Raw genomic sequence first — 57671 nt, 5'->3', positions numbered from 1 at the left:
TCATGGGTGTCATCATCTGGGGATTCAAGATCACTAGCAGCATTTCTGATGTAATTGCTATTCTTCTTTGGAGCGCCGTCATTCTTATGCTGGTTGCCTACTTCGTATGGAAGAAAAAAGTGGATGCTTTTTTTACCCGTTTGAATGGGAAGATGACAGAGAAATTCATACAAGAGCACGAACGGAAGCTGGCAGCCTATCACTCCGATCTTGCGAAGCATGAAGGGGAATTGGGTGAATACAATGCGATAGAACTTTCTTATGAGCAGGCTTCCAGTATAGTGGAGCAGGCCATGCACTACCATGGCGTGAAATTTTGCAGGACACAGCTAGGGGTTGACGAGTCGGAACTTGTTGCACTGCATTTCATTTCTGCACCCAATCGAAATAACACTTCGAAGAAATTCGGTGATCATGAAGTGTTCGCTTCCTTTCGAATTCAGTATATTTACATGACCGATAATGAGCTGTATGAAATGAATGGGGACTTGGATCTGCTGAGTGATGAAATCAGCAACTACTCGACGTCGAGAATTCTTTATTCGAAGATTAAGAGTTCAGAGGAGAGGCATAATAACTATAATTGTCTGAACTTTTATACGATTACAACGAGTAATAATGATGGAAGTGAAAGTGATGTCATGCATATTCCATCTAGCAACCTTAGACCTCAAGCTAGCTATTTGATTCAATCGATTACTTGGAACACAATCAATAAGAGCAGCTTGCAATATAAGCAACTTCTAGAGGCGCGCCGTTATACCAGTTATTATATCAATAATCCTTTAACCTATGATGAGTTTGAAGAAGCCGTACGGTATATTAAAAATCTAAGCTGCATCGACTACGAGTTTAAAAAAGAAATGACGGAAACCGAAAAAGACGTCGAGAATTTCAAAAAAGTTAAGCTCATTATAGAAAGAGCTGTTAATCGTAAGATTCGAGAGAGCAGCATGTGATAACATATATCTATAAGAATGAAGAATAAAATACCCTTCCTGTTCTCAGGAAGGGTATTTTGTATGTAGAGAAGCGGTTTTCACTCTTTTGTCCCTGTACCATAGAGCTCTCAATCTATTCGCCAGCTTTATTTCAATATAAGTATAGGATAGATGGGAAACGATGATAGATAAGGTGATAGTTATAAAAGCATAAATCAGCAATAGTATAGAGGGGTTGGAAATATACAGGCTAATTTTACCCATTAGCTTTTTCAACGGGAACATGACCATCGTGTGCCACATGTACAAGCTGTAACTGATTCTTCCTAAATAGCGAATGAGACGGAGTCGTAAAATGGTAGAAAGTAGACCATATTCGGCAATTATCGTTATGAACAACAGAAGAGCTAACACTAGACTTGCCGCTGTAGAGAATATTTGCAAATCGTATGATAGATATAAGAGACAAAAGGCAATGATTCCACTTAAATAGAAAATTTTATGAGGTTTGAACCATCGCTTCATTGTTGATTCATATAAAAAAACAATAACGCCTACAAGAAAGAACAGTGCAGATGGACGGAAATAGAAAATAAGAATACAAATAACAGTTGTTAATATCAAAAAAGTATACTTCAAATAGCTATTTATGATTGATTTATGCCATACAAAGAACAGGCTTCCTGCTATTAGATAGAATATGGCCTCATAGCTCAATGACCAAGCGACAATCTGGGCAATTGGGAAATTGAACATGCCTGGAAGCAATAATAAATTCGTGAGAAAATGGACTATGTACGGAGTGATAGCAATTTTATCCATCCATTTATATCCAATAACTGGGCCAATGGAGAATACAAGGATATGAATGGTTAAGAAGACGGGATAAATACGTAAGATTCGATCAACAAAGAACTGCCATATCGAGCTTTTTGTGGTTAAGCTTTTCAAAATTAAGTAACCACTGATAACAAAAAAAAGATTTACGGATATTGGTCCCGCATAATTGATCGCGTACAAGATATTGTCCTCGGAAAAACCCGTAATATACTTTTCTAAAACAGCAGAACCGTATATATGGTAGATAACGACAGAAAGGGCCAAAAAGCCTCTCAAACCTGCCAAGGTATTATTTAGTTGTTTCACTCTGTGTATTACTCCCTTGTATAGGTAAAGATTTAGATTGCGATAATTCATCATAGCAATGAATTTGATAAATTTAAAGTCATAATGATGTTTTGTATTAAGGATTGAGAACATAGCACCACTTGTAAACGACTCGTGAATCCTGTATACTTCAAAAGTGAAAGGATGTTCACTTATGGTTCAGGTTTTGAAAGAGGAATTGCGACAAGCGATTCTCCGAGCTGCAGAGGATGAATTTATGCAGCATGGATATGCTGCCGCTTCCGTACTCCACATTGCCAAGAAGGTTGGCGTTTCGGTTGGCAACTTGTATCGGTATTACGCGGGGAAGGAAGCCTTGTTCGACTCGGTTGTTAATCCGGTATTCCAGGAGTTAGAGAAGGTGATTAGCACTCACGGCAGCCAGCCGCCTAGCGAAGCGCATATTTTCGAACTCATCGTTGGCGCGATGACGGACATTACGGAGAAGTTACGCATACCGCTCTTGATTCTAATCGACAGCAGTAAAGGAACGAAGCATGAAGACGCGGTTCTGAAGCTGCATAAGTTGATGGCGGATAATGTTGCCCATCATTTGGAGCGCTACAACGGCAGACAAGGACAGGAAGCGTTCACCGAGCAGGCAGCCTGGCCGATTTCGGTGTCATTTATGCAAGGATACTTCGAAATTATCCGGCGCCATCCAGAAACAGAAGATTGTAAGCGCATGGTTAGCCAGTATGTTTCATTTTGGTATCAAGGACTGCAGGCCTTTCTTTAACCCGATGTTATCGGGGCTTTTTTTAGCTTTAATAATGAACTTAATTTCATTTTTGGGGGAGAGAAAATGGATAGAAAAACTCATCGATACACAACCAAAGACGGATTTACTGTGGAGTATTCGAGCGTCGGACAGGGAGAACCGGTCCTGATCATGCATGGGGGGCATTCCAGCTGCAATGAGGAGCTTGGATACCGGGAACTTCTAGAGAACGGCTATGCTATTATTACCCCATCTAGGCCGGGTTATGGCAATACGTCTAAGGAGCTGGGAGAAGATGTTATCACTGCATGCGAAGCGTATGTGGAATTACTGGATAATTTGCGCCTCCCCCAGATTCATATCATTGCCATATCGGCCGGCGGTCCTAGCGGCATTCATTTTGCCTCCCGTTATCCGCAACGAGTCAAAAGCCTTACTCTACAATCGGCTGTGTCCCATAGATGGTTGACCCCCGAGGACAAATTGTACAAATCCGCTCAAACTATGTTCCGGCCCTCTAATGAGAAATATCTTTGGGCGCTCATGAGGCTCATGAATAAACTAGTACCAAGCTTGCTGTTCAAAAGCATGATCGCTTCTTTCAGCCAATTGCAACCGGAGCAGGTCTTGCCGCAAATCAGTGGCGAAGATCGAAGGCAGTTCAAGAATATGTTGAACCGCCAGCGATCCGGGCATGGCTTTCTTATCGATTTAGCTTTGACCGGACATGATTTGACTTCCGTCTTGTCTGCCATTCAGTGCCCTACTCTGATTATGCATAGCATTCACGATGCGACTGTATCTGTGGAGCATGCCCGCCACGCTCATCGGCATATTCCAAACGCGGAGCTTTGCGAGCTGGATTCATGGGGACATCTGATTTGGCTTGGGAAAGGAGCGCCTGCCATGTTTCATAAGTTGTTCACATTTCTCGATAGCATTAAGTAGATAGGATTTTTTAAGTTCGCTCCCAATCCTTTACGTTGAGAATAATTATCAATATAATAATAGAAGAAGAACGACCGCAGTTATGCGGCTGGAGGGAATGAAACGCTGCGATGAATTTAAATGAGCATATTACGCTATGGAACCATGCTTCATTCAAAATGATGGATGTACGCTATAAGCTTCTGGAGCAAGGGGAAGTATTGCGAGAATACTATCTTCCGGCCAGTACATTCCTATGTGCCGTTCGCGGGCGTGCGGAGATTTGGCTGGATGAAGCTAAGCATACGGTGAACGGGGTTCAAGTGCTGCACGGCGGTAAGGGCGCACGTCTTGATATTTCCGTTGAAGAGCGGTTTGAATATTATTTGATCATTTACAAAGCTGAGCTGTCTTTGCCAGCCCCGCAGGAATGGGTGAGGTTCATAGCGGCGAACAGGCCATTTCAGATTCAGTATGGTTTCATACCGTTGTATTCGCTCTCTTTGCTGGATAAGGTCGAACGTATGTTTGAAATGTGGATGAAGTCAGAGCCGTTGAATAAATTTCAGGCGAGAACGTTGTTCTACCAATTTGTTCATGAACTGTTCTGGCAGATGCAGCGCCAGGGAATCCAACCTGTCCAGCCTGATCTGGTTTCACAGGTGCTTCGGTTCATGAATGAGCGTTATATGGAACCTATTAGCCTGGATAGGATGGCGGATTTACTTGATTGCAGCACGAGGTATTTAACCAAATTGTTCAAGAACGAAATGAATGAAAGCCCTATGCGTTTTCTCACGCAAGTTCGTATGGGTAAGGCCGCGCAGCTTTTAACGGATACAGAGGCCCAGTTGCAAGAAATTGCCTTGCTGGTGGGCTATCCGGATGCGCATACGTTAAGCCGCAGCTTCAAGAAGTACTATGGGATACCGCCTGCGCTATTTAGATCGAAGCAAAGGCGTAGCGATTCAGTTCTGAAATTGCCCCGTGTCCGTTCCCGATCTGCTATTGTATCGCGGTTGCCTCTTCGTTATAGTGATAATGGATATGAGAATCGTTATCACTTAATTAAAAAGGGAGATTTACGTATGTATAAGGAAAGAAGACCTGCCGCTATGGCAGCAGTAACGTTGCTATTTTGCATGACACTATTTCTCAGTGCTTGTGCAGGCGGAACGAATACGGGAAATATCAGCGCTGGCACAGAAGGGAAAGCCGTGTCAGGACAGAATTCAACGAAAGCAAATTCAACGCAGTCTTCACCCACTGCAGCGACTAAAAATTATACGGACAGTCAAGGGACCGTGGTTATACCGGCGAATCCCCAACGGATTGTAGATCTGACGGGTAGTTTTACGGGTAATTTACTGGCGCTTGGCGTCAAACCGGTAGGTGTTCAAGTTGATTTACTTAAGAATCCTTTCCTAAAGGGTATGATGGACGGGGTTGAAACGGTTGGCGACTCCTTTGCCCCGGAGAAAGTTTTGAGCATGCAGCCTGATCTTATCATTGTTGTTGCTGCTCCAACCATGGAGCAGACCTACAAAGAGCTCGACAAGATTGCTCCGGTTATTCGGTTAGAATATGGCAAATATTCTTACAAAGAGCAGATGCTCGAATACGGAAAGCTTGCAGGAAAGGAGCAAGAGGCAGCCAATTGGTTGAAAGAGTGGGACAAGAAAATCAATGAATACAAACCGCAAATTGTAAAAGTTGTAGGCGACAGGACGGTTTCAATCCTTCAGCCTTATGCCAAAGGGATCTATGCATTTGGTGACTTTTACGCCAGAGGCGGGGAAATTCTCTATGGGGAGTTTGGCTTGAAAGCCCCCAAGATAATTAAGGAAAAAGTCCTTGATAAACATGAAGGCTACGCCGATTTATCCCTTGAGCAACTGCCCGAATTTGCTGGCGATTATATCTTTACGAGCAATTGGGGATGGGACAACGGTGATCCGAATGTTGTTTATGGCAGCAACTTATGGAAGGGCCTCCCTGCCGTGAAAGAGAATCACATTTTCCATATCAATGCCGAAGGTTCATATTACAATGATGCTGTATCAATGGACGCTCATTTGGCGTTTATTGCGAAAAGCTTCCTTGGGAAATGATGAGCTACAAAATAAAGAGCACACCACCTACGTCAGTAGGAGGTATGCTCTTTATTTCCGTTTAATAGGCGCAAATGCATGCATGGCGGCTAGAAAGCCTTATTCTGTGTAAGCTGCTGTGGTGTCGATGCCGATCGAACCGGCTTCCGCATTCCAGGTAACGCCGATGTTCATCAACTGAGCGATATCTCTCAGCTTAAAGTAGTTGCTACCACCGATGTTATAGGCAGTAAATTTGACATCCTTGCCGTCAAGCGTAACATTCGCCTTGGTTTCTGTTACAGGCTTGCTAGTTTGCTGTCCTGAAACAACTAACTCAGTACCCTCAGGTGTATAGGCTTTTTTCGAAATGAGAGCAATTGTAATATGACAATATTTTTGGGTCAAGAAAGGTGACTACCTGAGGGTGCAGGGGAGTGCGTCACCTTCTAGTAAGCTAAACCCAAACGATGTAGCAGCTTGGACATCCCTCTTCAAATAGTCACATCAACTTATGACCTTTGTAACTAGTAAGCATGTTAAGGGTTACCTTATAATAGCAGGTAAGTCAGCAGAGTTATTAGGGGGAAAAGTAGTGTTTAACCTGGTCAAACATTGGTTTTGGTACGATTGGATGGTTTTTCTGATTCGCATAGCCTTCTTTTTTTCAATATTAGTTACTGTGGGATATGTATCTGAGTTTCTAACAATTCCGTTCTGGATTACGCTGTTATGGGGAATCATCGCATTCTCCGCTCCGTGGTTCTGTTTGCAACTGCATTACAAGTATTATCTGATTGCTGAGTTGGTTCTTACCGGGGGATATTGTTTGTATTTGGCATCGTTATTCCCTGATTCATATTTGGTTTTCTTGGCGCCCGCATTCATGATCGCCAGCAACAGTGCGCAAAAGTCATATTGGTGGTCAGGTCCTATTACGATCATTTTGATTCCATATTTGTTAGCCAACCTTACACATCAAGAATCAACGTTAAGTATGATCCTGAATTTCGGACTGATTTACACGGTGGGGTTTGCCTTTCATTTGCTAGTGGTGAACCATCGGCAGAATGGCATTATTAAAGACCAATATGCGGTGTTGGAGCAGTATATCTCGCAAATGGAGCAGATGACGCTCGTCGAGGAACGAAATCGGCTGTCCAAAGATTTGCACGATACGATGGGCCATGCGTTCACCTCCATCATCATGGGGTTGGAGACGCTGCACTCTGAAGTGACTGTCACGGATGGGGAGCAAAAAGTGGAAGCCTTGTTGCAGGTTACACGCAATAGCTTGGAAGAGGTTCGTCAATACTTGCATCAAGTTGACTCTCCAGAAGATAGATCGACCCTTATTCAGTCGCTGCAGAAACTAGTCGATGACTTTCAGAAGTTCTCCAAGGTGAAGGTTCGCATCCGAACGTTCGGGGAGGCGTATGCGGTATCCAAGCAGGCCAAGATGACCTTATACAGGTGCTTGCAGGAGTCTTTAACCAATGCGGTACGTCATGGGCAGGCTAGTGATATCGAGATCAAGCTGCAGTATGAGGAGAAACAGATCAGGTTGGAAGTGCAGGATAATGGGTTAGGTACGGAGAACTTGCAAGCAGGTTTTGGAGTGAATGCTATGAAAGAGCGTGCTGCTAATTTGCAAGGACAGGTTAATTTGTATGCCAAACCTGGAGAAGGGACGTTGGTAACGTGCCATTTGCCAAGAATCGTCGAATTTCAAGCGGGAACTGTTCAATTATTGCTGGTTGATGACCAGCCTTACATCCGAGATAGTCTTCAAATTATTTTGGAGAGAGAACAAGATTTTGAAATTGTAGGCCAGGCACAGGATGGCGATGCTGCCATAACTTTGTGTGAGCAAATGAGACCTCATGTGGTGCTGATGGACTTGAATATGCCTGGTATGAATGGCGCGGAGGCAACCAAACAGATTAAGATGAAGTGGCCGGAAATACGTGTGTTAATCTTGACTACGTTCCAAGAAACAGACAGGGCGGTTGAGGCGCTGCGCAACGGAGCGGATGGCTATTTGCTGAAATCGACCGAACCGCAGGAGTTGTTTGAGACGATACGTCTCGTTCACCGCGGGGTCAAAATGATTACACCTGATATTACAAATGTATTGATTGATAACTATGATTTGCCTCCATATGCCGTGGCGCCGGCTGAGAAGCCCAACGAGTATGGGTTAACTCCGCGGGAAATCGAAATTTTGGAATGCCTTTCGAAGGGGCTGCGCTATAAATCAATCGCGGCCAAGCTGTATTTGTCCGACGGTACAGTGCGGAATTACGCTTCTACGATTTATGCCAAGCTGGGTGTCAGCAACCGTGAAGAAGCACTGCAGAAAGCATACGGATCTCGGCAATAACCGAATAGTGAACATGGAACACCTTCTATACATTCCTTCAGGAAGTAGACGAAAGGTGTTTTTATTTGGCTTTTTGGGGGGATTACCGCGTGGATTTCGTCATATGACATTATGGCACTGGTCGATTATACATCCTAAGCGCTAGCATAAGCGGTATACCGAGTACAGAGGGAGAGATAACATGAACCAAATCATCCGGAAACATATGAGAAACTTCTGTTTTTTACTGCTTACTTTTGCGACAGGGCTGTTTTACTTGTGCTTTTATTTAGTAGGCATAACCTTGGGTATCGCAATGGCATTCACCTTGGTGGGGCTTCCTATTCTCTCTTATGTGTTAAGCACGACTAGCAGGTTTGTACAATACGAGCGGATTCAGACCAAAATCTACACCGATATTTCCACCTGCGATATGCCAAGTCGATCAAGAACACAAGGGAGTTTATGGGAACAGGTTAAAATGGAGTTCTTGGATGCTCGGAATTGGAAAGCGATTTTCTGGCTGATGCTGAAATTCGTTATTGGGCTTGTCTGTCTCATTTGTATTGTGCTTTTCTACGTAGCACCCTTTATCTTCTTGTTGGCCCCTGTTATGTATTTGTGGATTGATCTTACCTTTGTCGGAATGGAAATTAGAACATTTGGTGCCTCACTCCTCGTCATGCTTGCAGGTGTCTTATATCTATGGATCGGTCCTTACTTAGGCAGCATTCTGGTAAAGTGGGTTGGCGGCTACACGCGCCGCATAGTTGGATCCTTTGTTCGAAACCAAAAAAGAGAGTAGGAAAAGAGTATGTCAACGTCATCACTTATGAAGATATCTTTACAATCCCTGTGGATTGTCTGGGAACATATATTTGATATCCTGACCCGATTTCGCAGTAAGTCCGTGCAAAAATACGGTATATGTAAATTGTTGGTCAGGCAGCATCAAGGAAAGAGCATGATCTGTCAAGATGGGCATAGGATAGTTGTCGGGGATTGGGTAGGCGAGCTTCATCTGGATAACCGGCAGGTGCTGCGGCTTTCACGTGCGTTCGGTGCAGATCGAGCTGGATTGAGGATAGCACGCATGTTTCGGGATGCCATGAAGCAAATTAACTTAGAACTGGATAGTCATCCAGAGCTATTGAAGGTTCAAGCTCTAACAGGAATAACCCTGCTTCACCGCGGGATCATTCATGGCATAGGGTTTGAACAACATCCTATAGAATCCAAGTGGCAACAACGATTTTATACGAGATATCTGCGCCTTCTGCTTCGTGTCCTCCACCCGGAGGGCAACCAACAGATGCAAAACAGCAGCGAGAAGCTGTTTCCGATGAGGCTCTTGATCAGCAAGCAAGCTCTGAAGGAGCGTTTCATATCACGTGAAAATGGTCATCAGGAACGGCAGAATCGAAGGAAGGAAGAGGCGATTTCATGATACGAATGCTAATGATTGTTTCCCTGGATGCCATGATTCTTTATACGATGGTTCCCTTTATTCTTACCCGCATATGCGGTTGGGGCGTCCTCTCCAAAGGAAAAGCAGGGAAGGGCGTTGCCTTTACTTTCGATGACGGGCCAGATCCTTCCTATACGCCTGATTTGCTGGATTTGCTACAGGAGCATGACGTGAAAGCTACTTTCTTCGTACTCGGCAAAAAGGCGGAAGAACACCCTGAATTGATTCGGCGGATGCATCAGGAGGGGCACCAAATCGGTATTCATAACTACATTCATCGATCCAATTGGATCTTGTCCCCCTGGGCGAATAGACGCGAGCAAGCAGACCGCACAGCGGATATCGTGGAACGAATCACAGGAGAGAGACCCATTGTCTATCGACCGCCATGGGGGCTCCTTAATATAGGTGATCTTATCTTGATGAGAAAAAATTACCGAATTGTCCTCTGGTCCGTCATGGTTGGAGATTGGAAACCAGCGGTCAGCGTAGAACAATTAAAGATGAACTTATTGAGAAGGATTAAGCCTGGCTCCATTATCGTACTTCACGATAGCGGCGATACACTTGGGGCGAATGAAGATGCGCCGCGGCAGATGATCGCAGGGTTGAAGGAAGTTCTAATCGAGGTCCGCAGGAAGGGTATGGAATGCCTGCGAACGGATGAGCTATTGAACAGGGAAGCTAGGAGTGTTGGCAAAGTTGGACACGACACTAAGCTTCCCGGTCAAGCTCATTTGTAGGAGTTCGTAGTAGAAAGATCAAAATCAACATCCTTAATAAACTCAATAACCTCTCCATTGGGACTATGCACAAGGGCATTCTTTACTTCAAGCGGTGGCACGCCGAGAGAAAGCCGACTTGGTTCAATAAAAGCTTTTGCTCCATGAGCAAGAGCTTTTTGGTATATGTCATCGACATTATCCACATAGAAGGCGAGATGCAGCAGCGCTCCATGAGCGATTTCATCTTCGGATGACGCTTTCTTGCCTTGCGCGGGGATGACCGCTTCATTGTCAAAAACCTCGATGCATGTTCTTCGGTCAGGGGAAACCAGCATGGAAGCTTCTTTGATATGAAAAGCAGGCAGACTCCAAGAATGGCCTATTTTGAATCCTAAAACTTCAGTATAGAAAGCAATAGTTGCGTTATAATCTTTGGCTTGAATGGCTACATGGGCAAGGCCTTTGATACTCATCTATCATCACTCCTTAACTAAGATGTATTCATTATAAACAGTCGAAAATGTAAAATATATGTGAAAAATAAGCATTTTAATATGATATAGTCATTAAATATAAGGCATTTTAGATAAGATATCTTATTTTGTGGATTATCATAGGAGGCGTTAGGTTTGGATCATCATCTAGATGACATTGATAGAAAGATTATGCAGCTGCTTCAGCACAACGCGCGAATGACGGTTTCGCAAATTAGCAAAGAAATAGCGATGTCTCAGCCCTCTGTGAAGGAACGGATGATCAAACTGGAGGAGAAGAGCGTTATTTCCGGGTATAGTGCGGTCTTTCAATTAAGGGAATTGAACCGGGGGACAACTACGTTTATTCTCATAAAAACGGAACACTGCCAGGAGCTTGTGGATTTCTGTGAAGGAGCTAAGGAAGTAACGGATTTATATCGCATAAGTGGAGAATATAATTATCTCATTAAAGTGCAGACCGCTTCCATAGAGGAACTCGCCGAGTTCCAGGATTCTCTGAGCAAACTAGGACCCTCCAAGTCTCATATCAGTATGAAAAACATATTGGAGAACAGGATTTTGCTGTAGAAGTCAGAGGTTGGCAACTCGCAACGATTAAGATATGATTCTGTAAGAAGGGATGTGGCGGAATGAACTTAACAGAAGCGCTAATCCCAATTTTCACCTACCTGCTGCCAATCCTTTTCTTCTTATATATGGGGTTGGATGTGCTGCTGCGCAATACGAAGAGCTCTGAGCATCGATTGGTAAGCGTCATGATCGGCCTTTATTTCCTCCTGTTTCTGGAAGAATTCATTCGGTATCAGCTTCCTATCGCATATAGTGGTGTGCTTGCAGCGAAGTGGTTTGGGAGTGTAGGCATCCTTATACCGGGTATCGGTGTTCATGTTTTATCTAAGTTTGCCAGACTCGATAGACGGATGCCGAAATATATTTATCCGTATGTTTTCTATATACCGGTTATTGTCGTATTAATTAACTTGTTCAGTAAGGAACGAATTATTTCTACAGCACTTTTCAATCAAGTAGGTGTTTGGAAAATGCCTATCTTGGATAAGCCGTATTTTATTACTATAACCGTCAGTCTGGTCGTCAGTGCTTTGTTCCTGCTTATGATCGCCAGGGGCAAATCGAATGCAAGTACAGTGGAGCGCAAAGCTATCTATAATGTGCTAAGCAGGGGCGCAAGTCTTGTTCTTATCTGGACGGCTCTAACCGGTTACTTGGATTTTGGTGACGCCCTTCCACCTTATCCCTATATTTATGCAGGCCTGATCTGGTGCTTTGCGCTGAGACTTGCTATGATCAAATTCGATTTTCTTAACTTTATCGATAAGAAGTATGAGAAACTATTCAATTTGAACCCCGCGGCTATTCTGCTGCTTGATCAGCATGGGCGGATGAAGGAAGTCAATCCTAGCGCGAAGCAGTTATTTCAACTTATGAAGTTGAAGCATGTTACTTTTTACGATTTAGTCGGAGAAGCAGCGAAAGATCATATACAAAGCAGGAAAGCTATTAGTGATTTCGAGACGACCATCTGCACGGAGGAGAAGCGAATCGATGTGCTTATAGATGGAGATTATGTGTGGGTGGATAACGAGCCCCATGTTATTTTAATTATTCGCGACATTACAGCACAGAAGGAAAACCAGCAAGTGATTACGTTCATGGCCTACCATGATCCTCTCACTCTTTTGCCAAACCGCAGATTCTTCTACGAAAAATTGGAGGAAGCGATTCAAGATGCAAGAGTGCGTCAGCAGCAACTGGCTCTGATCATTGTCGATCTGGATCTTTTTAAAGAGACGAACGATACATATGGTCATAAGGTCGGCGATGAGATCTTGCAGCACGCGGCCCGATTAATCAATGAATCTGCTGCCCAGCAAGGGGTTGCGGCTAGATTTGGCGGGGACGAGTTTGTCTTCTTTCTAAACGAAATTTCCTCGGTTGAGTTTGTAAGAGATAAGCTGAACCAACTGCAGCAAACGTTTATTCAGGATGTCTTCATGCACGAGGGAGCAGCGATTCCGATCGGCCTGAGTCTAGGGGTTAGCTTTTTTCCAAGTGATGGCGATGACGTGGATACGTTGCTGAATAGTGCGGACAAGGCGATGTATGAGGTGAAACGGAAGGGTAGGACCACAGGGAGAACCTAATGATAGCTGTTTAAAATGCTGCGAAGCCCTGAGAAGGGGCTTTTTTTGAATTTATTGGTGTCCAACCGCAGATTTCTTTGCTTTGGAAGGTCTGCGGTTCCAAAGGGCATCTAATGAACTGTAGGATGCTTATAGAGCGGAAAATGGCTACTTTGGAGATTTAATGAACTGGATTAACGCTATCGAGCAAATTTTTAGGCGGAAAGGTGATCATTTGGTTGTAATAGAGCTTCTGGGATTCGTTAGAATTTCAGAATGAGCGATTTTGGCCGAATAAAGGGTATTGAGTTCGCTAGAGGGCTTGGGCTTGCCTCAAGGTGTATGGACTGGATGACCTAGCCGCAGGCTGGGTTTTTCTTATGGAGGGAACATGGAGTTGCTCCAGCTGCCTCGTGCGAAGGTAAGGGAACTACAATACGCTATTCTAGCAAAAAGTGTCTATATCGCTGGGTTGAGGGAACTACAGAGTGCTATTCTGCTGTTTGAAGGGAAATTCAGCGCTTTTCGTGAAAATAAGACCCTGTAGTTCCGCTGTGCCCCTCGCATCCTTGCTATTTGCCCGAATAGCGTACCAGAGTTCCCCTCAACAGGATTTGTCGTGTTTGATTGGCTCATCTTTCAGGGTGGGGAAGCCGGTTTTCTCACTACTAGGACTGCGGGTTTGGGAGTTGGCTTTTGCTCATAATCAGGAGGCCAAAGAAGACGTCGCGCAAAAGAACGGGTATAATAAAATATAATGACTTACACATAGGAGTTACTGATATGTATCAAAACTTAGAAGAATGCCTGATTGATTTGGAGAAACATGGCCATTTGGTTCGTATTGGGGAAGAGGTAGACCCTTATCTCGAGATGGCTGCCATCCATATGAAAGTGTATGAAGCGGGCGGACCTGCCCTATTATTTGAAAAGGTGAAAGGGTCGAAATTCAGGGCTGTTTCTAACTTGTTCGGGACTTTGGAGCGAAGTAAGTTTATTTTCCGCAAAAACTGGGAGGATGTCCAGAACGTTATTGCCCTTAGGCAAGATCCGATCAAGGCGCTAAAAAACCCTTTTACTCATGTTCGTAACGGGTTAACGGCTGTCAAAGCGCTGCCTTTGAAGAAATCTTCGAGTTTACCTGTAAGTGCGCAGGAAATTAACATTTCGGATTTGCCGCTCATCCAGCATTGGCTGAAGGACGGAGGCGCATTTGTCACGCTGCCCCAGGTCTATAGTGAAGATCCGGACAACGCGGGAATTATGAACGCTAATCTGGGCATGTATCGGATACAGTTGAATGGGAATGACTATGAGTTGAATAAGGAAATTGGCGTTCACTACCAAATTCATCGCGGGATTGGGGTTCATCAAGACAAAGCGACGAAGAAAGGCGAGCCTTTGAAAGTTAGTATTTTCATTGGAGGGCCTCCTGCTCACACGCTATCTGCGGTAATGCCGCTGCCGGAGGGATTAAGCGAAGTCACATTTGCAGGTATGCTGGCGGGGCGACGCTTTCGCTATAGCTATATAGACGGGTATTGTATTAGCAACGATGCTGATTTCGTAATCACAGGCGACATTTATCCGGGTGAGACCAAGCCAGAAGGGCCTTTCGGCGACCATTTGGGTTACTATAGCTTGACACATGAGTTTCCGTTAATGCGGGTGCACAAGGTTTATGCAAGGGAAAACGCCATTTGGCCATTTACAGTGGTCGGACGTCCACCTCAAGAAGACACATCATTCGGTGCGTTGATTCACGAGTTAACTGGAGATGCCATCAAGCAGGAGATTCCTGGTGTCAAAGAAGTGCATGCTGTAGATGCGGCTGGCGTGCATCCGCTGCTTTTTGCGATTGGCAGTGAGAGATATACGCCCTACCAACAAGTCAAGCAACCAGCGGAATTGTTGACCATCGCGAATCGTATTCTAGGAACCGGACAGCTTAGTTTGGCCAAGTATTTATTTATTACGGCTGAGGACAAGCAACCTTTGGATAGCCATAAGGAGTCTCAGTTTTTAGCTTATATATTAGAGAGAATCGATCTGCACAGGGATATTCATTTTCAAACCCATACAACCATCGATACGCTGGATTATTCGGGCACTGGCTTGAACCAGGGGAGCAAAGTGGTTTTTGCTGCGAGCGGTGAGAAGATCAGAGACTTGTGTGCAGAAGTTCCGGAACCGTTGAAAGGATTGCCGACGTTCACGAACCCACGTTTCATTATGCCAGGGATCGTAGCGCTGCAAGGCCCGCAATTTGCTACGTATGAGGATGCGCAAAAGGAATGGCAGGAACTGAGCGCAAACCTGCAGCTGCAAGGTTCAATGCCATCCTGTCCGATGATTATCCTGTGTGACGATAGTGATTTCCTAAGTGAAACCATTAATAATTTCCTGTGGGTGACTTTCACACGAAGCAATCCTTCCCATGATATTCACGGGGTAAACAGTTATTACGACAATAAACATTGGGGCTGTGACAATCTGATCATCGATGCCCGTATTAAACCGCATCATGCGCCGCCGCTGATTGCTGATCCTACAGTTGAAGCCAACATTCAACGTTTGTTTGTACAAGGGGGAAGCTTGGCAGGAGTAAAGATCAAATAAAACGAGAAGAGGCTGCCTCAACAGGTTAAAACCTGGCGAGCGGCCTCTTGTTTCTTTTAAGGGAGCTGAACATAGAGCGAGGTGCTCTCATTCAGCACGCTCTTCGCATAAATTTTACCCTTACGCTGCTCGACAATGGACTTGGCGATAGCGAGTCCCAGACCGTAGTCGCGATGCTCGCGGGAGCGGGATTGATTCGCGCTGTAGAAGCGATCAAAAATTTTATCAAGAAGAATCCAGCCTCGCGCGGAGAGGGAACTACAGGGCGCTATTCTAGCCAAAAGTGTCAATATAGCGAGGTTGAGGGAACTACAGTTCGCTATTTTGCTATTGTGAGGGAAATTCAGCACTTTTCGTGGAAATAAGACCCTGTAGTTCCGCTAGGACCCTTGCAACCCCGCTTTTTGCCCAAATAGCGTCCCAGAGTTCCCTTAATAGGAATTGTTGCTGGCAAGAAGCTCATCTCTCAGGGTAGTGAAGCTGATTTCATAAAGTGGGTATTCGATTCACACGGCAAAGTTTCTGTCATTTAGCCATCATTGGCATGCAGTATACTAAATCCAGCAGAATAGCGAATATTCGAACAGCGCGGGGAGAGGGAGTTTTTTACTTGAAGGTTGTTATTATCGATGACGAGAAAGCCATGCATCTCATTCTGAGACGAATGCTTGCCAAGGTGAATGAGGTTGAAATCGTGGGTACCTTTCAGGAGACTTCAACCGCATTTTCATATGTAAACAATCATGAAGTCGATTTGATATGTATAGATATTAGCATGCCGCGCGAGAGTGGACTTGATTTTGCCAAACGATTAAGAGCCAACGGTCACCTGATGCGGCTTATATTTGTTACATCGTACACCGAGTTCGCTTCATCCGCCTTTGATGTTAATGCCTATGATTATATATTAAAACCTATCAGGTCGGAGAGGCTGGTCAGGACGGTGCAAAGAGCAATCGCCAATGGCGACGCGTATCCTAAGTTGATTTAGGAGTCGTCCAACATTTATAGTGAGGGCAGGAGGTGTTCACTTTGAAAATTATGATTTCTGCTTCAGAAGCAATGGAAAAAGGTGTTTGGAAGGAAATTCTCCGCCTGTTCGGCAGAGATAAGGATGAGGAATTCTGGCCTAAGGAAGAATTCATTCTAACAGAGGAGCAAGCTCTCGCATTGAAGCTTATCCAAAAATAATTATTGCCGCCATTAAGCGATAAAAGCCAAGGCCCCCTCAATTCCATCACGGAACTGAGGGGGTCTTTATGTCTGAAATAGATTGGAATCGGAGTCATATCATTCAAGGAGTTGGGCTATGTCAAAAGAATTTCCTAGGTATTTGGTAGCAAAAATAGGTGCTAAATAGTTAATCTTTGTGAAAAATTTATCAAATTTAATCAAACGTTGATATTATATGTAGATTTTACGTTGTATAATTTAACCATTATTGAGAGAAGAGGTCGAAACATGTCGTCACTTTTGCAAAAGCAAAACTTAACAACGGAGCAGCTTCAGTTGCTAGCATCCGAAATGAGCAAAAAACAAAAATCGGGTGGTATTGCTTGGTTGCTTTGGTTCTTTACAGGTGGTATCGGGGGTCACCGTTTCTATCTGGGCAAAGTTGGAACAGGGGTTGCGATGTTGCTGACACTGGGTGGTTTGGGGATTTGGACATTAATTGATCTATTCCTGATATCCGGCATGATCAGAGATACGAACGAACGAATCGAGAATGACATTGTTTCCGAAATTCGACTACTCAGTCATGCAAGAGCTAATTCAGAAGTAGCTGCAGGATAGGTTGAACGAATAATCAATGGATAACCTAAACCTATTACGCACCTTAACTCTGGAAGAGCTTGGCGTTTTGGAAACGGAATTACTCAAGAAGAGGAAATCCAAGGAAATCGTTTGGGGTCTATGGGCAGGATTGCATTTTTTTGGAGCACACAGGTTCTATACAGAGAACTATTTGTACGCAAGCATCATGTTTGCGACTACGATTGTTCCAACCCTAGGCATCATACTGTTAGCCGTATACACAGATATTGAAGCGTTTAGCTACTTTCTGTTATGGCTTTCAATATGTCTATTAAGCGGATCTCTACTGTGGAGTTGGATCGATGCCTTTTTTCTCAACAAGCGCATCGAAACCATGAACCATGAACAGGAACGGAATGTGATTTACCGGATCAAAGGGATGAGTGGGAATGAATAGAGTTGAGGCAGTACAAAACCGTCACTGGTTTTAGATTGCCTCTCTTTTTGTTGGTGTGCGAAGCGGAAATTAGATCATATATTTTCTTACATGTTATTTGAAAACTCTGATAAGATAGAGGTGCAGAACGATCGTTTACTATCTGCACGGGGGCTGTCATCTATGAGCTACAATTTATATTTATCTGTATTATTAATGGCGGCAACCTGCTGCTCCTTGGTTATTACTTACCTTTCTTGGAAGAGAAGAGAGCTTCCGATCGCGATCAGCTATGGTCTCGGCTTGCTGACGGGCGCGTTTTATACATTCGGTTATGCTTTTGAAATTGTCAGTACGACATTAGATCAGATCCGGTTCTGGCTAAGGATTGAATATATCGGTATACCTTTCGGTACCATCCTTTGGTTTATTCTCGTTCTGCAATATACAGGTCGACAAAAATATATCAACAAATGGGTTATTGGCCTTCTCATGATAGTCCCAATGATTACCTTCATCTCCCATAACACGAATAAGTGGCATCATTTATTTTATAAAAGCATGACCTTAGATTATTCAGAAGGGTTCCCGCTGGCTGTCTTGGAGAAGGGGCCACTATACATGCTTCATGTCGTGTACTCTTACTCTTTTTTCGTAGTAGGTATGGTATTTCTGATCCAAATGTTTCTCAAAGCTACCCCTCGTATGAAAAAGCAAATCGCCTTTATGATCATCGGATCATGGGGACCATACGGCTTTACGCTCGTCTATTTAAGCGGCATTATCTACATGCCAATCGATATATCGCCATTCGGATTTATTTTCTCCGGGGTATTCTTTCTATGGGGGATTTATCAATTTAATATGCTGAGATTAGCCCCGTTGGCGCTCCAAAAAGTGTTCGCCTCCATGCAGGACGCAGTTATGGTGTTTGATCTGGATAACACACTAACGAGCTTCAACCAATCTGCTGTTGGTGTCATTCGAGGTCTCAGCCATCAATGGATTGGACAGCCTGCCGTTCAGTTATTCAACTCCTACCCTGTGCTGCTTGAGAAGATCGTACAAGGCCCCTCTATGGCTAGTAAAATTCAACTTACGGATTCAACGGACGAGCAGTTTTATAATGTTCATATGTCTTTCATTACAGATATTCAACACAAACCGGCAGGTAAAATGATTTTAATCAGCAATGTAACGGAAGTGGTACGATCCGAAGAGAGGCTGCGTGATAACGCTAGGCAGTTAAGTGAGCTTAATACTTTTAAAGATAAAATGTTTAATGTAGTAGCCCATGATATTCGCGATCCGCTAGCCGTACTTATCAATCTGATGGAGTTAATGGAAGATGACATGCAGGATTGTAACGGGGATCATGAGGAGATCGTTCGTGAAATGGGTCAGCAAATTCAGAATACTTTCATTTTGGTAGAAAGTTTGCTGGATTGGTTTCGTAGTCAAAGGGGGGGAATAATTTTTAATCCAGTGGAAAGGGACCTTGCTTTAGCGGTCCAGACTAGTTTGCGATTATTGCACGTTCGCAGTGAGAGTAAGCAGATACAGATTATTTCTGAAATTCCGAAAGATACGTATGTGTATGCCGATAAAGAAATGCTGGATTTAATTATTCGCAACCTGCTCTCTAATGCCATCAAATTTACAGTACTTGGTGGTACGATTCGTTTGCGAACCGAGCATGCAGAGGATAAAATTATTGTTTCTGTCAGTGACACAGGAGAGGGAATCCCGACTGACCAAGCCAGTACGCTGCTTCAGGAGTTCTATCCTATCTCTTCAATGGGTACGGCGGGGGAGCGAGGCGTTGGTCTAGGACTTACGTTATGCAGAGAATTCGTCCGCTTAAATGGGGGGGAAATCTGGTTTGACAGTGCGCCTGCGCAAGGAAGCACCTTCTATTTCTCCATCCCGACCCCTCCTGAGGTCCCAACCCAACTACCAGCCAGAGGAGGACAGCGATGAAGGTTATTCTTATTGATGATGAGAAGGCGATGCATTTAATTATGAAAAGAATGCTAGCCAGATATCCGGACATTGAAATTGTCGGGAGTTTCTTGGAGACGGCTGGAGCCTTTTCCTTCTTGATGAACCAAGAGGTGGATCTCGTTTTCGTAGATATCAGTATGCCAAGAGAAAATGGTCTCGAGTTCGCTGAACGCTTACGGGCAAGCGGCAGAGAAACGAATATTGTCTTTATCACTTCTCACAAAGAATACGCCCTATTTGCCTTCGATGTCTTTGCTTTTGATTATATTGTGAAGCCCGTTGAGCAGGAGAGGCTTTTCAAGACGGTTCAAAGAGCTTTGGATGACAAATATTCAAAACGTTCACTCCACGAAAAGCGGGAGCCTACTTTGAATGAAGTGCAGTTCAACTGCTTTGGTGGTATCGACATTCAAAGTACATTGGGTGTGAGGGCCAAATGGAAATCAAGTAAAAGCGCGGAGCTTTTTGGCTATCTAGTTGTGCACAAAGGACGATTAGTATCTAGAGCGAGGCTAATTGAAGATATGTTTGGCGAAATGCCGCAAAAAAATGCCGAAACTTACCTGAATACCACCGCCTATCAGCTCCGCAAGGTATTAGAAGCATTTGGACTGAAGGAGAGTTTGTATTCGGATAGCAATCATTACGCACTTAGTTTAAACCATGTGAAAGTGGATCTCTCGACCTTCGAAGAAGGTTGCAGACAAATTGCTGTCGTAGATGAGACGAATCTTGAACAAGCACTTGAGCTTGAGCAGCTCTATGTGGGTGATCTGTTCGGTGACCGTGCTTTCGGATGGGCCTGGAATGAGATCGAACGACTATCGTTAATGTACACTTCCTTGACCCAGCGTCTAAGTGTCGCTTTGTTGCACAAGGGAGAGGCGCAGGCGGCCATCCGCTTGTTGTCCAAGCTTATGACGAACAACGAACTAGACGAGGAATCGTTCCTTCTGCTGATGAGGGCCTTGGCTTTGCAAGAAAACAAAGAGGCGCTGATCAAGCAGTATGCGCAGTATGCTGAGACACTTGAGCGAGAAATCGGTATTAAGCCGTCTCACGAAGCTGCCGATTTGTATACACAGTTGCTTTCGGGGTTGTAATATATGAGTTTGAGGAAGAGGAGTCCATCTTAGATGGGCTCTTTTTGTTGTCGAAGTTTGTCATTTTGCCGTCATTGGGGTTTGGTATAGTGATTGTATTATAAATAGAGGGAGAGAAAATAACGATGAAACGATTTTCATTACGGAGTTTATTTGTACTTTCGGCTTTCATTTTGGTTGTACTAAGTGGCTGTGTGAGTACCATAAATGCAATAATATTTAACTTTCCGAGTGATAAACTTAGTAACTCCGAGCAGTTATTTGTCAGATTTTCTGATGGAAGCATAGCTCAAGCACCTTACACGGCAGGAGCGTCTGCAGTAACAGTAAATAATACGGGGGGCAAAACATTTGTAGGTGGATATGTAAGTGATGGCATAGTGAGCTGGGTTCCGGATTACTCCTATCCTCAAAATACATGGGGAACTGTAATCGTGAGCGGGATTGATGCACGAAAACCTGTAAATGGGGCAAATCATGTCAAGTTAGCTAAACCACCAGAAACCTCTGGTGAATACGTAAATGTAACCTTTGCGGTTTATGATGTGGATGGCCAGCCTAGCGGTGATCGCACGGAAATATTTGCTCATTCAGCAGATTCAAGTTTAACTTTCTTCAATACAGATCCCGATGATAAGAATAATGGAGGCTTTTATACACGGAGGGACACCGTAGACCAAGGATATTCCTGGTATACAGTCGACGGAGTAGTGACTTTCATGATTAAATCCAATATTAGTGATATTCACTCCAAACCTATTTCTTTGTATTCTGGTTCTAAGTTAATTTCCAATGATCCCTTTTATACAGGGACTAATCTTGTGACTGCTATTGATATAGGCACCAGCGGCAATGCTTCTTCTTTAAGAGTAGGAGACACGCTAGCTATGAGTGCAGGAATACTACCTGTAGAGGCAACTAACAAGGTTGTCACTTGGTCGGTAGAAAATGGCACTGGTGCGGCTACCATTAATGCAAATGGTGTATTGACAGGAACTTCTGCGGGTACTGTGACCGTAAAGGCAGCTGCAAACGACAGAACAGCAACTTCTGGATCTAAGATAATGACGATTCAACCGCCTCCAGTAGCCTTTGCTGGTGGATCAGGTACGCTCGAAGATCCTTTTCAAATTGCAAATGCTGAGCAGCTTGATGAGGTTAGAAATCATTTGGATACCTATCTTTATTATAAATTAATAGCTAACATTACATCATTCCCAAATGTTGATGGCGGTTGGATGCCAATTGGTGATAATGAAGTAGGATTTCAAGGAAACATGGATGGCAATGGATTTGCCATTAGGAATTTAGTAATTAGTCGTTCTGGAAATAGCTACATAGGGCTTTTCGGAGTGACGCTTTCAAATAGTGAACTAAACAATATCATTTTAGAAAATATAGAAGTACATGGTGGATTTAATGTAGGTGGCTTGGTTGGCTACAATGGTGGAACCATTAGTAAAAGCTCCGTCACAGGGAGTGTAAAGGGCAGCTCTACAGTAGGTGGCTTGGTTGGTGAAAACCAGGGGATCGTAAGTACCAGTTTTTCAAGCGCAAATGCAAGTGGTGATTATACGGCGGGTGGCCTAGTAGGAAGCAACAGTAGTGATGGAGTCATCAATAATTCCTATGCCACAGGAACTGCGTATGGATATTATGGGATTGGTGGCTTAACTGGATTTAATAATGGAACTATTAGCAATTCTTATGCCATTGGTAGTGTGCAAGGACATCCTAATAGTAGTCCTAACAATCTAGGTGGCTTGACGCCTTACTCTGGCACTGAAATCTTGGATAGCTTCTATAACATCGAGACAACAGGTCGATCGGATACCGGGAAAGGAACCGGAGCAACAACGGAAGCAATGAAGTCACAACAAACCTATGTGCAATGGGACTTTGCAAGCATATGGGGGATACATGCGTCGCGAAATAACGGATATCCTTATTTGCGAAATGTACAGCTGTTTGTGGAATACAATGGAAACGGTAGTACGGGTGGAACTACACCGACTGATAACAGCTCCTATTATAAAGGAAAAACGGTTAATGTTTATAGCCAAGCCTTAGATTTAGTGAAAGAGGGCTATACCTTCGCAGGATGGAACACAAGTGCAGATGGCAGCGGTACTAGCTATGCAGCAGGGGCGCCATTTACAATAACAGGCGATACTATTTTATATGCCAAATGGCGGGAGAACGGTCCAGTGGTTGTGCCTGTAACAGGCATCACGGTTAGCGGTGTTACTTACACTGTGTATGTAAACAATACACTGCAATTGAATGCAGTTATAACGCCAAATAATGCAACAAACGCTGGTATTACTTGGACGCTTCGTCAGGGAACCGGGAACGCTAGCATTACTAGCACAGGCTTGCTGACGGGGATGTCGGCGGGTACTGTCACAGTGACGGCAACATCTGTTGAGGATGCAGCTATACAGGCTAGTGCGGTTGTTACAGTGTTGAATCGGGAGGAGACTTCTACGCCACCAAGTGGCGGCCCTTCCACATCTCCACCTGTTACGGAAATTAAACCAGATCCTAAACCAGAAACTAAACCAGAGACTAAACCAGAAGTTAAGTTCAACGATACCGTCGTTAAACTTACTGAAGTTTTAGCGAATCTCAACAAAAAAATAGAAGAAACGAAGACAACACCAAATGTTAAATTTAGAGACACTGCTTCCCATTGGGCAGATTCAACGGTTTCTATTTTCGTTAAGCTTGGAGTCGTTAATGGGTACGCGGATGGCAGTTTCCGTCCTAATGCAAGTATTACACGCGCCGAATTCGCGACTATTCTTGCCAAAGTATTCAATTTAACGACTTCGGGATCTGGCAATAAACTCAGCGATGCTTCGGGTCATTGGGCAGAATCGTCCATTAATGCTTTAACCGCGAACGGAATCATTTCTGGGTACGAAGACGGTACATTTAAGCCCAATAGAGAAATTACGAGGGCAGAAATTATTTCTATGATCAGTAAAATTCTAACGATCAAAGCAGCAGGCGGCGTGCCAACAACATCTGCATTTACGGACATTAATGGCGTATGGAACAAAGAACAAATCGAAGCGGCAGCTTCCGTGGGTCTTATCAGCGGAATGGGCAATGGGTTGTTCTCGCCGAACAAACAGTCTACAAGAGCTGAAGCTTTAACTATTTTGCTTCACGTATTGCAAGCTAATCCAGAATTAAATACTCTTTTAGGATCAATTAAGTAACGATAATGAAAAAGAAGCTAAGCAGCTTGTATATGCTTAGCTTCTTTTTTTGCGTCCACCGCAACTGCCTTTGAAGCTGAGCACGCCTAGCCGATCTGTCCATTCTAATGAACTGGATGATGCTTATAGACGAAAAAATGGCTGTTTTGGCGATCTATTGAACTCAATAGGCGTTATCGAGTGGCTTTTAGGCGGAAAGGTGATCATTTGCATGGAATAATGATTTGGGGAGGGGGCTTGCCTAAGGTCTTTGTCTTGCGGGAGGGCCCCTTCAGTAGTAACCCTTAAATCAAATCGCTCAAAGTTTTAGCCTGGGCATCCAAACTCTCAGCTGCTTCACCAATGTCGGTAAAAGCGTCCACCGCTTGTTGGATTTGATTTTGGCTAATGATAATTGCCTTTTGGGAGTTTGTTGTGCCAAGACTGACCTGACTAACCTGTTCAGAAATAGCGTTCACCGTAATTTGAATTTCTTTAATAGCTACTTGAACATTCTGAGCAAGCTTCCGGACTTCCGTTGCCACAACGTTAAAACCACGTCCGTGCTCACCGGCATGGGCCGCCTCAATTGTCGCATTCAAAGCGAGTAGATTTGTTTGTGAGGCAAAATCCCGGATCGTCTGGACAATGCCGCGAATGACTTTGGTCTGACGTTCAAGGTCCATCAGAGAGTTCAGGTTGTTCTCATTGTCCTTAACTACATGTTCAATGGTGGATGCTACTTGCTGACTGCGTTGGATCCCCGCCTCGGTACGGGCAAGCAGATTCTCTGCCATTTGCTGCAGTTCGTTCCTTACTTGGGTAGCCGCTGCTTCCCGCGATGTTATATCCGTAGCTACTTTCAAGACAGCAACAACCTGCCCCTCATCATTGTAAACAGGCATATAGGTTGCTTCCAGCCATAGAGCTCTGCTGTCTTTCCCCACACGAATAATTTTCTCCTGAAATTTAACCCCATTTCTTAAGTTATGCCACAGATCCCTATACTTCGAACTCTGGGCATATTCAGGCAAGCAAAACTCTCGATGGTGCATCTTGGGAAGCTCGGCTACTTGGTAGCCCATCGCTTGCGCGAAGTTTTCATTCGCCCAAAGCACTTCTCCCTCTATATTAAACTCAATCATAGCCAACGATTGCTCCAGTGCAGCTAGTACGAAATTTTCTTTAAGGACCTGGGTACTTTCGTGGGAATTTAAATTGTCTAGTATCACTTTATCTCACTCCTTTAACCTATTTATTGACAAACCTTCTCAAATAAGTATAGGTGAAATGAGAACAAGTAGATAGTGGGATTTCTACAAATTTCGACAGTAATTGTACATTTTATTCGGATGTGAACCATATTTATGCCAAATAGATGAAATGTGCCTTAATGCTGTCGGAGTTTGTCATTTTGCCGTCATTGGACTCTGATAGACTTAGATTTAGCAGAAATAGGAAGAGAGGAAATAACATGGAGTAAAAATAATGGGGCAAAGAATAGGAAAGCAAGAAACGTAAACGATTATAAAAATTGATAGGAGTGAAGAAGTTCTATGTTTAAGAAAAACGAAGGATTCAAGAAAACAATATCAGGAAGAATTGTTGCTTTCCTGTTAGCCTTAACGATAGCTATTGTGCCATTTAGCGCAAGTTTTTCCACTACGGCGCATGCGATACAAGCAGTGACAACACCAATTACTTTGCAAAGTACGGTTGTTAGTAACCAAAATCGGGATGTTACATTAACATTTAATAAACCAGTTGAATTATTGAGTGGTTATTTATCTTTAATTGATATTAAAAGGACAAATGAAGGTGCATTTACTAGTTTGGTAAATTCGAATCAAGCTTATGTGCGCATATCTAATACAGGCGCCCTAGTCCTTTGTTTTTCTAACCCACTTGTAGGTGATAATAACCTAATTCGAATTAAAGCAGGTGCCGTAGCAGAGCAGGATAATAGCAACACATTAGCAATTGATCAAGTCACTAGTCCGATTATTGCTAATGATTTGAGTGCACCAGAAATAGAAAGTAAATCTATTAGCAACGATTTTAAAGTTGTGACTCTAACTTTTAATACGACGGTGCAAACAGCTACATACGTTGAGAACACCCAAACCTATCCAGTTGATCTGCATAAGTTTGTAAATATTCAGCCTATTTACGATGACTCGGAGTTTATTCCATTAAGTGCTAATGACCAAATTTCTATAAGTGGCAATCAAATGGTGATTACATTTGCTTCCGCACGGAGCGGGTATCAAGCCATTCAAGTACAAAGTGGCGCGATAAAAGGTGTGAACGGGAATGTAAATGAGGAACTGTATGCGGACTTAAACCTAAACGCCCTGGCTTATACTTATAATAGATTGTACGATAACTCGGATTTAACTTTATATTTTAATCAAGATTTTGGAACTACGTTAAGTGAAGATGCATTAAAAGCAGCAGTCACTATCTCTAAGGATAATGGAGCTTTTCAAGCGCTTGGTGCCAACGATAAGGTCGCGGTGGGAAGCAATGAGCCTGTATTTAGATCACAAGATAGAGGATTAGGAATACACTTCTTTCCAGCCCTGACACCGGGGACTTATACGATTAAAATAGCAGCCAATGCCTTAAAAACTAGTATTGGTATTCCGTCTGGCGAAATATTGACAGTTGATGATGAGAGAAGTTCCATTGTGGTAAGCGACATTACTGCACCTAATTTTCAAAAAGCAGAAGTCAGCGCGGATGGCAAAATTATTACGTTAACTTATGATAAAAAGCTTTATGATAACAGCATGAATTCATGTGTTTGGTATCGTGCATGCAACTCTTTAGCTAATTTTGTTTTCATAGAGAGAAGCGATAATGGTGAATTTGAGAACCTAGATGGGCAGGATAGCGTTCAATTATCCGATAAGCAACTAATGGTGACCTTGCACACAGCTTTAAATGGAGCAAAAAATAAAATTGCTATTGACCCCAATGTTTTAAAAGATGTTCATGGTAATATTCAGCGCTCAGGCTTAGTCACCCAATTTCTTACTGCATCAGTGGTTTCAGCCCAATATTTGAATTCGACAATCGATAACGGAAATAAGGATTGGACCCTATTTTTTGATAAAAATATTACAAGCAACCTAACATCATTGGAAGATCTTCAATCAGCCGTTAAATTGTCCATTGGTGGAGTTGAAAAATCCATTGACGCCTCTACCACGATTACTTTTATTGACAAGAAAATGGTGATTCATTTCTCCACCCCACTTGTGGATAGAAATACAAAAGTTCATATCTCAGCGAATACACTTAAAGACAGCGCTCAGCATGTTTTGGCGGAGTCTATTCTTACAGAGGCATTAGTACCTAATGATTTTTATCCTCCTACATTTTCAAGTGCCAATTTAATAACAAGTCATACTGCTGCCTTATATTTCAATATTCAAAACTCCAGTAACTACAGCAGCCTAGTAGATAATACGAAAGATGCTGCAGGATCTCATCTCAAAGAGGCAGTCATGTATTCAACTGATAATGGCGCAACGTTCTCGGCTCTTCAAGCTAAGGATTCCGTCGCAATCAATGGCAGGTATGTTCACGTCTATTTTTATAATCTTATTCAAGGGAAGTTGCAAATTAAAATAGCAGCGAATGCGCTCAAGGATACATCGGGAAATATTTTAACGACAACCGTATTATCGGGCAATATTCGTACAGATTTGTATGCTCCGTATTTATTAGGATCGTTTTTTAGCGATGCCCCTAGTGTTCTTACCTTTGAAGACAATGAATCTTGGAGAAGCAAAATTGAGAAGGTTGTTGTAAAGGAGAGAACGTATATCTGGCCATACGATTGGAACGAAAGAACTTTATCGTCGGCTGAATACACGGTAGGGAAAGGTAAAGTTACGATCAATCAAGGTGTATTTGAGGAAGATCTGTATTACAAGGTTGAAATTTATGCAAATGGTTTTAATTCAAGTTCTACAAATGATATTAGAGCTGTTCAAAGCAAGGATTCCTACTATATCACCCCAGTGACTATCGATACAGAGGACGGTATTACGGCGAAAGTTAAAATTGCCAGCAATCGATCTTATGGTCATTTAAATGTGATTTTCCAGCTCATGAATGGTCAAACTCCAGTAAGTATTGTTGCTGCAGAATCGGAGCAATTCGCCAGAGGGACATTTACAGCAAACTTTAATATGGCGGATGCGAAGACAAATTCAGCCTATACGGTTAAGGCCTTTGTTGTAAGTGAATATAGCAATAGCCCATTATCGGTTGGGGTTAACCTTGCTACTCAGATTACAGAAGCAGAGTATGATTATATCCAGAATATAGATTAGCAAATAATTTCCTGTTTGAATTGCCCCTTGCGGGCAGTTCAAACAAAGCAGAAAGTGAGGATGAAACGTGAAACCACTAAAGCTTATTTTAACTTTTACAATCGCTTTATCTGTAGCGTTAACGAGTTTAACCATAGCTCCTATTGGGGCATTCGCAGAACAATCATCAATCGTGCTGTCGGATATCCCAACTATTAGTCCAGGTGGAACCGTAACGATTACGGGGACTTCCACAAACTCCGAGGTTATTATCAAGGTTATTAGACCAACGGGCGGCATCCTATTTTTTGATATTGTAAAAGTTACCAATGGGAAGTTCTCGGATACGTTTGTTTTGGGAAGCAGTGAGTTACCCGGAACGTATCAAGTAGTCACTGGACAAGCCGATACAGTAGCGTCTAAGGATCTTGTTGTTAAAGCACCAGCCGGAGCCGGAGGCGGCAGTATTGGTGGTGGCGGAGGCGGCGGTCAAGCCGCCAACACCGTGACCCCAGCCAACGTCCAAATCCATGCTAGCGCCATCACTTCCAACAAAGTGACAGGCCCAGATGGCAAAGTGACAACGGCTGTCTCCATTGACAATAAATTTCTGAGCGATGCTTTCGTTCAGCTCAAAGAGCAAGGCAAGCCAGAACAAACACCTATTATTGGGATTAAAATAGGCAATATCGATGCTAATGGCACTACCAATGTTTCCCTTCCCGCCTCAGTTTTGATCGAAGGCATGAAGAATTCAAATGCTGTAATTCGCATCTATTCCGATAAGGAGTCGTACTTCTTACCCCTTAATGTGCTGAATTTTGATGAAATTGCACGTTCGCTAGGGACAGACAGCTCCAAAGTAACGTTTCATGTGAATATTAGCGTTGCTGGCAATGATCTTGAGAAGCAAATTCAAGAGAGTGCCGGTAAAAAAGGAGCGTCCAGCCTGGGCCACTCTGTTGATTTCAGCATCGTTGCCGAAGGAAATGGCCAAACCAAAGAGTTGAAGGATTTCGGAACGAATTATGTGAATCGCAGCATCAGCTATACAGGTACTGTAGATCCTAAGACGTCCACAGGTGTCCTCTATGATCCAACCGAACAAGAAATTTCCTTCGTACCAAGTGTGTTCGGGGAAAATGCGGAAGGCAAACAACAAGTAACGATTAAAAGGAATGGTAACAGCATCTATGGTGTTGTTACATCCAGCAAAACGTTCAATGATGTTAAAAGCCATTGGGCCAAATCCGACATTGAACTGCTAGCTTCCAAGTTGGTCGTTAGCGGTGCAACCGATTCGGACTTTGCTCCAGACCATGCGATTACGCGTGCTGAGTTTGCAACACTGCTGGTGCGTGCGTTGGCTTTGACCGCTGATGCCTCTGCGGCTTCGTTCAAGGACGTCCAAGCAACAGATTGGTATGCCGGTTCCATTGGTGCGGCTGTGAAGAGTAAGCTGGTAAGCGGCTATGAAGATGGCACGTTCCAACCGAATGCACAGATTACCCGTGAGCAAATGGCTGTCATGGTAGCCAAAGCGCTAAGCGCTGCTGGCCTAACCGTGGATAGCCAACCGGAGCTGTTAAACAAGTTTACCGACAACTCGCAAATCAGCGATTGGGCGAAAGCCTCGGTTTCGCAGTCTGTGAAAGCCGGGATTATCTCGGGGATGACGGACACGACGTTCGTAGCTTCGGCTAATGCTAGTCGTGCTCAAGCTGCTGTTATGCTCAAAAGATTGCTGCAATATGCGAAGTTTATCAACTAGCATACGGGGCAGCCAACTGAAAAAGAGGCTGTCCCAGTGACAAAATGGATTTTTGGGACAGTTTGGTTGAAATGAATAAGGAGCTAAGCGGCTTGTACACGCTTAGCTCCTTTACTTATAGCGTCCGAGCTGCTGAGCCCCGTTGCCGCCCTTGCACAATCAATCTGCCACCTCTAATGAACTGGATGATGCTTATAGACGAGAAAATGGCTACTTTGGCGATCTTATGAACTGAGTTAGCGTTATCGAGCAGTTTGTAGGCGTCATGGTGACCGTTTGCTTGAGATAACGCGTCGGGGATTCATTAGATTTTTCAGATGCCCCATTTTGATCAAATAAAGGTTGTTGGGTTCGTTAGGACCCTCCTCTACGCTTTAGGCGGATAAAATACATTCGCGGAAAGCACATCCAGCGCATGCTCAATGGCTGCCAGATCCTCCGCGGACGCATGTTGAACCCGCTGCAAGAAGCGGGCTTCCAATCCTTTGAAGGCTGCATCCATCGTAGCTTGCCCGTTGTCTGAAAGACGAATGAACTGCTTGCGCTGATCACCCGGATCCGCCGTCTTTTCGCACAGGTGTTTCTCGGTTAGTTTCTTGAGTTCACGGCTCGTATTCGGCATGGACATATGCATACAGTCGCTGATTTGGCTTAAAGTAACAGGCTGGCTTACCGCCAGATATTCAAGAATGGCATATTGAACAGGTGTAATTTCATCCAGCTTAACGTCTTTGGTGAATTCATGCTTAACTTCATGGACAGCTGCGATAAAGGAAACAAATTTATAGAAAATTGTCTTTTGGTCCAACGAGATCACCTCACCTCCACGATATCAAATTTATTATCAAAAAACAATTATCATTTGACAACTAAAAAGGAACGTGTTAGGATTTTGTTATCAAATGATAAGTAAAGAGGTGCGCATCGTCCCATGAAAACGTTAATTATTTATACACATCCGAATCATCAAAGTTTAAGCTATGCTTTTTTGCAGAAAGTCATTCAGGGAAGCAGTGAGAATCCTCATATAGAAGAAGTAAAAGTGCTGGATTTATATGAGGAGCAGTTTGATCCGATCCTGGTTTTTAACAAAGAGAAACGCAGAAGGGATATGCATGCCGATCCGAGACTCGCCGAATATCGTACTCAACTTCTGTGGGCTGATAAAATAGTGCTGGTCTACCCGATCTGGTGGGGACGTCCCCCGGCTATGCTTTTGGGCTACATCGACCAAATGTTTGCTTCGGGCTTCGCATACCGGGATAAGGGCGGACTCCTGCCGGAAGGGCTCCTCAAGGGGAGATCCGTCGTCTGCATTTCCACCATGAAGGGACCTGCCTTATACCCGCTGTACTGGCTGAATAATGCGCATAAAGTACTGATGAGGAAAGCCTTATTTAATTATGTCGGGATCAAAAAAGTAAAGTTTTTCGAGTTTGGCAACATGGAAAGTCCCAAGGGGAAACAGGCAGCGAAGTTGGATCGGATTTATCGCTATTTTAGAGCGCTGCAAAGCTGATTTCTCCCGTCTGTCCAAGTTGTCATCCGCAAGGACACATGCTATGGTTAAGCTACATGTGACGGAGGTGGATGATGAAAGCGCTATTTATTGGAGGAACAGGGACCATTAGCTCGGCCATTACCAGACAATTAGTAGAACAAGGATGCGAGTTGTATCTCCTGAACCGAGGTACGAGGAATGTGGATTTACCGGCAGGTGCTAAGATTCTTCAAGCGGATATTAATGATGAAGCAAAGGTAGCTAGTTTAATCCTTGATTTGAAGTTTGATGTTGTGGCTGACTTCATCGCTTATGAACCTGCGCAGTTGGAGCGGGATTATCGGTTATTTAAAGATAAAACGAAACAATTTCTATTCATAAGCTCCGCTTCCGCCTATCAAACGCCTTTGTCTGATTATCGGATTACGGAGGGAACGCCATTATCCAACCCGTATTGGGCCTATTCCAGAAATAAAATCGCCTGTGAAGACTATTTAATCAAGCAATATCGCGAACACGGCTTCCCGATTACGATCGTAAGGCCGAGTCATACCTATGATGATCGATCGATTCCACTTGGCGTGCACGGCAGTAACGGAAGCTGGCAGGTCGCGAAGCGGATGCTGGCTAATAAGCCGGTGATCATTCATGGAGACGGAACCTCGCTGTGGACCATGACGCATAATACCGACTTTGCCAAAGGTTTTATTGGACTCATGGGCAATCTTCATGCAATTGGAGAGTCGGTTCATATTACTTCCGATGAGACGTTGACCTGGAATCAAATTTATGAGGCCATCGCGGATGCTCTCGGTGTCGAGCTGAAGGCTGTACATGTGTCATCGGACTTCCTGGCGGCATGCAGCCCACAGGATTATAGAGGTGGATTGCTGGGCGACAAGGCTAATTCCGTCGTTTTTGATAATGCGAAGCTGAAAAGGCTTGTGCCTGACTTCACGGCTACAACGCGCTTCGACCAAGGCATTCAGATGGCGATTGCCAACATCCTCGCTCATCCTGAATTGCAGAAAGAGGACCCTGAATTCAACAGTTGGTGCGATAAAGTAATTCGGGTTATGGACGCAGCCTTGCTGCAGATGAAGGAATAAATGAAAATCGATCGCTTGCTCGCGATGACGGTTCTGCTGCTGAATCGCGGACGCGTTAGCGCGAAGGAACTGGCCGATCGCTTCGAGGTTTCCACGAAGACGATTTATCGCGATATGGAGACTTTAAATCAATCAGGCATTCCGATTGTGGCGCATCAAGGAATCTCCGGCGGGTTTGAGATCATGGAGCCTTACGCAATGGCTAGGCAATTCCTGACCTTGAGCGAAATAGATGCGATGGTCGCTGCGGTGAAAGGGATCCACACAGCCGTGGATGATCGAATGCTAGGTACGCTGCTGGATAAGGTACAAGCGCTGCTCAGCAAAGCGGATCATGCGCAAATGGAGCAGAAGGGACCTGGGATTGTTTTCGATTTCAACCCTTGGGGGCAAGGGCCTGCGGCAAGAGAGAAAGTAAATCAACTCAGGCTCGCCATCGCCAAGACAACAAGGGTCAGCATCACCTATTTAAATATGAATGGCACTGAGAGTGAAAGGGTCCTTGAACCCGCGGCTCTCATTCTCAAAGGCCATCTCTGGTACCTACAGGCCTATTGCACACTGAGAAGTGAATTTCGAGTGTTCCGCTTATCGCGTATTCAGAATTTGCTGATGCTCGATCAGCCGTTCGTGCCTCGGCAAGTACCATCGCTAGACAGCTATACCTGGGATACGGAGTGGTCAAAGCATAAGCAGCTGGATGCAGTGCTTACATTCGAGCATCAAGTGCGGCACCGTGTCGGCGATTCCTTTCATCCGGACCAAATCACGGTACGCGAGGATGGCACTATACAAGTGAAAGGCCAATTCGTGGAGGACGAGTGGTTTTATGGCATGCTTCTCAGTTACGGCGAACAAGTCACGGTTGAAGAGCCTGCTCATGTTGCCGAGGAATTAGTAAGCCGTGCTTATAAAATAATTGGACGCTACGCCAAACTGGACAGATAGCTGTCCAGTTTACCCCTGTATACTGAGTCTAACTACAAGGAGATGAGGCCGATTTATGACAACATACACGATCAATAAACCAGCGATACAACTTACAGGTGTTAGTGTTCGCACGACCAATGCAGAAGAAATGGGACCGAACGGGCGGCTCCCGCAGCTGTGGGAATCCTATTTCGGAAGTCAGATTGCTGCTCAACTATCAACAAATAATAGCAACCTAATTTATGCGCTCTACACGGATTATGAAAGTGATGCCACAGGCGCGTATACAGTTATTATCGGACACGAAACTGCCGAAGGCACGATGCAGGGAGAACCTACTTTCACAAGTGCGCTTGTGCCGGAGAGCAAATTTCTCGTATTTACATCGGAAAAAGGACCCGTTTATGAGGTTGTTGGGCAAGCATGGGCCGGTATTTGGGCCTATTTTCAGGAATCAGAGGAAGTAAGGACATTTACGGGTGATTACGAGCTGTATGATTCCCGCAATTTTGACCCAACGAATACGCAAGTGCAGATTTATATTGCTATCAAATAGGTAAAGGGCAGAATTCCCGTAGATGTATCTACTCGAATTCCGCCTTTTTTTTCATAAATTGCGGCATATTTTCATTACCATATATTTGTAAAAAGGAGCTATTCGGCACTAGCGAGTTCGTGTGATCATCATTCAGGTAGTGATCGGCGAAGTAGGCGAGGGTTGCTTTATCCAGAAAGTACCCTGAATCGTACAATTCTTTGAATGCATACGGATGTGTTCTGTAATCGGTCAATGGGCAGATCGATTCATAAAGTTGGTATTAAGTTTTTTATTTGTAGAAGAGGAACTTCAACTTAAATCCCACTGGCTTTTCACCTTGTCAAATATTTTTTGAATGCTCACTTTATTTTTTTGAATAATTTCTACTGTTTTTTCAAACTCTTCATTGCTTTGGCTATCCAGTCGAATGGGATTCCCATTGGAATCCACCATTATATCATAACCACCGCTATTGTCTTGAATACGCAGCCCATATTTATATCCCCCGAACACTTTTGGCCAAATTATTAAAGAGCAAATGTCATCTGGAGCCACAGACCCCAAGTTGCCAGTTAAACTTAAATAATCCGGTTTTTTAACATTAAAATTATAGCCTTCAGAACCTACTATATGATAAGTACCGTATTTATCCTTTGGTACCGTTTCGGTATAAGGCTTGTACTTGAAATTCACAAAAACTAACCATGATAAATTCCAAATAATAAAAATCAAAATAGCAATTCCTATGGCAAACATAATTTTTCTTTTTCTCCACATTGTTTTCATAAGTTGATGATCCGTTCCCCTTTCTTTTTCATATCTTCGTCATGGGTGACCATGATAATTGTTTTCCCTTGGTTGTGCAGCTGCTTAATAATGTCAAGCACGGCCTCTGCATTCTTTTTGTCAAGTGATCCTGTTGGTTCATCTGCTAGTATAATATTACACTTTTTTACCATTAATCTTGCCAGTGCAACTCGCTGTTGTTCGCCTCCAGACAATGTATACACTTTACTATTCAACTTGTCCGATATGCCAACCATTTCCAAAGCCTGTTCAATGGAAACTCCAGATTGACTTTCTTTACGAACAAGTTTTAAATTTTCTTTCACTGTCTTATGCTCGACGAGTGCAAAGTTCTGAAAAAGAAGACCGATTTTATATTTAAAATACTGTAGTTGGTATTTTCTTTTATGGATATTGAGACCATCAACGAGAATTTCTCCGCTGTCAATTGGTTCAATAGCTCCAATCATATTAAGAAGAGTAGTTTTCCCGCATCCACTAGCGCCAGAGAAAATAACGAACTCACCATTATCAATTTTCAGCTCCAAGTTAGAAAATATAACGTTACCCTCAAAAGACTTCGATACTGTATTTATCTCTATCATAAATTTCCTCCCTTTAAAATTATACTTATTTTTGCTCTTTCAAGCTTCCGTATGTAAGTTAAGATAATAAAGGGTTCTATTAGAAAAATAAATATGCTGCCATAAACAAGATAGTTAAATATATTTCCGTTTATAAAAATCCATACAATCATTGCCCCGATCATACCTAGAATCGTAGGAATAAGTGTAACAAGTAAAATTTTTTTATTTTTTTGCCAAATATTATATCCTAATATTTTTTTTAAACATAATTCTATCGCATTAACTTCATATTCCAAACGGAGTATAGCCTTAATGATCACAATTTCTAAAAATAATATTAAAATACTTAAAATCAAATTCAAGTACAACGTTCGTTTCATAATACTCCATTTATATTTATATTTCTCAAGGGCATTTGTTAATTTGTAATAAAGCTTACTATTTTCTGTACTATGATTAGCTGCATAACTGGCTACATCACCGGGAGAGAGTTTGTACAAGATATCATGGGCATAATCCAAACGAAAGGCACTTGCATCTGCCGATTCAACTCTTTTACTTTGATCCACGTTATTGTAAATAATTATCGGACTTTGTATATAAAAGCTTCCGTTTAATGAAAATTCATCTATACAAATTAACTTTGGATCGCCATCATAATAAATAATATCATAGTCATATTGGAATTCACTTTGTTCAATTAGTTCCAAACTTCTTTTTAACTCACCAATTTTTTCCGTATCGTTTTTCATGTGACTCGGTAAAATAAAATATAATTCCTTTTCCAGATTAGCTTTGCTGAGTTCATCAATGTGTTCTTGCAAATATGTTAAGCTATTTAAGTTTGCTAGCATCACATCTTTTTCCAAAACACCTGATGTAACTAGTTGCATTGCATTAAAATTTTTGAAAAACTTGCGATAAAACGTTTCAGTTTCTAAAAATCCTTTATGAAGCGTTTCAATGGACTGTTGTTCATCCTGATCTGGTCTTCGGCCATATGCCATTTCTACATAATAATAATCAGCTCGTTCATTGAAAAAAGAACGTTGTTGATAAAATTGTATGGCCTCGGAAATAACAGCAATGTTGCTGGAAATTATAGTAAAGGCAATAGTAACCGTTATTATTTTTAATCCATAATTCATAACAAGTAATTTTTTCGAACTTTTAATATTTGCCAATGCCTCTTTTATATTGTAGAAGTAAAGATTGCTATATAACATGGCATTGAAAAACAACATGGCTAAGAATATTCCGGCAGAAATCCGAAAGTGAAAAAAAGTGTTTGTATAGTTTTGCAGTGCAAACAATATAACCAAAAAAATAATTGAATACACAATAATATCCAAACTTATATTGCGCAGAATAATGGAACTCGTTCTTTCTCCTAAAGATATACGGATGAAATTCTCCTTTTTTTGTAAAATAACATCATAATAGGATAGGAACAACATTACAATTGAAATAAGAAGCCAGATAAACAAGATATTTAGCTTTCCAGAACTATCATAGCCCTTTTGAGGGAAATTCCCCGCATATATACCATTCAAGCTATCTTTAAAACCAAAAATATCATCTACATCCCCAATGATATAATATTGAGAAATGCTTCCGATATCTTCATTATGTACAATGTCTTCAAATTCATAGAAAAGAATATTCTTTGTACCTGATATTAAACTAGGATAACTTTTCTCGGAAATTTGAAAATTCTTCTTGATATACTCCGCTGTATCCTTGGTCCCATAAATACGACGTTCACTTAATAGCATACTTTTCACATCTGATACGACGGTAAAGACTTTCACTTGATTGTCTTCGGCAGCTCTTGTTATGTCATTGACCATACTTTGCTTTGTATTGTTAGGAGATCCGTTCAGAAATAGCGTAGTGCTATAATTTGCTGTTTCAAAATTATCTAAATACAATTGATAGCTTTCACCGGTAATAATAAAACCAATTAACATCATGATGAAACTAATAACAAACTTTATTTTTTTCAATCATCTTCCTCTCCCTAATTTGAAATTACTTAAAATACAAATGTATACAGAAGCAGCATAAGTTGCTCTGTATACATTTGGACAATATAGATTAGTTGGAATTAATACAGTGCTTAATAACTTTATTGAATATTAATAGATCATTGAATATTGAACAGAAACATTATTATGCGTAACTTCGATTTTAGCCCATTTCCCTGCATTTCCAGCTGCAGAGCTAGAGTTGCTTGCCCCTCTAGTAACTATGGCAGTATGGCCGTTAGCGTCATGAATTGTATGAGTAAAATCTTCATCAATCGCGAATTTGTTAAATCCGTAATACATTTTCCCGGGTGTAGTACCAGGAACTTGTTTTTCAAGTGCCCATGCACTAGTGAAATATGATGCGCCATTTTTAGAATCTGATAATGTTGCAGCAGATGCTGATACAGATGCTAATGCCGTTCCCAATACCAATGCGGATGTAATAAGAGCTGTTGCTTTAATCTTTTTCATTTTCAATTCCACCTTTCAAAATATAGTGTTGTAAAAATATTCCAACTAATCACGTGGTATAACATATCATATATAGAAAAAATATACAAATATTATAATTTATGTAATTTATAACTTTCAAAAATATTAAATAAACTTCATTCAATCTGTAAATCTCTAAATAATGATTATTTACCTTCCAGATAATAGTAAGTAAATACATATACAACAAGTTACAGGAAAAAGTTTCAATATAATAGAAATAAAAGGTATAATTACCTAATATAATGTATCTTTAGACCTATGCATGTAGAAACACTAGGGTGTTGAAGTAATTGGGGTTAGATGTACTGATTGCTGATTTGCTTTAAGCTCTGCCAATACCGCTCGACGCTCCAGTAATCAGGACTGTTTGCATATTAAGTAACCTCAAGTAACCTCCATCACTATTGTTTGTAACCAATAAATTAAATAATTAGTTATATGGTTATTATAGAGGGGGAACGAGGCTTACTCAGCCTCAAGAGTCTTCATGTTGATGATTTTTTCGGTCGTTTCTATAAAAGCTTTCAGCTGCAGCACAGGTCCTTCAATATCCAAGCTATAGTAAATCTCTGTGGCTACTTTGTTGGAGGTAATTAAATGGGCTTGCCGCAAAATTTTGAGATGGTGAGAGATGGCTGATCTGGACATCGGTGAGCGTTCTACGATCTGTGCAACATTCAGTGTTTCATGTTTGGTCAGCAGCATGATGATGTCCTGCCGGACCGGATCGGCCAAAGCGAGAAAAATTTGGCTGCAATCTCTTAATTGTTGGTGAACTTGGTTCTCTAGCTGAGTAGTACTGGCAGATTCCATATCAAATGTCTCCATATTGTTTATGTAACCAAATAATTAGTTGTTTAATTACAATATAGAGCAGCCTCGATCTAAAATCAATCTCTAATAGCCGTCTGTCCGCTGCCCGGATTGTTCCGCAAGGGCTTCACCCTCAGCAGCTGCAGCCGAACTGATAGGCGCCATCTGGCTTTTGGCCTGTGCGAGGCCTTCGGAAACCCGGCGACCATACTCCGCATCAGCGTTCGTGAAATGCTCAATCATTTTTGCCTGAATGACAGGAGCACATATGTTCAGCGCATCGACCAAATTGTGAATCAATTCGTCGCGTTCGTGATCTGCGAATTTCCGATATGTATCGCCTGCTTGCTTGAAGTCATTGGTACGGCTGATTTGTTCGCGAACCAGCTTGGCCTTATAGGCGGGCTGATGCTCTTGACCGGAGGGTGCAGCTTCCTTCAAACCGCCGAGCGAAGAGGGCTCGTAATTGACGTGCGGATTCTGCTCAGGTGCGCGGTCTACGATAAATGCCATCTGCCCATCGCGCTGGTTTGTAGCTACACGCTTCTTAGGCGCATTGATTGGCAGTTGGAGGTAGTTCGTTCCTACACGATGACGCTGGGTATCGGAGTAAGAGAAGGTTCGCCCTTGCAGCAGCTTGTCGTCAGAGAAATCCAGACCATCCACTAACACACCTGTGCCAAAAGCGGCCTGCTCTACCTCAGCGAAGTAGTTCTGGTATTTTTGGCCTGAATAGCTTCAGCTTCTTGCTGTGTCAGGTTCTTAATCGCGTGCTTGATCGGCTCCCAGTGATATTTGACGAGAACGGCGTTGCCTGCCTGATTCAGCCACTTGTAGGTATTGACACCGGAACCTTGCATTTGCCGATAATTGGCGGGAATGCCCCAAGGGGAGAAGAGGAAAGTAATCATATGCGTAGCTTCCGGTGTATTGGAGACAAAATCGAACATTCGCTCCGGGTTCTGCAGGTTCGTGACAGGATCGGGCTTAAATGCATGGACCATGTCAGGGAATTTCAGCGGGTCGCGGATGAAGAAGATTTTCAGATTATTGCCAACTAAGTCCCAATTGCCATCTTCGGTATAGAATTTGGTGGCGAAGCCGCGCGGGTCCCGCAGCGTTTCGGGCGAGTGACCACCGTGAACGACCGTGGAGAAGCGGACAAAGACGGGCGTGCGCTTGCCTGGCTCTTGAAACAGCTTAGCACGCGTATAAGTGGAGACAGCTTCCGTGCCGACTTTGCCATAAGCCTCGAAGTAACCATGAGCCCCGGCACCACGCGCATGCACGACCCGTTCGGGAATCCGTTCCCGGTCAAAATGCGATATTTTCTCAATATAATGATAATTCTCAAGCGTCGAAGGACCGCTGTTTCCTACGGTGCGAATGTTTTGATTATCCGTAATGGGATGTCCCTGTCGATTCGTTAAAGTCATATCTTGGTTTTCTGTGTCCATAGTCGTTCCCTTCATCCTTCCATAATTAGCTAACAGTACTTTGTACCAATTGCGACTAAAATATTCCGCCAAAAAAGACGCTATTTCTCTCGCATGCGAAAGGAATAGCGTCTTATTTCAACCTTTTAGAAGTCAAAGTTGTCCGGGTCGGGGCCTACACGTTGATCCAGATTCAACCCATTAATCAGGGCCATATCCGCATCGGTCAGAGTGAAGTCGAATACGTTGGCATTCTCAATAATGCGATGTTCTTTGGTTGATTTGGGAATCGTGACGACACCGTTCTGTAGGTCCCAGCGCAGAATGATTTGGGCGACAGATTTCCCATGCTGATCAGCAATGGCTTTCAACACATCATTATCCAGCAACTGACCCTGCATCAAAGGGGACCATGCTTCAAGCTGAATGCCGGATCTTTGACAGAACTCGCGAACCGCTTTTTGATTCAGCAGCGGATGATATTCGACTTGATTCACCATCGGTTTGATTTCGGCATCAGCGAGCACATCTTCCAGATGATGAACTTGGAAATTACTTACGCCAATCGCCTTCACACGGCCCTCTTTGTACAGAGTTTCCAGGGCGCGCCACGCTTCTTTATATTTCCCTTTTACAGGCCAATGAATGAGATATAAGTCAAGATAATCCAGTCCTAGCTTCTTGAGACTGGTCTCGTAGGCAGCTATTGTGGCCTCATATCCGAGGTCGGCATTCCATACTTTTGAAGTAACAAAAAGATCTTCTCTAGTCAATTTGGTCTCCAACAGGGCTTCACGTATGCCTTGGCCTACGCTCGTTTCATTGTTATAAATGGCCGCTGTATCAAGACTGCGATAGCCATTCCTGACAGCCGCTTTGACCGCTTCGATGAGCTCAGCGCCTTCTTCTACTTTGAATACGCCCAGGCCGAACCAAGGCATTTGAATCCCGTTAGCAAGGGTTGTTGTTGCTTGTAAATGTGTTGTCATAGTAACTCCTCCAAATTGTATGATTTAATGCGCAACTGTTTCTTTTTTGTCTAAATGCTTAGCCCAACCGGATAAAATGACAGCCAGAAGCACCATCGCTCCGCCTACCCAAGCGGTATGAATAAGCCCAAGCGTATCAGTCACGATACCGCCTAGGTAAGCTCCAATAGCAATACCTGCATTGAATGCCGCGATATTAAAAGCAGAAGCGACATCCTTGGCTTTGGGCGCGTAGCGTTCAGCCAGCATTACAACATAAACCTGCAAGCCGGGAACGTTCATGAAAGCCAGTAAACCCATGAGCAGTATGGTAATTAATCCTGCAATTTTGAAAGGCGCCGTAAAGGTAAGCACGAAAAGCACAATAGCTTGCAGAGCGAACATGTAGAACAGGGCATGAATCGGTTTGCGATTTGCTGCTTTTCCACCTATGATATTGCCAATCGCGATGGCGATTCCGTATACCAGAAGAATGATGGCTACGGTTTTCTCCTTGAATCCGGTTATGTCGTGCAGCAGCGGGGATAAATAAGTAAAGACAACAAAAGTACCCCCGTACCCAATTGCAGTAATGGAAAAGGCGAGCAGGAGCCGCCCGTTCGTAATCAGTTTCACCTGATCGCGAAATGGAGTGCGAATCCCTTTATTTAAACCGGATGACGGGACCAGAATCAGGTTGGAGATCAGAGCCACGATACCGATGGCAACGATCAGCATGAAAGCAACCCGCCAACCAAACTGTTGGCCTATCAATGTGCCCAGCGGAACGCCTGTAACCGTGGCTACTGTCAGCCCGGAGAACATGATCGCGATCGCGCTGGCTCTGCGGTTCTCAGGGACGAGATCGGCGGCGATGGTTGATCCAATCGACATGAACACCCCATGCGCGAGGGAAGAAATGATGCGGGCAATCAGCAGCACGACAACCCCATGTGATGCAGCGGCTAAGCTGTTTCCTGCAATGAACACGAGCATAATGATGAGCAGCAAGGTTTTGCGGGAGATCCGTGAGGTCAGGGACGTGAGAATCGGCGCGCCAATCGTTACGCCCAAAGCATATAAAGTGACAGTTAGTCCTGCAGTTGTTACGGATATTTGTAAGTCATCAGCAATGAGGGGCAGCAGCCCGACGCTGATGAACTCTGTTGTTCCAATGGCAAAGGCGCTTATCGCTAACGCAAGGAGTGCCAAGGTACTACGTCTTTGATCGATTAACATTCGCATTACCCCATTTGTGTGGAATTACCGGCCGGCAAATGTTATTATGGACTACTCATACCTTCGTGACCAGTACGCACTTTTTAGTTCTATAGGTACTAAAAAGTAACGTACATCCAATTCATTTATTGATGGGGAGGAAAACCATGACCAAGAAGAAATATAATATTTCCGTTGAAGCAACGCTTGAAGTCATCGGAGGCAAATGGAAGTGCGTCATTCTGTGTCATCTCACACATGGGAAACGACGGACAAGTGATTTGAAACGTATTATGCCCGGGATCACGCAAAAAATGTTGACGCAGCAGCTGAGAGAACTAGAACAAGATGGCATCGTGAATCGGATTGTTTATAATCAAGTTCCCCCTAAAGTCGAGTACGAGCTCAGTGAGTATGGATGGAGTCTAAAATCGATCCTTGATTCTCTGTGCTCATGGGGAGAACGGCATATCATTAAAGAATACGGGGATAAATTCATTGTCTTAGAGGAGAATGTGTTGAATCCGAGGGAAGAAATGCCCGTTGGTGCTGAATAGCGGGAAACGGGCAGGACGAGAATTCCTACAAGGTCTGACCACTGTCAACGGTAATCAATTGTCCTGTCATAGCTTCTTGCTCCAAGGCTGCACATATCATTGTGGCGATATCCTCGGGCGTAGAAATACGCTGCAAGAGGAGATTAGGGGCTAAGCGCTGCATCTGTGCTTCCCGCCCCGTCCACCACCTTGTGGAGACCGCTCCCGGCACGATGCAGTTGACTCGGATATTCGGTGCTAAAGCGCGGGCCAGTGATTTGGTTAGCCCGTGAACCGCGGCTTTGGATACCGCATAAGGAAGCGATGAGCCGAGACCGGTCTGTCCGGCAATACTGCCGAGATTGACGATTGCTCCTTGCTTGATGTGAGGCGCCACAGCTCGCGCGCAGAAATACATGCCTTTGACGTTCACAGCAAAAAGGTCATCCCAGACTTCCTCCGTTGCCGCTTCCAAGTCGTCGAATGGAATATGCCGCGTGATGCTGGCATTGTTCACAAGCAGATCGATAGATCCGAAATGCTTTACCACATAAGCAACCATTTCTCTTACTTGCAGATCTTGCGATACATCGGCTTGAACAGCAAGCGCGCGACCGCCGTTACTGTTGATCAACGCTGCCGTTGCTTCCGCTTCCTCCTTAGAGCGCGAATAATTCACCGCAACCGCGACCCCTCGCTCCGCTAATGCTAGACAGGCAGCTCTCCCAATCCCAGTACCTCCACCAGTTACAATAGCCACTTTACCTTTTAAATTCATCATCCATCAGCTCCTCTTCCTCTTTATACATAATTGTAAAGGGGAGAGGGTTATTTGTATAATTGAACGAATTGAATGACGTGTTCAAAATTATCGAACGCTGGAGCGTGCTAGCATGGACTTCAAAACACTAAAAACATTTCAGAGCATCGTCAAATACGGCAGTTTTATCCGCGCGGCAGAGGAAATGAATTATGTGCAATCGACTGTTACGATGCAGATTCAGAAGCTTGAAGCAGAATTGGGGATGCAGCTCATTGAGCGTGGCAAAAAATTTCACTTAACCGCAGCAGGAAGGCTATTCTATGTGCAGAGCTTGCAGATCGTTAAGCAGATGGAACAACTGCAAATGAATTTAGCAGACTTGGCAATCGGCGATGCTGGCGATGTGCGGCTGGGCGTCACGGAACCGACCGCGAGCTATCGGCTGCCCGCTGTTTTGGCGAGTTTTTTCGAGCAATATCCTAAGATTCGGATTTCCGTAGAATTTGCCAGCACACCTATCTTGAGCGAAAGTCTGCAGAAGGGGAATATTGATCTGGCGCTGTGTTCTGCACCGGATTGGAGCTCCGAACTTGATTTTGAACCTTTGTTCAAAGAGGAGTTCGTCGTTTTAATGCAGCAGGATCACCCGCTTGCTGCGCAAATGCTCATCCAGCCCGATGATCTCCGAGGTTATCGACTGCTCATCACGTCTTCAACCTGCCCCTATCGCAGAAAGTTGGAAATGGTGCAGCAGGAAGCAGGGAGTTATCCGCTGGACACGATGGAGATTGGCAGCATGACAGCTCTGCCACATTTCGTGGCAAATGGCCACGGCATTGCACTCGTTCCACGAATTATCGTGCAGTCTCCCCCGCAGGGGACGACAGTGCGGAGTTTGAGCGGTAGCCTGATTGATATGACATTCGGCATCCTCTCGGGGCCTGCGGAGCACCCCCTTACACAGGCTGCTTCTAGGCTGTATGAGTATCTGAAGCAGGAGCTTCAGAGAAGTCTTCCACGTAGGGGCGTTCGACGAGTGTGACTGAGTGAGCTTGGCTGTGCGGCGATGGAGTCCGGCTTGCAGTGCCAGACGGAGTATGGCTTGTGCGGCAGACGGAGTCAGGTTTTGCCGCCGCGGATCGTAGATTCGCTATCTGGTTGATTCTTGAACGATTCCGCCCTTTCGCGGAACGTGGTTCCCTTATTTCATTGCTTTGCCCCCGAATCGCGCGTTTTCCTAACAGATAGCGTACTGACGTTCCGTACTACCCCCTATTTAGCACTTGTTGGGCGAAATAGCTAATCGTAGATTCTCGAATGCGACTTTGGAGCGCGATAAGTGCCTTTATCAGTAGCCGCTATTCGCCCGAACATCGGGCAGAAATCGGTGCCCGTCGGCGCAAATAGAAGTCCCCAAAGACTCCTAACAGCACTCAAATTGACATTTTGAGCGCGATAAGAGCCTTTAGAGGCCGTTATTCGCCCGAACATCAGGCAAATCAGTGCCGACGGCGCAAATAGAAGTCCCCAAAGACTCCTAACAGCACCCAAATTGACATTTTGAGCGCGATAAGAGCCTTTAGGGGCCGTTATTCGCCCGAACATCGGGCAAATCGGTGCCGTCGGCGCAAATAGAAGTCCCCAAAGACTCCTAACAGCGCCAAAATTGACATTTTGAGCGCGATAAGAGTCTTTAGGGGCCGTTATTTGCCCGCGAACAGCGGGCTCAAGGGGCGCTTGGTTATTTTTTCAGCAGCAAATACATGAAGTAAGGCGCGCCAATCAAGGCAACCATGATCCCCGCAGGAATCCCATCGGTTCCAATGATATTGCGGCCGATGGTGTCCGCTAGCAGCAAGAGCCACCCGCCAAGCAAGATAGCAATCGGGATGAATAATTGATTCCTAGGCCCAACCAGAGCCTTGGCAATGTGTGGAGCCATTAGGCCAATGAAGGTAATGCCGCCTGTCACCGATACGGCAGATGCGGCCAGGGCAACGGCGGTTAAGAGCAGGATGATGCGCTCTTTTTCGACAGATACGCCTACACCGACGGCCACAGGGTCGCCTAGTCCGAGCAGGTTTAAACGATTCGCTTTATATAAGGTGAAAGGAATCAAGACCACGAGCCACGGAAGAATGGCCCAGACGAACGGCCAGTCCGTCCCCCAGATGTTCCCCGCCAACCATTTGGCAATGAAATCCACTTTGGACCGTTCCGCCGATGAGATGACCACAATCATAATGCCCGACAGCGCCAGGGAAAAGCCAACCCCGATAAGGACTAAACGAACGGGCTGCAAACCTGTTTGCCGACTATAGGAAAGAGCATAAATGCAAGCTGCCGTAAGAATTGCCCCGACAAAAGCAACTAGCGGAAGCAGATACACGAAAGTGCCTTCCTGAATCGGGAAAAAGAGGAAGAAAATCGCGACGGCGACGCCTGCGCCGGAATTAATCCCAATGATACCGGGATCAGCGAGATCATTGCGGGTAATACCTTGCAAAATCGCCCCCGACAAAGCCAGTGCCATGCCTGACAGCACGGTAATTGCGATCCGGGGTAAACGGATGGAGAAGAGGACGAACTCCTCCTTGAATGTTCCCTGACCTAGCAGCGTGGGGATCAATCTGTCGTAAGATAACGAAGAGTAGCCGAGCCCCATTCCGATAATGATCGTAACGAGGATGAGGGCTAAGCCGCCAAGAACGAGAAGCCTTTGTTTTCTAAGGATAGCGGGATGAATCATGGGAATGCTTTGCCCCCTCTACGTACGATAAACAGGAAGAAAGGCAGCCCTAACATTGCAACAATCGCAACGATAGGCGTCTCGTAAGGCGCATGGATCGTACGAGCCAGGGTATCCGCCAACAGCATGAAGGCCGCACCCAGAACGGCTGACATCGGAATGATGAAACGATAGTCGGTGCCAACGATGGCCCGAACGATATGAGGAATCATCAAGCCAATGAAAGCCATATTGCCTACCAAGGCTACGGATGCGCCGGCAAGCAGAATGATGACGATAAAGAGAACGGTCTTGATTTGAGCCGTTTTTTGTCCCAGACCAACAGCGACCTCTTCACTTAAACTTAGGACGGTTAGCTGCCTGGAGAGCAGGATCGAGATCACAGTCCCAAGGATAATGAAGGGAGCGATGATCTGCAACTGGCCCCAGGAGGTGCCGATTAATCCGCCAGCTGTCCACATGGAAACTTCTTTGGAAATTTTAAACGCGAGACCGATACCTTCGGCAATCGCATAGAGGAACGCGGAAACGGCAGAACCGGCCAATACGATGCGAATGGGGGACAAACCCCCTTTTCTCATAGCGCCGATACCAAATACCAGGATAGCCCCGATGGCAGCTCCGATGAAGCACACAATCATGATTCCGAAGTAATTGGTGGATGGCAGGAAAGCCACCGTGAAGGCTAACGCAGCGTTAGCACCAGCCGTTAACCCCAGAAGACCGGGGTCTGCCAGCGGGTTTCGAGTGATGCCCTGCATAATAGCGCCGGAGACGGCCAAGGCCGCCCCAACGAAAATCCCTGCAACTTCACGCGGTAAGCGCAATTCGCGAATAAGTGTAATTGTATCTCCAGTTGCTGAAGAGGTGAGGGCCAGCCAGACGTCTTTCACGGTTACATCAGCGGCTCCGAATACCATGGCGATAACAAAGCTGCCCACGAACACGATAAGACTGACGATGAGTTTAAGCAGAAAAGGAACCGATTTGTTCATTCAAGAACTCTCCTTGCTGTGTTATTTACCGAGTAAGTTCTTGATAAAGAAATTCAATTGAAAATCAAGCGTGAGGGGATCGTTGAAATAAAACTCTTTGGCGTTAGCTTCGTAAACGTGATTGTTTTTGGCAGCTGGCGTATTTTTGTAAGTATCTGTTTTTTGGAAGCTGTTATCCGCATCCGGGTTTTTACTGAAGATGACATAATCGCCCATGTACTGCGGCAGAACTTCAGCGGATAGGGCGTAGTAGCCGTCTTTCAAAGCCATTTCTTTCACTTTTGCGGGCATCGCCAGTTTCATTTCTTGGTACAGGATCTCCGTGCCGCGTCCCCAGTTGTCGCCGAAGACATAAAGCTGCTTATCAAAGCTCTCGATAACAGAAATGGTTTTGTCCGCACCGATTTTGGCTTTAATGTCTGTGCCTGCTTGTTGTGCGCGTTTTTTGAAGTCATCGACCCAAGCCGTTGCTTCTTTTTCTTTGTTCAGCAGCTTGCCGATTTCCAGGTGTTGTTTCAAATAATCGACTTTTCCGTACGTGTAGGTAACGGTTGGGGCAATTTGTTTTAATTTATCTACATTTTTAATATTGGAAAGGCCGATGATGAGATCAGGTTTTAATTCAATGATTTTCTCCAAATTTTCATCCGTTACTTCTTGTACATCTTTGAGGGTGGTTTGAAAGTTCGGGTTCATTTTGGACCAGGAGTCCACACCGACAAGATTCACTTTAAGCGCCATGACATTACCGGCAAAAGAGGAAAGGACAATTACGCGCTGTGGATTGCCTGGCACCTCTACAGGACCATTCTCCGATTGGTAGGTGATTTTCGCTGGTTTGCTTTCAGCTTTGGCATCGGTTTTGGCCGTAGCTGCGGCTGATGGTTGGGATGAAGCACTGTCTTTCGGTGCAGTGGAGGAGCAGGCGCTAATGGCTAGCACCAAGATGAGCAGGAATGGGAGCAGCAGTTTTTTCATAGGTGTAATCTCCTTCTAATAAATGATAGGTAACGCACATCGGTTTGTTGGTTCGAGGATCTCGCCCAATTTCCGCATCGATCTGATAAACTTGTTAAAGCACGTCGTGCTGTATCACTTTTTCACAATTGCCGGCCTTGACGGACCATGCCAGCACCTCAACTTTCTAATAGTGATAATGATTATCAGTATCACACTTGAAACACTCTAAGGTATTTCTAGTGCGGTTGTCAACAGGTTTTTGTTGTAAAAAGAGAAAAATAAACGTATATTTATTTGTGAGAATGATAATCAATTGCAGCATTATATAAAGGAGTGGGAGAATTTGAACCCGTCAGAATTATTTGATGTAACGGTTATAGGAGGCGGCCCAGCAGGCCTTTACTCTACTTTTTATAGCGGATTAAGAGAAATGAAGACCAAAATTATTGAGTATCAAGATCAGTTGGGCGGCAAAGTCCATGTCTATCCAGAGAAAATGATTTGGGATGTTGGCGGACATACACCGCTTCCCGGAGCGAAACTGATTGAGAAATTGGTGGAGCAGGGGCTGACTTTCCAGCCAGAAGTCGTTTTGGGTGAAAAGGTGGAGTCGATCAGACGCAACGAAGAGGGTATTTTCGAATTGCTGGGGTCGTCGGGTCAAACACATTTCTCCAAAACCGTGATCGTCGCGGTCGGGGGGGGCATTCTCAATCCGAAAAAGCTGGAGATCGAAGGCGCAGAGCGCTACGAGGTCTCTAATTTGAACTATACGGTGAAATCGTTAGAGCATTTCAAAGGCAAAACCGTCATTATCTCAGGCGGGGGAAATTCGGCGATTGATTGGGCGAACGAGCTCGAACCCGTTGCCTCCAAAGTGTATTTAACATACCGTAAAGACGGTTTAGCAGGTCATGAGGCGCAAGCGAGGCAGTTGATGGAGAGTTCTGTAGAGTGTTTCTTTAATACTTCGATCAGCAAGCTGATTGCCGGAGCGAACCATGAAGCCATTGAGCGGGTGGAGTTGGTGAATTCGGACACGGGCGATATCTCCTATGTGGCTGTCGACGAAGTCATTATTAATCATGGTTATGAGCGGGACACCACCTTGCTTCAGAATAGTGAAGTGGATATCGCGATCAAAGATGACTATTATATCGCGGGGAATGCAGCGAGTGAATCTTCTATTCCGGGCATTTATGCGGCGGGCGATATTCTGAGCCACGAAGGCAAGGTCCATTTGATTGCCGGGGCTTTCCAGGATGCAGCCAACGCGGTTAATAAGGCGAAAATATTCATTCAGCCCGATGCCAAAGGATATGGCATGGTCTCTTCCCACAATGAATTGTTCAAGCAGCGCAATCGTGAATTAGTGAAACAAATGATGAACTAAATTGATTCTTAAAAATTGGATAGGTGGGGAATAATACCTCTCGTACGGCCAAAAATGCCTAGCTACGGGAGGTTACATGTTGAAGAAAATCATCACATTTACGTGTATTTTAATGGGTTTATTCGCCATTATCGGCTGCAGTTCGAACAAGAACCAGAATGCGGGAACCAGCAGCACGCCGTCCGGCAATGCCAAGGGAGAAATTACGATTGGAACCGAGGGAACCTATGCGCCATTTACTTTTCATGATAAAGGAGGGACGTTAACGGGGTTTGATGTGGAAATTGCCCAGGAAGTCGCCAAACGTATGGGCGTAACCCCGAAGTTTATCGAAACCAAGTGGGACGGCATGATTGCCGGGCTGGATGCCAAGCGGTATGACATGGTGGCCAATGAAGTGGCGGTGCGCCCGGATCGGTTGGAGAAATACGATATGTCGGAGCCGTATATTGTGTCTCGTGCTGTGCTTGTCGTTCAAGCCAACAATACCGATATTACCTCTTTGGATGGCTTGAAGGGGAAAAAGGTAGGCCAATCGCTAGACAGCAATTATCGCAAAATAGCGGAGGAGCACGGGGCGGTTAACACCGTAGTCGAGGGCTTTAATCAGGCTATCGACCTGCTGACCTCCGGCCGGATCGACGCTACGCTGAACGATAGCCTCTCGTATCTGGATTTGAAAAAGCAGCGCCCCGAGCTGGCTATCAAAACGGTATACGAGGAGCCGAACGCGACAAGCAACGCTTTTTTGCTGCGCAAAGGCAGTACGGATCTGGTCGCCAAAGTGAATAAAGCGCTGGCCGATATGAAATCAGATGGCACCTACCTGCAGATTTCGCAAAAATGGTTCGCCTCTGATGTTTCGAAGTAAGGCATCTCATGATGACATCGGAACGAACGGCACGTATCTTAGGAATCCTTGGCGATTCCTTTTTCCCGATCCTGAAAGCCGGCTTAGCCTACACCATCCCGCTCACGCTGATCACATTTGTTCTAGGTCTAAGCTTGGCATTTCTAACCGCGCTCGCTCGCTTGTCCGGTTTTACACCTTTCGTTCTTCTGGCGAAATTGTATGTGTGGATCTTTCGCGGCACCCCGCTGCTGGTACAGTTGTTTATCCTTTTCTACGGTTTTCCGAGCCTTGGAATCACGCTGGACCCTTTTCCAACGGCCATTATTGGCTTCACGCTGAATAAAGGCGCCTACAGCTCCGAGATTATCAGGGCGGCAATTCTATCCATTCCCAAGGGGCAGAGTGAGGCTGCCTATTCGATCGGCATGACCAAATGGCAGGCCATGCGGCGCATTATTCTTCCGCAAGCGGTGCGTGTCGCGATTCCCCCTTTAGGGAACTCTTTTATCAGCTTGATTAAAGATACATCGCTGGCAGCAACGATTACCGTGACGGAGCTATTCCAGAAAGGACAGCAGATCGCCGCGGTTACCTACGAGCCCCTATGGCTGTATATGGAGGTTGCAGCTATTTATTTGTTGTTCAGTACGGTGCTTTCCTATGCTCAGAACAGGCTGGAAAGACGATACGACCGCAGCGTGGCAACGTAGGAGGAGGGCAGCGAAGCATGATTCAATTAGAGCACCTACATAAGCAATTTCATGGCGTACCTGTGCTGAACGGTATCGATCTGATCATTGACAAAGGGAAAACCACTGTGATTATCGGCCCCTCGGGCTCCGGCAAAACAACACTGCTGCGCTGTCTGAATCTACTGGAAATCCCGGATACAGGGAAGCTGACAGTAGGGGATTCGAGAGTTGCTTTTAAGCCTGGCGAGAAGCTGGAGCACCGTACGATGATGGCGATTCGTAAACAGACCGGTATGGTTTTTCAGAACTATAATCTGTTTCCGCATCTCACAGCGTTAGGCAATCTAATGGAAGGACAGGTCATCGTTCAGAGGAAACCGGTGAAAGAAGCGAGAAGCGTTTCCTTGGCTCTTTTGGAGAAAGTGGGCTTGAGAGATCGCGCCGACAGCTATCCCCACGAATTGTCCGGTGGGCAGCAGCAGCGGGTTGGCATTGCTCGTGCTTTGGCTTTGAACCCGCAAGTGATTCTTTTCGATGAACCCACATCTGCCTTAGATCCAGAGCTGGTGGGCGATGTGCTGCAAGTGATGAAGGGCTTGGCCGCTGAAGGGATGACAATGATTATCGTTACGCATGAGATGGGATTCGCGAGAGAAGTGGCTGATCAAGTGGTCTTCATGGATCAAGGGATCATTGTAGAGCGTGGCGCTCCTGACGACGTCTTTGGCCGGTCGAGGAATGAGCGTACTTTGCAGTTTTTGAGGAAGATTCAAGGCGGCGCTTGAGGGGTGATTATTTCCCGGGAAAAGATGATGTCCTATCGACTTACAAAAGATGACAATAAGCCGCGAAATTCCCTAAAAAGATGTATTTCTCTCTTCCCTCTCTTCGACAGATATTACAAGCAGGGTGTTGTACCATTTGAGGTACATCATCTGGGAGGTGCCGTCATTTGGTTGATAAGATTACGAAAATTAGAGCGATCTGGTTCATTGACCGGGAGATTGAGCGAGTTTTGAAGGATTTGGAAGGCGGGTCGGTAACTAGAGATCAAGCAATAGGCAGCTTGAATACGATGTTCAACATTTCCTCTGGCATTGAGGATACGCAGCATATGCAGATGATATGCAGGATCATTACATACCTAAGAAGCACGAATCTCTATGTGCAGGTAAAAAAAATGTACCTGAACCGCTATTTTCATGAGTCGGAACCGGTGCTAGAGGATAGTAAGCAACTAGAAATGGAAATGCCGCGAATCAACAGGCTTGAGAAAATAGTTCGCTAACCAGAAGAAGATCGTTCCATAGCCGCGAAGCGGTAGGGACGATCTTTTTGCTTTGTGGGGCGCTGCCCTGCGCCCAAATAGTCCGCCCTTGCCCCGCGCGCACCGCAGCTCCGCTCTCGCTGCGAACGTGCCACGCAGCCTAGACGCGTTCCTCGCGCTGCCTCTTCCAGACCTCATGCTCCGCATGGATTCTCTGCCACAACGCATCTCGCTCGTGGCTGCTATAGGCAACCAAATGCTCGCCAAACACGTCGCCCAGCACTTCCAGCCACTGTGACTGTGTAGTCAGCTCCGTCTTGCGGATTTGATCCAGCTCGCGCTGGTGCCAAACGCATCCGCGCAGTTCATTGCCTCCTGTAGCGTGACGCTGCCGGAGAAGGAAAATATTCATCCAAGGGGAGTCGGGGGATAAGCTGTAATGAGCATGCTGCGGTTTGAACACGTCGATTGTGCTCACAACCTCAGGAGCGTAGTCAACGCCGACATAGGGTCCAAGCTTATCATGTTCCAACCGCCAGCCATGGGGGACTACGCCAGATTCCGTGACCGTATAGGTGAATGGTGCTTGATCATAGCGCCCGTGCAGCCATGGAATCGGCTCATACGGCATATCGCCGAGCCCGACGTCGATAATCCAGCGATCCTCTTCCTGCGGATCCGTCGCAAGATCGACGGTTAGTCCAAGATGGAAGGAATTAATCCGCGGCTCTTGGCCCAGCGGCTGTACGCCCGCGCGGTGCATTGAAATCTTGTAGCCCAGAGATTGAAGCAGCGTGCTGAAAGCACCATTCAGATGAAAGCAATAGCCGCTGCGCCCGCTAAGCATTAAGTGGACCGCCTCTTTGGTATCGATACTCACTGGTTTGCCTGCATAGATATCCAGCGTCTGCCATGAAATCCTATCAACATGCGCTTGGTGCAGCGCAAACAAGTAGTCTTTCGTCGGACTCTCGATATCGGACACACCTAGTCGGTGTAAATAAGTTTTTATTTCGGATTGGGTTAACATTACTTTATTTCACCTCAGTAGTCTGCTGTCATTTTTTTAATGTTCCCAAGAAGTGAACAATACTCGCAGCTCCTCCACAATAACATCTTGATATTCCGTTCCTGCATTGTAGATAGCTGCGATCTTGTTACGAGCATTAGAAACTTTCTCCTGATAATCGGGTGCCTCGCGATCCGGATGATTTCTGCGAAATTCATCCATCACAGCTTGAATATAAGCTGGGCGGGCGCCCCATTTTCCTAACACATCACCGTCTGCGTTTACAAAAACGGCAATGGGCTGCGCCCGCCCGCCATTCGTTAGGAAATGATCCATCATATCCAGATGCTCCTCCATGAGGAAAATCTCTGTGGGGATCTTGCTGTACGCTGTCACTTGCAGCAGAACAGGCACATTCCAGATGACATCCGGGCACCAGTCCGTGCAAAGAATGAGACAGCGCAAGCCTGAGGATTCACCTTTGGCAACGAAAAAACTCCGATCTTCTTCACGCTTCCAAGTAAACCGCTCCAGCCATTGTTGGAAGGACGTTTGATTTCTCGTCATCCCGTCTATGAATTGCTTAGGCGTTAGGCCAAGTCCCATATACTGTTTCAAGTTTAACGCAATGTTCATAGTTGCACATCCTTCTTTTTAGCTATTGTTTCGAACCCTAGATTCAATCTATACTATATCTGACCACTCATAAATGGTCAGATAACAATATTTACAGAAGACAGATGAAGAAGGCAGGGATGAGGAATGTTCGATATTTTACTTTCCGATCAGAGCCATGATCCGCTGTACCTGCAGTTATATATGCAAATTCGCCAGCAGATTCGCAGGGGTGTGATTACGAATGGCACTCGCATGCCTTCAGTCAGGTCGCTGCAGCTTCAGCTGAATATAAGTAAAACACCTATTGAGACGGCCTATCAGATGTTATCATCGGAGGGGTATGTACGGAGTAAGCCGCGTTCTGGTTTGTACGCAATTAATCCTTATGAATACGGGCATGCGGCAGGGCCTGTCGCAGCCGAGCATAACCTTGCTGTTAATCTCCGGCCTGCAATCCAACCGGCAACTCTGCCCAAGGCTAATATGGACTTCAACCCTACCCATTTGGACGCATCGCTATTTCCGCTTCGCATCTGGAAAAAGATGCTGCATGATGCGATGGAGAATTCCGCGGAGCTCCTTTGTCAATATGGCGACCCTCAAGGGGAGTACGCTTTCCGCGCTGTTATTGCGGATTATATCCGGCAAGCGAGAGGTGTTGTCTGCTCGCCTGAGCAGATTGTTATCGGTACGGGCATCACCTACAGCATCGGCATTCTGACTAAGCTACTTGCGGACGTTGCGCATATTGCGATGGAAGAACCGGGGTTTACCAAGGTTCGGGAGCATTTCAGATTAGACGGGTTTGCATTGACACCGATCTCTGTCCAAGACCAGGGTCTTTGTGTGGAAGAATTGGAGGGCAGTGCGGCTCAAGCGGTGTATGTCACCCCTTCACATCAGTTTCCTACCGGAAGCGTGATTCCTTACGCTGAGCGCGAGCGTTTGCTCAATTGGGCAATCACTAGGAATGCTTATATCATTGAAGACGATTATGACGGTGAATTCCGTTATTTGGGCAAGCCGATCCCTTCCCTGCAAAGCCTTGATCAGCATGGCAGGGTGATCTATATTGGGACGTTTTCCAAGGCATTCACACCGGCCTTGCGGATGAATTATATGGTCTTGCCGATGCCTCTAGTCAGCGAGATGGAACGTATGAACCATTTGCTCGCCAGTCCCTCGCGAATCGAGCAGTGGGCGATGCAAGCTTTTATCGAGCAAGGACATTGGTATCGCCACATCCGGCGGATGCGCAATATGTATCGGAAGAAACACGATAGATTGATTGAGCTGCTGAGCCAACATTTTGCAGACCATATCGAAATTACCGGGCATAGCGCAGGGCTTCATATTCAAGTCAGCGTCAAAACGCATGTGAAAGCTGAACAACTAGTTGAAATGGCCGCAGAACAAGGCGTTCAAATCTATGATTTACATCGTACCTGGATGCATCAAGCGAATAGGCCGATAGGTTATCCTAAGGTTTACTTGGGTTTTGGCGGTCTCAGCGAAACTGACATGGAAAAGGGGATTATGCTGCTGCTCAAAGCGTGGTCCAGATTATGGAGAGAATAGCGGCTTTGATCGCATCTGTTGATGTGGCAAGCTATCAGAGTAAGTCATGCCTTACCTAGCAAAGACACCTCACGATCGAAGGATCTCGGAGGTGCTATTGGTTATACCAGGATGATCGCCTCAGCAAACCAGCTGAACGTAGTTGATTGTGCAGATGCACGATCTCCTACGGTGACGAAGGTACCAGTCAGGGTGATGCCGCTGTCTAGGACTGATTTTTGTATATAGCCTTCATACAGCTGATTGTTTATTCCGTTGATCGTGCCCCCTGGGATGTATCGGACAAAGGTTATTTTACCTGAACGTTTATCATACCAACCGCGGACAGGATTCGCATGCACCGATCCCGTCACCAACCCGTTCCGGGAGACATTCGTGATGAGCGTTTCTCTGGAACCATTCATGTGGAGGGTCCAAGCTGCTGTCATAATAGGAATTTGTGCGGAGCGCAAACGGCGTTGCTTTAAGTAGAATTCTTGCTTTTTAAAATAGATGGGGATGTTTTGCACCGTAAATGCCATTCTGCTCACCTCCTTCTTCTATATCTTATGTATCAGATGTGAAATCGATTGGATTGATAGATTAGTAGATGAGCGTATTTTTGATAAAAGGGAACGGCCCTTGTGTTCAAGAGCGATTTTTGGCACAATAATAAACAGATGGTATGCTTCGGCTGCTTAGTAGAATAGGACTGCAAGTGAAAGTCTTGAAAAGAGGAAAACCAATGAATAAACAATCCATTTATGGGTTAACGTTTGATCAGCTGACCGCGTCGTTGGCAGAACATGGACATAGAAAATCGCGCGCTCTCCAAGTATGGGATGGACTATATCGGAAGCGGGTCACCGAATTCTCTGCGATGACAGATCTGAAACAAGACTGCCTGGACACTTTGGAAGCTCACTTCGTCACGGAAACATTGACCGAACATTTAAAACAAGAATCAGCGGATGGCACGATCAAGTTTCTTTTTAAGCTGCACGATGGCAATTTGATCGAAACCGTGCTGATGCGACATAAATATGGCTTGTCCGTCTGTGTAACCACGCAGGTCGGTTGTAATATCGGCTGCAGTTTCTGCGCGAGCGGACTGCTGGCCAAGAGCCGCGACCTTACCAGCGCGGAAATCGTGGAACAAATCATGAAAGTCCAATTCCATCTGGACCGCAAGGGTGAGAACGAAGCTGTCAGCCATATTGTTGTGATGGGGATTGGCGAGCCGTTCGATAATTTCACAAACATGGTCGATTTCATCCGGGTTGTGAAAGATCAAAAAGGCTTGGATATTGCCGCGCGGCATATTACGGTATCCACCAGCGGTCTTGCTGATAAAATCAGGGAGTTCGCGGATTCCGACTTGAAAGTGAATCTGGCGATCTCCTTGCATGCCCCGACGAATGAGCTGCGGACGCGGATTATGAAGATTAACCGCGGTATTCCAATTGAGAAGCTGATGGCTGCGATTGAGTACTATTTGGATAAGACGAACCGTAGAATTACGCTGGAGTACATTTTGCTGAAGGATGTTAATGACGGCAAGGAGCACGCGCTTCAGCTTGCTGAGCTAATTCAGCATATCCGACAGCTCG

The 57671-nt window shown here is 44.8% G+C and carries 53 protein-coding genes and 2 pseudogenes (2 of these 55 only partly in view); 33 read left to right on the top strand and 22 right to left on the bottom strand.

Annotation, left to right across the window (positions count from 1 at the left end; all coding sequences use genetic code 11):
• Positions 1-959: the 3' portion of a magnesium transporter gene (locus LOZ80_RS31030; RefSeq protein WP_238168215.1), read on the top strand. It extends 193 nt beyond the left edge of the window; only the last 959 of its 1152 coding nucleotides appear in the window; its start codon lies beyond the left edge, outside the window; the stop codon is at positions 957-959.
• A gap of 45 nt (positions 960-1004) precedes the next feature.
• Here the strand turns inward: LOZ80_RS31030 and LOZ80_RS31025 are convergent, their stop codons facing one another.
• Positions 1005-2087 carry an acyltransferase family protein gene (locus LOZ80_RS31025; RefSeq protein ID WP_238168214.1) on the bottom strand — a complete coding sequence of 361 codons (1083 nt, stop codon included), beginning with the start codon at positions 2085-2087 and terminating at the stop codon, positions 1005-1007.
• Positions 2088-2262: 175 nt separating this feature from the next.
• Between LOZ80_RS31025 and LOZ80_RS31020 the strand changes: the two genes are divergently transcribed.
• From LOZ80_RS31020 to LOZ80_RS31010, 3 genes are all read left to right on the top strand, one after another.
• Positions 2263-2847, top strand: a complete 585-nt coding sequence (locus LOZ80_RS31020; protein ID WP_238168213.1) for a TetR/AcrR family transcriptional regulator — start codon at positions 2263-2265, stop codon at positions 2845-2847.
• 66 nt (positions 2848-2913) lie between these two features.
• Entirely contained in the window at positions 2914-3777 is an 864-nt protein-coding gene (locus tag LOZ80_RS31015; RefSeq protein WP_238168212.1) for an alpha/beta fold hydrolase, read from the top strand.
• A gap of 110 nt (positions 3778-3887) precedes the next feature.
• On the top strand, positions 3888-5867 hold the full coding sequence (locus tag LOZ80_RS31010; RefSeq protein WP_238168211.1) for an AraC family transcriptional regulator: 1980 nt from the start codon (positions 3888-3890) through the stop codon (positions 5865-5867).
• A 99-nt stretch (positions 5868-5966) separates the two neighbouring features.
• Here LOZ80_RS31010 and LOZ80_RS31005 read toward each other — a convergent pair whose 3' ends face one another.
• The gene (locus tag LOZ80_RS31005) at positions 5967-6254 is read right to left on the bottom strand and encodes a hypothetical protein (RefSeq protein WP_238168210.1); all 288 of its coding nucleotides are present in this window, start codon (positions 6252-6254) and stop codon (positions 5967-5969) included.
• A gap of 187 nt (positions 6255-6441) precedes the next feature.
• Between LOZ80_RS31005 and LOZ80_RS31000 the strand changes: the two genes are divergently transcribed.
• The 4 genes from LOZ80_RS31000 (at position 6442) to LOZ80_RS30985 (ending at position 10419) form a co-directional block, all read left to right on the top strand.
• Positions 6442-8229 carry a helix-turn-helix transcriptional regulator gene (locus LOZ80_RS31000; protein ID WP_238168209.1) on the top strand — a complete coding sequence of 596 codons (1788 nt, stop codon included), beginning with the start codon at positions 6442-6444 and terminating at the stop codon, positions 8227-8229.
• Between the two features lie 181 nt (positions 8230-8410).
• Positions 8411-9013 carry a sensor domain-containing protein gene (locus LOZ80_RS30995; RefSeq protein ID WP_238168208.1) on the top strand — a complete coding sequence of 201 codons (603 nt, stop codon included), beginning with the start codon at positions 8411-8413 and terminating at the stop codon, positions 9011-9013.
• A 9-nt stretch (positions 9014-9022) separates the two neighbouring features.
• Positions 9023-9655, top strand: a complete 633-nt coding sequence (locus LOZ80_RS30990) for a YkoP family protein (RefSeq protein ID WP_238168207.1) — start codon at positions 9023-9025, stop codon at positions 9653-9655.
• Positions 9652-10419: a polysaccharide deacetylase family protein gene (locus tag LOZ80_RS30985; RefSeq protein WP_238168206.1), complete on the top strand. Its 768-nt coding sequence runs from the start codon at positions 9652-9654 to the stop codon at positions 10417-10419. The genes LOZ80_RS30990 and LOZ80_RS30985 overlap by 4 nt, the downstream gene beginning before the upstream one ends.
• On the opposite strand, the gene LOZ80_RS30980 is transcribed toward LOZ80_RS30985, so the two are convergent.
• The gene (locus LOZ80_RS30980; protein ID WP_238168205.1) at positions 10410-10874 is read right to left on the bottom strand and encodes a VOC family protein; all 465 of its coding nucleotides are present in this window, start codon (positions 10872-10874) and stop codon (positions 10410-10412) included. The two genes, LOZ80_RS30985 and LOZ80_RS30980, sit on opposite strands and share 10 nt — an antisense overlap.
• A gap of 156 nt (positions 10875-11030) precedes the next feature.
• Here LOZ80_RS30980 and LOZ80_RS30975 point away from each other — a divergent pair, with 156 nt between their 5' ends.
• From LOZ80_RS30975 to LOZ80_RS30965, 3 genes are all read left to right on the top strand, one after another.
• Positions 11031-11465 carry an Lrp/AsnC family transcriptional regulator gene (locus LOZ80_RS30975; RefSeq protein ID WP_238168204.1) on the top strand — a complete coding sequence of 145 codons (435 nt, stop codon included), beginning with the start codon at positions 11031-11033 and terminating at the stop codon, positions 11463-11465.
• A 62-nt stretch (positions 11466-11527) separates the two neighbouring features.
• Complete coding sequence (locus LOZ80_RS30970; RefSeq protein ID WP_238168203.1) at positions 11528-13060, top strand: sensor domain-containing diguanylate cyclase; 1533 nt, start codon at positions 11528-11530, stop codon at positions 13058-13060.
• Positions 13061-13822: 762 nt separating this feature from the next.
• Positions 13823-15658 carry a UbiD family decarboxylase gene (locus LOZ80_RS30965; RefSeq protein WP_238168202.1) on the top strand — a complete coding sequence of 612 codons (1836 nt, stop codon included), beginning with the start codon at positions 13823-13825 and terminating at the stop codon, positions 15656-15658.
• 56 nt (positions 15659-15714) lie between these two features.
• On the opposite strand, the gene LOZ80_RS30960 is transcribed toward LOZ80_RS30965, so the two are convergent.
• Entirely contained in the window at positions 15715-16008 is a 294-nt protein-coding gene (locus tag LOZ80_RS30960; RefSeq protein ID WP_238168201.1) for an ATP-binding protein, read from the bottom strand.
• 260 nt (positions 16009-16268) lie between these two features.
• Between LOZ80_RS30960 and LOZ80_RS30955 the strand changes: the two genes are divergently transcribed.
• The 7 genes from LOZ80_RS30955 (at position 16269) to LOZ80_RS30925 (ending at position 24183) form a co-directional block, all read left to right on the top strand.
• Positions 16269-16649: a LytR/AlgR family response regulator transcription factor gene (locus tag LOZ80_RS30955; protein WP_238168200.1), complete on the top strand. Its 381-nt coding sequence runs from the start codon at positions 16269-16271 to the stop codon at positions 16647-16649.
• A gap of 41 nt (positions 16650-16690) precedes the next feature.
• The gene (locus tag LOZ80_RS30950) at positions 16691-16849 is read left to right on the top strand and encodes a hypothetical protein (RefSeq protein WP_189013566.1); all 159 of its coding nucleotides are present in this window, start codon (positions 16691-16693) and stop codon (positions 16847-16849) included.
• 270 nt (positions 16850-17119) lie between these two features.
• Entirely contained in the window at positions 17120-17452 is a 333-nt protein-coding gene (locus LOZ80_RS30945) for a TM2 domain-containing protein (protein ID WP_238168199.1), read from the top strand.
• Positions 17453-17468: 16 nt separating this feature from the next.
• Entirely contained in the window at positions 17469-17870 is a 402-nt protein-coding gene (locus tag LOZ80_RS30940) for an NINE protein (RefSeq protein WP_238168198.1), read from the top strand.
• 162 nt (positions 17871-18032) lie between these two features.
• Positions 18033-19829, top strand: coding sequence for a sensor histidine kinase (locus LOZ80_RS30935; protein ID WP_238168197.1), 1797 nt, complete (start codon positions 18033-18035; stop codon positions 19827-19829).
• Positions 19826-20956, top strand: coding sequence for a response regulator (locus LOZ80_RS30930; protein WP_238168196.1), 1131 nt, complete (start codon positions 19826-19828; stop codon positions 20954-20956). Before LOZ80_RS30935 ends, LOZ80_RS30930 begins: the two co-directional genes overlap by 4 nt.
• A gap of 125 nt (positions 20957-21081) precedes the next feature.
• Positions 21082-24183: an S-layer homology domain-containing protein gene (locus tag LOZ80_RS30925; RefSeq protein WP_238168195.1), complete on the top strand. Its 3102-nt coding sequence runs from the start codon at positions 21082-21084 to the stop codon at positions 24181-24183.
• 284 nt (positions 24184-24467) lie between these two features.
• On the opposite strand, the gene LOZ80_RS39235 is transcribed toward LOZ80_RS30925, so the two are convergent.
• Positions 24468-25394 (bottom strand): methyl-accepting chemotaxis protein, encoded by a 927-nt coding sequence (locus tag LOZ80_RS39235; protein ID WP_283214714.1) that lies wholly within the window; start codon positions 25392-25394, stop codon positions 24468-24470.
• A 324-nt stretch (positions 25395-25718) separates the two neighbouring features.
• On the opposite strand from LOZ80_RS39235, the gene LOZ80_RS30910 reads away from it, so the two are divergent.
• On the top strand, positions 25719-28508 hold the full coding sequence (locus LOZ80_RS30910; RefSeq protein WP_238168194.1) for a hemoblobin-interacting domain-containing protein: 2790 nt from the start codon (positions 25719-25721) through the stop codon (positions 28506-28508).
• A 67-nt stretch (positions 28509-28575) separates the two neighbouring features.
• On the top strand, positions 28576-30258 hold the full coding sequence (locus tag LOZ80_RS30905; protein WP_238168193.1) for an S-layer homology domain-containing protein: 1683 nt from the start codon (positions 28576-28578) through the stop codon (positions 30256-30258).
• A gap of 367 nt (positions 30259-30625) precedes the next feature.
• Here the strand turns inward: LOZ80_RS30905 and LOZ80_RS30900 are convergent, their stop codons facing one another.
• Positions 30626-31066, bottom strand: a complete 441-nt coding sequence (locus tag LOZ80_RS30900) for a MarR family winged helix-turn-helix transcriptional regulator (protein WP_238168192.1) — start codon at positions 31064-31066, stop codon at positions 30626-30628.
• Positions 31067-31189: 123 nt separating this feature from the next.
• On the opposite strand from LOZ80_RS30900, the gene LOZ80_RS30895 reads away from it, so the two are divergent.
• The 4 genes from LOZ80_RS30895 to LOZ80_RS30880 all read left to right on the top strand — a co-directional run bounded on the left by LOZ80_RS30895 (position 31190) and on the right by LOZ80_RS30880 (position 34354).
• On the top strand, positions 31190-31777 hold the full coding sequence (locus LOZ80_RS30895; RefSeq protein ID WP_238168191.1) for an NAD(P)H-dependent oxidoreductase: 588 nt from the start codon (positions 31190-31192) through the stop codon (positions 31775-31777).
• 74 nt (positions 31778-31851) lie between these two features.
• On the top strand, positions 31852-32868 hold the full coding sequence (locus tag LOZ80_RS30890; protein ID WP_238173168.1) for an SDR family oxidoreductase: 1017 nt from the start codon (positions 31852-31854) through the stop codon (positions 32866-32868).
• The gene (locus LOZ80_RS30885) at positions 32869-33816 is read left to right on the top strand and encodes a helix-turn-helix transcriptional regulator (RefSeq protein WP_238168190.1); all 948 of its coding nucleotides are present in this window, start codon (positions 32869-32871) and stop codon (positions 33814-33816) included.
• 55 nt (positions 33817-33871) lie between these two features.
• Positions 33872-34354 (top strand): GyrI-like domain-containing protein, encoded by a 483-nt coding sequence (locus LOZ80_RS30880; RefSeq protein ID WP_238168189.1) that lies wholly within the window; start codon positions 33872-33874, stop codon positions 34352-34354.
• A 291-nt stretch (positions 34355-34645) separates the two neighbouring features.
• Here LOZ80_RS30880 and LOZ80_RS30875 read toward each other — a convergent pair whose 3' ends face one another.
• From LOZ80_RS30875 to LOZ80_RS30840, 8 genes and pseudogenes are all read right to left on the bottom strand, one after another.
• Positions 34646-35122, bottom strand: coding sequence for a hypothetical protein (locus LOZ80_RS30875; RefSeq protein WP_238168188.1), 477 nt, complete (start codon positions 35120-35122; stop codon positions 34646-34648).
• Positions 35119-35727 (bottom strand): ABC transporter ATP-binding protein, encoded by a 609-nt coding sequence (locus LOZ80_RS30870; protein WP_238168187.1) that lies wholly within the window; start codon positions 35725-35727, stop codon positions 35119-35121. Before LOZ80_RS30870 ends, LOZ80_RS30875 begins: the two co-directional genes overlap by 4 nt.
• A complete protein-coding gene (locus LOZ80_RS30865; protein ID WP_238168186.1) occupies positions 35724-37715 on the bottom strand; it encodes a hypothetical protein in 1992 nt (663 codons plus the stop codon). Before LOZ80_RS30865 ends, LOZ80_RS30870 begins: the two co-directional genes overlap by 4 nt.
• Before the next feature lie 132 nt (positions 37716-37847).
• Positions 37848-38210, bottom strand: coding sequence for a mediterrocin family bacteriocin (locus LOZ80_RS30860; protein WP_238168185.1), 363 nt, complete (start codon positions 38208-38210; stop codon positions 37848-37850).
• A gap of 489 nt (positions 38211-38699) precedes the next feature.
• Positions 38700-39047, bottom strand: a complete 348-nt coding sequence (locus tag LOZ80_RS30855; protein WP_238168184.1) for an ArsR/SmtB family transcription factor — start codon at positions 39045-39047, stop codon at positions 38700-38702.
• Positions 39048-39131: 84 nt separating this feature from the next.
• A pseudogene (locus LOZ80_RS30850) lies at positions 39132-40519 on the bottom strand (catalase).
• A gap of 110 nt (positions 40520-40629) precedes the next feature.
• Positions 40630-41472: an aldo/keto reductase gene (locus LOZ80_RS30845; protein WP_238168183.1), complete on the bottom strand. Its 843-nt coding sequence runs from the start codon at positions 41470-41472 to the stop codon at positions 40630-40632.
• Between the two features lie 24 nt (positions 41473-41496).
• A complete protein-coding gene (locus LOZ80_RS30840; RefSeq protein WP_238168182.1) occupies positions 41497-42690 on the bottom strand; it encodes an MFS transporter in 1194 nt (397 codons plus the stop codon).
• A gap of 146 nt (positions 42691-42836) precedes the next feature.
• Between LOZ80_RS30840 and LOZ80_RS30835 the strand changes: the two genes are divergently transcribed.
• Positions 42837-43226 (top strand): winged helix-turn-helix transcriptional regulator, encoded by a 390-nt coding sequence (locus LOZ80_RS30835; protein ID WP_238168181.1) that lies wholly within the window; start codon positions 42837-42839, stop codon positions 43224-43226.
• 25 nt (positions 43227-43251) lie between these two features.
• Here LOZ80_RS30835 and LOZ80_RS30830 read toward each other — a convergent pair whose 3' ends face one another.
• Positions 43252-43983, bottom strand: a complete 732-nt coding sequence (locus LOZ80_RS30830; protein ID WP_238173167.1) for an SDR family NAD(P)-dependent oxidoreductase — start codon at positions 43981-43983, stop codon at positions 43252-43254.
• Positions 43984-44098: 115 nt separating this feature from the next.
• Here LOZ80_RS30830 and LOZ80_RS30825 point away from each other — a divergent pair, with 115 nt between their 5' ends.
• On the top strand, positions 44099-45010 hold the full coding sequence (locus LOZ80_RS30825) for a LysR family transcriptional regulator (protein WP_238168180.1): 912 nt from the start codon (positions 44099-44101) through the stop codon (positions 45008-45010).
• Between the two features lie 699 nt (positions 45011-45709).
• Here LOZ80_RS30825 and LOZ80_RS30820 read toward each other — a convergent pair.
• The 4 genes and pseudogenes from LOZ80_RS30820 to LOZ80_RS30805 form a co-directional block, all read right to left on the bottom strand.
• The gene (locus LOZ80_RS30820; protein WP_238168179.1) at positions 45710-46717 is read right to left on the bottom strand and encodes a FecCD family ABC transporter permease; all 1008 of its coding nucleotides are present in this window, start codon (positions 46715-46717) and stop codon (positions 45710-45712) included.
• Entirely contained in the window at positions 46714-47712 is a 999-nt protein-coding gene (locus LOZ80_RS30815) for a FecCD family ABC transporter permease (protein ID WP_238168178.1), read from the bottom strand. Before LOZ80_RS30815 ends, LOZ80_RS30820 begins: the two co-directional genes overlap by 4 nt.
• 21 nt (positions 47713-47733) lie before the next feature.
• Positions 47734-48690 carry an iron-hydroxamate ABC transporter substrate-binding protein gene (locus tag LOZ80_RS30810; RefSeq protein WP_238168177.1) on the bottom strand — a complete coding sequence of 319 codons (957 nt, stop codon included), beginning with the start codon at positions 48688-48690 and terminating at the stop codon, positions 47734-47736.
• Positions 48641-48832 (bottom strand): annotated as a pseudogene (locus tag LOZ80_RS30805) (iron-enterobactin transporter ATP-binding protein); the annotation flags it as partial. The gene LOZ80_RS30810 and the pseudogene LOZ80_RS30805, both read right to left, overlap by 50 nt.
• 183 nt (positions 48833-49015) lie before the next feature.
• Here LOZ80_RS30805 and LOZ80_RS30800 point away from each other — a divergent pair.
• The 5 genes from LOZ80_RS30800 to LOZ80_RS30780 all read left to right on the top strand — a co-directional run bounded on the left by LOZ80_RS30800 (position 49016) and on the right by LOZ80_RS30780 (position 52898).
• Positions 49016-50065: an NAD(P)/FAD-dependent oxidoreductase gene (locus LOZ80_RS30800; protein ID WP_238168176.1), complete on the top strand. Its 1050-nt coding sequence runs from the start codon at positions 49016-49018 to the stop codon at positions 50063-50065.
• Between the two features lie 79 nt (positions 50066-50144).
• Positions 50145-50936, top strand: coding sequence for an amino acid ABC transporter substrate-binding protein (locus tag LOZ80_RS30795; protein WP_238173166.1), 792 nt, complete (start codon positions 50145-50147; stop codon positions 50934-50936).
• An 11-nt stretch (positions 50937-50947) separates the two neighbouring features.
• Entirely contained in the window at positions 50948-51628 is a 681-nt protein-coding gene (locus LOZ80_RS30790) for an amino acid ABC transporter permease (RefSeq protein ID WP_189018906.1), read from the top strand.
• 17 nt (positions 51629-51645) lie between these two features.
• On the top strand, positions 51646-52395 hold the full coding sequence (locus LOZ80_RS30785; protein ID WP_238168175.1) for an amino acid ABC transporter ATP-binding protein: 750 nt from the start codon (positions 51646-51648) through the stop codon (positions 52393-52395).
• Between the two features lie 167 nt (positions 52396-52562).
• Positions 52563-52898 (top strand): hypothetical protein, encoded by a 336-nt coding sequence (locus LOZ80_RS30780; protein ID WP_238168174.1) that lies wholly within the window; start codon positions 52563-52565, stop codon positions 52896-52898.
• A gap of 139 nt (positions 52899-53037) precedes the next feature.
• Here LOZ80_RS30780 and LOZ80_RS30775 read toward each other — a convergent pair whose 3' ends face one another.
• A complete protein-coding gene (locus LOZ80_RS30775) occupies positions 53038-53907 on the bottom strand; it encodes an arylamine N-acetyltransferase family protein (protein ID WP_238168173.1) in 870 nt (289 codons plus the stop codon).
• Positions 53908-53943: 36 nt separating this feature from the next.
• A complete protein-coding gene (locus tag LOZ80_RS30770) occupies positions 53944-54522 on the bottom strand; it encodes a thioredoxin family protein (protein WP_238168172.1) in 579 nt (192 codons plus the stop codon).
• Between the two features lie 126 nt (positions 54523-54648).
• Between LOZ80_RS30770 and pdxR the strand changes: the two genes are divergently transcribed.
• Entirely contained in the window at positions 54649-56082 is a 1434-nt protein-coding gene (pdxR, locus tag LOZ80_RS30765; protein ID WP_238168171.1) for a MocR-like pyridoxine biosynthesis transcription factor PdxR, read from the top strand.
• Positions 56083-56183: 101 nt separating this feature from the next.
• Here the strand turns inward: pdxR and LOZ80_RS30760 are convergent, their stop codons facing one another.
• Positions 56184-56603 (bottom strand): hypothetical protein, encoded by a 420-nt coding sequence (locus tag LOZ80_RS30760; RefSeq protein ID WP_238168170.1) that lies wholly within the window; start codon positions 56601-56603, stop codon positions 56184-56186.
• Between the two features lie 203 nt (positions 56604-56806).
• Between LOZ80_RS30760 and rlmN the strand changes: the two genes are divergently transcribed.
• On the top strand, positions 56807-57671 hold the 5' portion of the coding sequence (gene rlmN / locus LOZ80_RS30755; protein WP_238168169.1) for a dual-specificity RNA methyltransferase RlmN. 218 nt of this gene lie beyond the right edge of the window; 865 of the gene's 1083 nt are visible here — the first part of the coding sequence; the start codon lies at positions 56807-56809; the stop codon falls past the right edge of the window.

The organism is Paenibacillus sp. HWE-109 (assembly GCF_022163125.1).
GTDB lineage: Bacteria > Bacillota > Bacilli > Paenibacillales > NBRC-103111 > Paenibacillus_E.
The sequence above is the reverse complement of the archived record's forward strand: the minus strand, read 5'-3'. Positions and strand labels throughout refer to the sequence as shown.

Excerpts from the sequence above, each read along its gene's own strand:
- LOZ80_RS31020 (WP_238168213.1), top strand. The coding sequence starts at position 2,263 with ATGGTTCAGGTTTTGAAAGAGGAATTGCGACAAGCGATTCTCCGAGCT.
- LOZ80_RS31015 (WP_238168212.1), top strand. The coding sequence starts at position 2,914 with ATGGATAGAAAAACTCATCGATACACAACCAAAGACGGATTTACTGTG.
- LOZ80_RS31010 (WP_238168211.1), top strand. The coding sequence starts at position 3,888 with ATGAATTTAAATGAGCATATTACGCTATGGAACCATGCTTCATTCAAA.
- LOZ80_RS30995 (WP_238168208.1), top strand. The coding sequence starts at position 8,411 with ATGAACCAAATCATCCGGAAACATATGAGAAACTTCTGTTTTTTACTG.
- LOZ80_RS30990 (WP_238168207.1), top strand. The coding sequence starts at position 9,023 with ATGTCAACGTCATCACTTATGAAGATATCTTTACAATCCCTGTGGATT.
- LOZ80_RS30985 (WP_238168206.1), top strand. The coding sequence starts at position 9,652 with ATGATACGAATGCTAATGATTGTTTCCCTGGATGCCATGATTCTTTAT.
- LOZ80_RS30980 (WP_238168205.1), bottom strand. The coding sequence starts at position 10,874 with ATGAGTATCAAAGGCCTTGCCCATGTAGCCATTCAAGCCAAAGATTAT.
- LOZ80_RS30970 (WP_238168203.1), top strand. The coding sequence starts at position 11,528 with ATGAACTTAACAGAAGCGCTAATCCCAATTTTCACCTACCTGCTGCCA.
- LOZ80_RS30965 (WP_238168202.1), top strand. The coding sequence starts at position 13,823 with ATGTATCAAAACTTAGAAGAATGCCTGATTGATTTGGAGAAACATGGC.
- LOZ80_RS30945 (WP_238168199.1), top strand. The coding sequence starts at position 17,120 with ATGTCGTCACTTTTGCAAAAGCAAAACTTAACAACGGAGCAGCTTCAG.
- LOZ80_RS30940 (WP_238168198.1), top strand. The coding sequence starts at position 17,469 with ATGGATAACCTAAACCTATTACGCACCTTAACTCTGGAAGAGCTTGGC.
- LOZ80_RS30935 (WP_238168197.1), top strand. The coding sequence starts at position 18,033 with ATGAGCTACAATTTATATTTATCTGTATTATTAATGGCGGCAACCTGC.
- LOZ80_RS30930 (WP_238168196.1), top strand. The coding sequence starts at position 19,826 with ATGAAGGTTATTCTTATTGATGATGAGAAGGCGATGCATTTAATTATG.
- LOZ80_RS30925 (WP_238168195.1), top strand. The coding sequence starts at position 21,082 with ATGAAACGATTTTCATTACGGAGTTTATTTGTACTTTCGGCTTTCATT.
- LOZ80_RS30910 (WP_238168194.1), top strand. The coding sequence starts at position 25,719 with ATGTTTAAGAAAAACGAAGGATTCAAGAAAACAATATCAGGAAGAATT.
- LOZ80_RS30895 (WP_238168191.1), top strand. The coding sequence starts at position 31,190 with ATGAAAACGTTAATTATTTATACACATCCGAATCATCAAAGTTTAAGC.
- LOZ80_RS30890 (WP_238173168.1), top strand. The coding sequence starts at position 31,852 with ATGAAAGCGCTATTTATTGGAGGAACAGGGACCATTAGCTCGGCCATT.
- LOZ80_RS30885 (WP_238168190.1), top strand. The coding sequence starts at position 32,869 with ATGAAAATCGATCGCTTGCTCGCGATGACGGTTCTGCTGCTGAATCGC.
- LOZ80_RS30880 (WP_238168189.1), top strand. The coding sequence starts at position 33,872 with ATGACAACATACACGATCAATAAACCAGCGATACAACTTACAGGTGTT.
- LOZ80_RS30875 (WP_238168188.1), bottom strand. The coding sequence starts at position 35,122 with ATGAAAACAATGTGGAGAAAAAGAAAAATTATGTTTGCCATAGGAATT.
- LOZ80_RS30870 (WP_238168187.1), bottom strand. The coding sequence starts at position 35,727 with ATGATAGAGATAAATACAGTATCGAAGTCTTTTGAGGGTAACGTTATA.
- LOZ80_RS30860 (WP_238168185.1), bottom strand. The coding sequence starts at position 38,210 with ATGAAAAAGATTAAAGCAACAGCTCTTATTACATCCGCATTGGTATTG.
- LOZ80_RS30855 (WP_238168184.1), bottom strand. The coding sequence starts at position 39,047 with ATGGAATCTGCCAGTACTACTCAGCTAGAGAACCAAGTTCACCAACAA.
- LOZ80_RS30845 (WP_238168183.1), bottom strand. The coding sequence starts at position 41,472 with ATGACAACACATTTACAAGCAACAACAACCCTTGCTAACGGGATTCAA.
- LOZ80_RS30840 (WP_238168182.1), bottom strand. The coding sequence starts at position 42,690 with ATGTTAATCGATCAAAGACGTAGTACCTTGGCACTCCTTGCGTTAGCG.
- LOZ80_RS30835 (WP_238168181.1), top strand. The coding sequence starts at position 42,837 with ATGACCAAGAAGAAATATAATATTTCCGTTGAAGCAACGCTTGAAGTC.
- LOZ80_RS30830 (WP_238173167.1), bottom strand. The coding sequence starts at position 43,983 with ATGAATTTAAAAGGTAAAGTGGCTATTGTAACTGGTGGAGGTACTGGG.
- LOZ80_RS30825 (WP_238168180.1), top strand. The coding sequence starts at position 44,099 with ATGGACTTCAAAACACTAAAAACATTTCAGAGCATCGTCAAATACGGC.
- LOZ80_RS30820 (WP_238168179.1), bottom strand. The coding sequence starts at position 46,717 with ATGATTCATCCCGCTATCCTTAGAAAACAAAGGCTTCTCGTTCTTGGC.
- LOZ80_RS30815 (WP_238168178.1), bottom strand. The coding sequence starts at position 47,712 with ATGAACAAATCGGTTCCTTTTCTGCTTAAACTCATCGTCAGTCTTATC.
- LOZ80_RS30810 (WP_238168177.1), bottom strand. The coding sequence starts at position 48,690 with ATGAAAAAACTGCTGCTCCCATTCCTGCTCATCTTGGTGCTAGCCATT.
- LOZ80_RS30790 (WP_189018906.1), top strand. The coding sequence starts at position 50,948 with ATGACATCGGAACGAACGGCACGTATCTTAGGAATCCTTGGCGATTCC.
- LOZ80_RS30785 (WP_238168175.1), top strand. The coding sequence starts at position 51,646 with ATGATTCAATTAGAGCACCTACATAAGCAATTTCATGGCGTACCTGTG.
- LOZ80_RS30775 (WP_238168173.1), bottom strand. The coding sequence starts at position 53,907 with ATGTTAACCCAATCCGAAATAAAAACTTATTTACACCGACTAGGTGTG.
- LOZ80_RS30770 (WP_238168172.1), bottom strand. The coding sequence starts at position 54,522 with ATGAACATTGCGTTAAACTTGAAACAGTATATGGGACTTGGCCTAACG.
- pdxR (WP_238168171.1), top strand. The coding sequence starts at position 54,649 with ATGTTCGATATTTTACTTTCCGATCAGAGCCATGATCCGCTGTACCTG.
- LOZ80_RS30760 (WP_238168170.1), bottom strand. The coding sequence starts at position 56,603 with ATGGCATTTACGGTGCAAAACATCCCCATCTATTTTAAAAAGCAAGAA.